The sequence below is a fragment of the Achromobacter sp. ISS7 genome, from assembly GCF_056523125.1.
This window is the reverse complement of the sequence record NZ_JAWRZD010000001.1, coordinates 2,818,238-2,873,662: the sequence shown is the minus strand read 5'-3', so window position 1 is coordinate 2,873,662 and position 55,425 is coordinate 2,818,238. Positions and strand designations below refer to the sequence as shown.

Sequence of the window (55,425 nt, the reverse complement as noted above, 5' to 3'; positions counted from 1 at the left end):
TGGTCGGCATGCTGGCCGCCTTCGTCCTGATGAGCGCCTTCGGCCAGATGCCGTGGCTGTTCCTGCTGGGGTTCGGCTTGTGGCTCGGGGCCTGCGTGGCCGCCATGACGCTGCTGCGCCATTTCCGCGCCTATGGCGCGACGCTGGCGGGATACACCGTGGGGCTGGCCGCCTATGGCGCCATGCAGAACCCGCAGCTGACCTTCGATCAGGTGATGGGGCGCGGGGCGTCCGTGCTGATCGGCGTGGCGAGCCTGGGCGTGGTGTCGGCGCTTTTCAGCCGCCGCGGCGCCCGCAGCCGCTTGACGGCCCAATTGCACCGGTTGGCGGCGTCAGCCGCCGGCGTCCTGGCGCGGGATATCCAGGCGCTTCAGGACCCGAACCGGCAAGGCGGCAAGGCGCTGGATGCGGGCAGGCGCAGCCTCGTCGTCGACATCTACGCCGTCGATGACCTGCTGGCGCTGGGAAAGGCCGAGTCCGCCGATCTGGCGCGACGCGCCGCCACGGTGCGGCGCGCCATGGTGTTCTTGTTTTCCGCGCTGGTCGGCGGCGTGGCGCCGATGCGGCCAGGCGGCGCCAGCCTGCAGGCGCTGGCGGCGCTGCAGCCTGCCTGGGAGCAGGCATGGCGGCAAGCCAGCGAGGCGTTGGCGCGGGAACCGGGACCCGGCGGATTGGACCTGGCGGCGCGGTCCTTGTCGGCGATGCGTGCGCGACTGGCGCAAACACTGGCGGCGGCAACGACCGACGATCCGCGGGCACATGCCGTCCTGATGATCGCGGGCGACCGGCTGATCGAGCAGCTCGACGATTACCTCGAGGTCCTCGCCGGCATCGCGGTCCTGCATCAGCATCGGCGGCCGGCGGCGGCGCCGGTCCCGGTGCCGTTCCATCGCGACACGGGGGCCGCGCTGCAGAACGGCCTGCGCGCCTTGTTGACCGTGTTGCTGGGCGGCGCCTTCTGGATGGCGACCGGCTGGTCGAATGGCAACCTGATGCTGGCGGGGCTGGCGGCGGCCTGCGGGCTGCTGTCCACCGCGCCCAATCCGGCGCTCGGCGCCGTGGCCTTGATCCAGGGCACCATCGCCGCCGTCGTGATGGCGTTCCCGTGCGCCTTTCTGGTCTTGCCCCAGGTCTCGGGGCTGCCGCTGCTGCTGGTGGTCCTGGCGCTGTTCTGGCTGCCCGGGGTCTATGCCAGCGCCATGCCCCGCTACGGATTGGCCGGCGTCGCCTATCTCGTCGCCTTCACGACGTTGGTGGCGACGGACAACCCCATGCGCTATGACGTCGCCTCGTTCCTGAATGGCGCGGTGGCCTGGATACTGGTGGCCTTCTTCACGCTGCTCGGGTTCCGGATCGTGCTGCCGCGCAATCCGTCACGCGACATGGCGCGCCTGCGCCTGGCCATTCGCGATGACGCGCTTGCCCTCTTGCGAGGCGGCCGCGCCGACGCGCGCGCCTGGCAATGGCGGCAGCAGCATCGCACGGCGCAACTGGGCGCGCTGCTCAGGACGCGGCCCGACGCGATGGACCGGGCCATCGGCGATGCCCTGGCCAGCATCCATCTCGGCCGTGAGCTGCTGCGCCTGCGCCAGGGATGGCGGCGGATGCCCGCGGACGCCCGGCCGCGCCGCCTGCTCGCGGTGGCGTTGCGCCACATGCGGCGGCGGGCCAGCGAACCCCAGCTGGCCGCCCGGCATGCCCGCCGGGCGGCGCAATCCCTGTCGCGGCTGCCGCCGGCGGATGGCGCCGCGCCCGCCGACATCGGCCGATCGCGGGCCATGCTGCTCGATATCGCGGTGCTGCTCGAAGACCACGCGGATTATTTTTCTCGACGGCCCGGGAGGCCTTCTCATGCTCAGTGAGTTCGCGGTGGCAGGCATCTACCTGCCGCCATTTTTCGTCTATGCGTGCGTGGCGCTGCCGATCTATCTCGCGGTTCGCCTGGTGCTCGCGCGCGGCGGCGTGCTGCGCCGGGTCTGGCACCCGGGCCTGTTCGAGTTCGCCATTTCCCTTTGCCTCGTTTCGGTGTTGATTCTCTATGTCTGATCGTCCCTTGCCCGATCGTTTGTTGCCCTTGAGGCTGTTGGCTCGCGTCGGCCTCACGCTGTGCGCCGTGGCCGCCGCCGCCATGCTGATCGGCGCGCTGTGGCGCGTCTACGTCGTGGCGCCCTGGACGCGCGATGGCCGCGTCAGCGCGCAGACCGTCCGCATCGCCCCGGAGGTGTCCGGCACGGTCCTGGACGTGCCGGTGACGGACGATCAGTACGTGAAGCAGGGCGAGGTGCTCTATCGCATCGATCCGGCCCACTTCGAGCTGGCGCTGGCGCAGGCCGAGGCGCGACTGGCGGCGGCGGACGCGTCGTTGCGGCAGAAAACCGAGGACGCGCGGCGCCGGCGGGGCATGGAGAACCTGGTGCCCGCCGAAGACATCCAGCGCGCGATCCAGGCCGTGGCCATCGCCGAGGCCGAGCAGCGCGGCGCGCGGGTCGCCGTGGACATGGCGAAAATGGATGTGGCGCGCACCGTCCTGCGCGCGCCGGTGGACGGCTATGTGACACGGCTGAAACTGAACAAGGGCGACTACGCGGTGACGGGCCAGCCCAATATCGCGCTGGTGGACGCCCACAGCTTCTGGATCATCGGCTATTTCGAGGAGACCAAGCTGCGCGGCATCCGGCCCGGCGCGGCGGCGCGCATCCGCCTGATGGGGTCCGATGACATCATTGCCGGCCGGGTGGTGAGCATCGGGCGCGGCATCGCCGATACCAACCAGCAGGCCGATGCCCAGGGCCTGCCCAGCGTGGCCCCGACCTTCAGCTGGGTCCGCCTGGCGCAACGCATTCCGGTGCGCGTCGCGTTCGAGCAGTTGCCGCCGGATCTGGTGCTGGCCGCCGGCATGACGGCCAGTGTCGAGGTGGCGACGGCGGGAGGCGACGCGCCTGCCCAGGGCCGCCTCCTGTCGCTGCTGTACCACTGGATGTGAGGGGCGACGATGCCGCAAGAATCGAATCGTCCGCGATCCGGCCTGCGCCGCGCGGCCCTGATGGCCTCGCTGGTGATGGCGGCGTCCGGCTGCACCACCGTTGGTCCCGACTATCACCCGCCCACCGTCGAGGTGCCTGCCAATTGGGTCGAGGCCGGGGGCGCCCGCAGCTCGCGTGATCAGGAGGGGCTGCGCGCCTGGTGGCGCGCGTTCGACGATCCCATGCTCGACCGCCTGGTCGACCAGGCGCTGGACCGTAACCAGGACCTCGATATCGCGCTGGCGCGCCTGCGGCAGGCGCGCGCCGAACGCATCCAGATCGCGTCCGCGTCCTTGCCGACGCTTGGGGTGGGCGCGGCGGGCGAGGCCCGGCGTAGCAGCAAGGCGCTCGGTCCACCGCCCGGAGGGGAGTCGCGCACCTGGCAGGTCGGCTTCGATGCGAGCTGGGAGCTGGATCTGTTTGGCGGCACGCGCAGGGCGGTCGAAGCGGCCGATGCGGATATCCAGGCGCTGGCCGATGACCACCGGGCGTTGCGGGTGAGCCTGGTCGCCGAGCTGGTGTCCCATTACGCGGGGTTGCGCGCCACGCAGATGCGCCTGGCCATCGCCCATGACAACCTGCGCACCTTGCGCGAGGCGGAACGACTGGCGGAACAGGCCCGGCGCGGGGGGCTGGGCAGCCAGGCGGAGGTGATGCAGGCACGCGCCGAACGCGAGACGGCCGAGGCGCAGCCGCCCTTGCTGCAGGCCGACATTGCCCGATTCAGCCACGCCATTGGCGTCCTGGCGGGAGGCTTTCCCGGCGATTGGCACGCGGCCCTGGCCGAGCCTGGGGCTGTCCTGCCCGCGCCGGTCCGCCTGCCGTTGTCACTGCCGTCCGAGGTGCTGCGCCAGCGTCCCGATCTGCGGGCGGACGAGCGGCGCCTGGCGGCCGCGACCGCCCGCATCGGCGTGGCGGAAGCCGAACGCCTGCCCGCGTTCCGCATCCCCTTGGGCATCGGCACCACGGCCAATCTCATTCACAGCCTGTTCTCCCGCGCCAGCCTGGCCTGGGCGGTCGGGGCGCAGGCCAGCCAGCGCCTTTACGATGGCGGCCGGGCCCGCGCCGGCGTGACGGCGGCGCAAGCGAACGCCGACGCAGCGCGTCTGGCCTACGAGCGCGACGTGCGGGTGGCGCTGCGCGAGGTCGAAGACGCCCTGACGGCGTTGAGCAGCGAGCGCCAGCGGCAGGCCTCGCTGAAAGAGGCCGTTGCCGACAGCGGCAAGGCACTGGACCAGTCGACCCGGCTCTACGCGCGCGGGCTGAGCGCCTACCTGCCGGTCCTGGTGGCGCAACGCACGGTCAACCAGGCGCGCGACGCGCTGGCCCTGAGCCAGTGGGAGGAAATGCGCGGGGTGATCGCGCTCTACAAATCCCTGGGCGCGGGCTGGCCGGACGAGCCGGCCGCGCAGGCCGAGGCTTACCCTGCCATGTCGACCGGCAGATAGCCGACCAGCACCTGGCTCGGCACCCGCGGCGGGTCGGGGCCCTGGCCGCCGGCGACGTTCAGGCGGTGTCCGCCGCGGCCTCGATGATCCAGTCCAGGAAGGCCCGGACCGCCGGCCGCTGTGCCGCGCCCGGCAGCGTGACCGCGTAATAGGCGAAGCGGGCCGGCCATGGCTTGTCCAGCACCTGCGCCAGCCGTCCCGCGGCGATCTCTTGCTGCGCATACTGCTGCGGCACCAGCGCCAACCCCTGGCCCGACTCCGCCGCGCGGATCAACAGGAAGTCATCGTCGAAGGCGTTGCCGCGCTCGGCGCGCGCATCCGCCGCCACGCCGCAGGCCGCCAGCCACAGGGGCCAGTCGGCCCGATCCGAGTCATGCAGCAGCGGGTGGTCCAGGCAGTCGGCCGGTTCGCGGATGGCGCCGGGCGCGACCAGTCGCGGGCTGGCCACGGGCACCAGCACCGGCGCCATCAGACGCACGCTTTCCAGGCCCGGGTAGTCGCCCAGGCCGTGGCGCAGCGCGATGTCGACCCGTTCGCGCCGCAGGTCCGTCAGCGCCGAAGTCGCTTCCACGCGGATCTCGATTCCCGGATGCAATTGCTTGAAGGCGCCCAGCCGCGGCACCAGCCATGAGGCGGCGAAGGTGGCGACGGTGCTGATCGTCAGCGTGGGCGGGTCCAGGGTGGCCGCCAGCGCGGCCATGGCCTGGTCGATCTGCGCGAAGGCCTGCAGCAGCGAAGGATGCAGCCTGGCGCCGGCCGGCGTCAGGCGCAGGCCCTGACGTTCGCGCGTGAACAGGGCCATGCCGACGCGGTCCTCCAGCAGACGGATCTGCTGGCTGACCGCGCCCGGGGTGACGTGCAGCGCCTGGGCGGCGGCCTTGATGCTGCCACGCTGGCCGACTTCCACGAACGTGCGGAGGGCCTGGAGCGGAATCGAGGATGACATTGAGTTTAGTTTTTCTAAATAATGAAGGCAGAAATCATCGCTTCTGATTGTACGGTTTGGAAGCCATCATGACGATGTCGGCATGCATTTTTACCGATAGTAATTCTAAATTTAAAGGACTGCCTTGATGACGTCTGCAACCCGCCTGCGGCGAATGACCCGTGTCGGAGAACAACCATGATCGAGCTGTACACCGACAGTTCGCCCAATGGTTTCAAGATCACCATCGCGCTGGAAGAACTGGGGCTGCCTTATGCCCTCAAGCACGTGCGCATCGACGCGGGAGAACACCGCCGGCCGGAATTCCTGCGGCTCAATCCGCATGGACGCATTCCGGTGCTGGTGGACCCTGCCACCGGCACTACCTTGTTCGAGTCGGCGGCGATCCTGCTGTATCTGGCGGACACCACGCGCCGCCTGCTGCCGGACGAACCGCGGGCGCGCTGGCAGGCAATCCAGTGGCTGATGTTCCATGCCGCCAGCGTCGGTCCCATCCTGGGCCAACGCGTGCATTTCGAGCTTTTCTCGGCCACCGCGCAGCCGCTGGCCGTCGAGCGCTACCGCGGCCTGTGCGACGCCGCGTTCGGCGTGCTTGACGCGCAACTGGCGCGCCATCCGTACGTGGCGGGCGAGGACTATTCGATTGCCGACATCGCGCATTTCGGCTGGACCCATATCGCTCGCATCGTCGATTTCGATTTCAGCGCCCACACGCACTTGAGCGCGTGGCATGACCGCGTCGCGGCCCGTCCCGCCGTGCAGCGCGGCATCGCCTTGCCGGCGCCGGCCGTCGGCGCCTGAATCCCGCTCAATCATGGAAACGCAAATGCTTGAAGCCATCAATACGTCGTCCGTCCCGACCGGCGCTTCCGCGCCGGCCTTCGCCGCGCATCCGGGTTATCGCCGCATGTTCGCGCCCGGCCAGCTCACGCTCGGCATGTTCCTGCCGCTGCGCTTCTACAGCGGCGACATGCAGGTGCTGGCGGGGCAGTCGGCGTTGGTCACTGAGATCGACCGCCTGGGTTTCGCCGCCGTCTGGGTACGCGACGTGCCGCTGATGGACCTGGGTTTCGGCGACGCCGGGCAGGTGTTCGACCCCTTCACCTACTTGTCCTTCCTGGCGGCCAGGACGCGTTCGATCGCGTTGGCCACGGGCAGCGCGATCTTCTCGTTGCGCCATCCGATCGACCTGGCCAAGGCCGCCAGCACCATCGACCAATTGTCGGGAGGCCGGCTGGTGATGGGCATCGCGTCGGGCGACCGGCCCTCGGAGTTTCCCGCCTATGGCCTGGCGCATGAGGCGCGGGCCGAACGCTTCCGCGACGCGGTCGCGTATTTCCGGCGCCTGCTGGCCAGCGGGGGCGGCGTCATCGAGTCGCCGCTGGGCCGCACGTTGAGCGGCACGCTGCTGCTGCCCAAGCCCGCGGCCGGGACGATTCCGCTGATCGTGACGGGCGGCTCCGGCCAGTCGCCGGCCTGGGTCAGCGAACACGCGGATGGCTGGCTGAGCTATCCGGGGCCATCGCATGACAAGCGCGGCCCGGCGCGGCTCGCGGAAAAGATCCGGCTCTGGCGCGAGGGCATTCCGGATGGGGGCTTTCGGCCGCACATGACCAATGAGTGGCTGGATCTGGTCGACGATCCCGATCATCCGCGCACGCCGCTGCAAGGCGGTTTCGTGCTGCGCACCGGCAGGAACGGCTTGATCGATCTGCTGCGGGATTGGCAGGCGGCGGGTGTCAACCACGTTGCCCTCGGGATCCAGTTCTCGGAGCGGCCGGCGGCCGAGATCATCCAGGAACTGGCCGAGGAAGTGCTGCCGCACTTCCCGTCGCTGCCGGGCCCGGCCCCGCTTGACGCGGGCTGGTGAGGCTTACACCACCATGTCGACCAGCAGATAGCCGTCCAGCAGGATGATGCCGACCGTGGCGATGACCGCGGCCCAGGCCCAGGCGCCGCGCAGCACGTGGCGGCCCATCAGGGGCTTGCGGCAGGCCAGCCACACCAGTGGGCCCAGCGCGAAGGGCAGGGCCAGGCTCAGGATGACCTGGCTCAGCACCAGCAGCTGGTCGGGGTCCTGGCCGCCGGTGAAGGCCAGCAGGCCGGCGGCGATGGCGCCGGCGATCAGCCGCGTGACCAGCGCGCGGCGGCGGTCGGACCAGCCGCTGTTGATCTGGAAGCCCCGCGACAGGATGCGGCCGGCCAGCACGCCGGTGATGGTGGAGCTTTGCCCGGCCGCGTACAGCGCCACCGCGAACACGATGGCGGCGCCGATGCCGAGGGTCTGGCCGATCACGGCGTGGGCGTCGTCCAGGCTGGAGACGATGAGGCCGGAGCCGGACAGCGAGGCGGCGGCGACGATCATGATGGCCGAGTTGATCAGCATGGCCACGCCCAGCGACACCACGGTGTCGTTGCGCGCCACGCGCATGGCCAGGTCGCGGGCATCGGCCGGCAGCACGCGGGCGCGCTGCGCCAGCGAACCGGAATGCAGGTAGAGGTTGTGCGGCATCAGCGTCGCGCCCAGGATGCCCAGCGCGATCAGGAAGCCTTGCGGGTCGCGCAACGCGTGGCCGGTCTGCGTCATGCCGTGGGCCACGTCGGTCCAGGCGGGGTTGGCCTTGAACAGCAGGAACACGAAGGACGCGGCCACCACCGACAGCAGCACCGCGATGACGCGCTCGTGGCGGTCGGCGTTGCCGCGTGTCAGGGCCAGCACGGCGAAGGTGCCGACGCCGGTGACGGCCACGCCGCCCAGCAGCGGCAGGTTGAACAGCAGGCGCAGCGCGATGGCGCCACCGATGAGCTCGGCCAGCGCGGTGGCCAGGATGGCGGCCTCGCCGGCCAGCCAGGCCGTCTTGGCGGTGCGCGGCGACAGGTAGCGGGCGGTGAGGGTGGCCAGGTCTTCGCCGGTGGCCAGCGCCAGGCGCGACACCAGCACCTGGAAACCCAGCGCCAGGAGGGCCGAGGCGATCACGACCAGCAGCAGGCCGTAGCCGAAGCCGCTGCCGCCGGCGATGTCGGTGGCCCAGTTGCCCGGATCGATGTAGCCCACCGCCACCAGGATGCCGGAACCGACCACCCGGCGCAGGTTGGCCGTGACCTGAGCGTCCTGGGGGTACGCCGCCTTGCCGCCTGAAATCGCGTAGATGAATCGGGTCATGTTAGTTCCTGAGAATGGTTCTCATTTTCCATATCTCTGGCATGACCGTCAAATTGATTTTCAGCAAGCCCCGGATAGGGCGGGCCAATGGCGCCGCCCGTCAGCCGGGCCTGCCGCGGCCGGTCACGACTTGAGCTTGGCGTCCATGGTGATCTTGGCGTTCAGCACCTTGGAGACGGGGCAGCCTTTTTCGGCCTTGCGCGCGGCCTCGTCGAAGGCTTCGGCGCTGGCGCCCGGGATCACGGCTTCCACGGTCAGGTGCACCGCGGTGATGGCGAAGCCGCCCTCGACCTTGTCCAGCGTGACCTCGGCCTGCGTGTCCAGCTTCTGCGGCGCCAGGCCGGCTTCGCTCAGGATGTTGGACAGCGCCATGGTGAAGCAGCCGGCGTGCGCGGCGCCCAGCAGCTCCTCGGGATTGGTGCCCGGAGTGTCGCCGAAGCGCGTGTTGAAGCCGTAGGGCTGGTTCTTGAGCGCGCCGCTCTGCGTGGAAATCGTACCCTTGCCCGTCTTCAGATCGCCCGACCAGGCGGCGGTTGCGGTTTTCTTCATGCGTGACTCCTGTGTAGGGGACGCGCCCGCTGCGGACACGTCCGATGGGGGAGAGCGCGCGAGCCGCCGGCGGGGGCGGGGCGCGCGTTGCCGGAAGGGGCACGGTCCATCATACGGGGCGGGCGGCCAGCCGGCGAGTGGCCGCCGCGCGTATCGGCAAGCCGATGTAACCGGCCGATCCCGCGGCTTGCCAGCGCCGCGCCGCGCCGTCACACTTCGCCCCTGGCTCAACCCGAACAGGCATTGGATACAGATGGTAGTGATCGACACCGAACAAACCCGCCGCGCATTGTCGTTCGACGCGGCGATTCCGGCATTGCGCGAGGCCTTCCGCCAGGGCGCCCACGTGCCCACGCGCCACGTCCATGCCATCGAGTCGGGCGGCGCGCACGGCACCACGCTGATCATGCCGGCCTGGAACGAACAGGGTTATTTCGGCGTCAAGGTCATCAACATCTTTCCCGAGAACACGCGCCAGTCGCTGCCCGGCCTGCACGCCACCTACAACCTGTACAGCGCCCGCACCGGCGTGCCGCTGGCGCAGGTGGACGGCGACCAGGTGACGGTGTTCCGCACCGCCGGCGCGGCGGCGCTGGGCGCGTCCTACCTGGCGCGCGAGGATGCCCGGGTGCTGGTCATCGTGGGCTCGGGCCGCATCGCCGGGCTGGTGGCGCAGGCCATGCGCACGGTGCGGCCGATCGACAAGGTGTGGGTCTGGAATGTGCGTCCAGCCGGCGCCGAGGCGCTGGCGGCCGCGTTGCGCGAGCAGGGCTTCGACGCCAGCAGCACCCTGGACCTGGAAAAGGCCGTGCGCGAGGCCGACATCGTCAGCTGCGCGACGCTGTCGACCGTGCCGCTGGTGCGCGGCGACTGGCTGCGCCCGGGCGCCCACCTGGACCTGATCGGCAGCTTCAAGCCCGACATGATCGAGACCGACACGGCCTGCTTCGACGGCACCACGGTCTATGTGGATACCGACGAGGCGCCCACCAAGGCCGGCGACCTGCTGGCCGCGTTCGAGGCCGGCGTGCTGGCCCGCGACGAGATCCGCGGCAACCTCACCGACCTGGTTCGCGGCCAGGCGCCGGGCCGCACCCGCGCCGATGAAGTGACGGTGTTCAAGGCGGTCGGCAGCGCGCTGGAAGACCTGACGCTGGCCGCGCTGGTCTACGAGGCCAGCAGCGGTCAGGCAAAATAACGCCATCCGCTGTTTTTTTTCTTCCTGCGAGCTGTCGTCATGTCCCGCCTCTTCGTCCGCTACGCCTGCGCTGTCGCGCTGGCCGTTCCCGCCCTGTCCGCCCATGCCGAGATCGTGATCGGGGTGGATGTCTCCACCACCGGCCCGGCCGCGGCGATCGGCATCCAGACCAACAACGCCATCCGCCTGTGGCCCGCCACGCTGGGCGGCGAGCCGGCGCGCTACGTGGTGCTGGACGACGGCACGGACGTCAGCCGCGCGGTCAAGAACCTGCGCAAGCTGACCTCGGAAGACAAGGTCGACGCCATCGTTGGCCCCAATACCACCGCCGCCGCCCTGGCCGGGCTGGACGTGCTGGCCGAGACCCGCACGCCGATGATCGCGCTGGCGGCGTCCAGCGTGATCGTCGAGCCGCTGTCCGATCCCAAGCGCGCCTGGGCCTTCAAGATGCCGCAGAACGATTCGCTGATGGCGACCGTGCTGGTCGAGGACATGAAGAAGAAGGGCTTCAAGAACGTGGCCTTCATCGGCTTTGCCGATTCGTACGGCGACAGCTGGTGGAAGGAGTTCTCCGCGGCCGCCGGCAACGACATCAAGATCGTGGCGCAGGAACGCTTCCAGCGCACCGACGCGTCGGTGGTGGGCCAGGTGCTCAAGGTGATCGCCGCCAAGCCCGACGCGGTGCTGGTGGCCGGCGCCGGCACGCCGTCGGCGCTGCCGCAGAAGACGCTGCTCGAGCGCGGCTACACCGGCACCATCTACCAGACCCACGGCATCGGCACGCTGGAGTTCCTGCAGGTCGGCGGCCGGGATGTCGAAGGCACGCTGTTCCCCACGGGGCCCGGCGTGGTGGCGCGCGAGCTGCCGGATTCGAACCCGGTCAAGAAGGTCGCGGTGGAATTCGCCGACAAGTACGAACGCCAGTACGGCGCCAACACCCTGACCCAGTTCGCCGGCGACGCCTATGGCGCCTGGATGCTGCTGGATTCCGCCGTGGCGCGCGCCCTCAAGACCGGCGCCAAGCCCGGCACCCCGGAATTCCGCGCCGCGCTGCGCGACGCGCTGGAGAACACCCGCGACCTGATCGTGCCCAACGGCGTGCTCAACATCTCCAAGGACAACCACCAGGGTTTCGACGAGCGCGCCCGCGTGATGGGCGTGGTACGCAATGGCAAGTTCTCGTACGCGGACGCGGCAGAGAAAAAATAGGGACGACATAGTCCCCTACGGTTCGTAACGAGTGCTCACCCGTCATAGGGCAGGGCGCGGGAAAAGCAGGCTTCGGCCTGCTTTTTTTGTCCATATCATTAGAGGTGAAATGATTTAATGTCGTATCATTTTTAGCGAAGCCATGTACCTAGAAATAAATTCGGGAGAAATAGACCATGATCGTCCAACGTACCCGCCGCGTCCTGCTGGCCCTGAGCCTGGGCCTGCTGGCCGCCTGCTCCGACTCCGGCTCGGACAAGCCCGCGCAGGGGGCCAGCGCGCCCGCCGCCGGCGGCGACACGCTGGCGGCCGCCAAGGCCGCGGGCAAGATCCGCATCGGCTACGCCAATGAGGCGCCGTTCGCGTTCATGGACAGCAAGGAGGCCAAGGTCACCGGCGAGTCCGTGGAAATCGCCCGGGTGGTGCTCAAGCGCATGGGCATCAACGAGGTCGAAGGCGTGCTGACCGAATTCGGCTCGCTGATTCCGGGCCTGCAGGCCAAGCGCTTCGACATCATCGCGGCCGGCATGTACGTCACGCCCGAGCGCTGCGGCCAGGTGGCGTTCTCGAACCCGACCTATGGCGTGGGCCAGGCGTTCCTGGTCAAGCAGGGCAACCCGAAAAACCTGCACAGCTACGAGGACGTGGTGAAGAACCCCGACGCCAAGCTGGGCGTGGTGGTGGGCGCCATCGAGGCCGAATACGCGTCCAAGGTGAAAGTGCCGGCCGGCCAGATGGTGGTGTTCCCCGATGCGGTCAGCGCGCTGTCCGGCGTGCAGGCCGGCCGCGCCGACGCCTATGCGGCCACCGCGTTGACGGTCAACGACCTGATGGGCAAGACCAACGACGGCAGCGGCCTGGAGAAGGCCGAGCCGTTCACCGATCCGGTGATCGACGGCAAGGGCGTGCGCGGCTACGGCGCCTATGCCTTCCGCACCGACGACAAGGCTTTTGCCGACGCCTTCAATGCCGAACTGGCCAAGTTCATCGGCACCGACGAGCACAAGAAACTGGTGGCGCCGTTCGGCTTCACGCCCGAGGAACTGCCCAAGGACGTCACGGCCGCCAAGCTCTGCGCCGGCCAATAAGGGGCGCCGATGCAGCTCATATCCGAACATATCGCCGAGCTGGTGCCGCCGCTGCTGGAAGGCCTGGCGGTGACGCTGGAAATCATGGCGGGCGCGGTGGTGCTGGCGGTGCCGCTGGCGCTGGCGGCCGGGGTGGGGCGCCTGTCGACCCTGCGGCCGGTGCGCTGGCTGGCGTCGATCTATGTCGAGGTGTTCCGCGGCACCTCGGCGCTGGTGCAGCTGTTCTGGTTCTATTTCGTGCTGCCGCTGTTCGGCGTGCAACTGCCGGCCATGCTGGTGGGCATCGTGGTGCTGGCGCTCAATGCCGGCGCCTATGGCGCCGAGGTGGTGCGCGGCGCGATCCGCGCGGTGCCGCCGGGCCAGCGCGAGGCCGGCGTGGCCCTGAACCTGACGCGCGGCCAGATCATGCGCCGCATCGTGGTGCCGCAGGCCATCCCGGCCATGCTGCCGCCGGCCGGCAACCTGCTGATCGAACTGCTCAAGAACACCGCGCTGGTGTCGCTCATCACCATCACCGACCTGACCTTCCGCGGCCAACTGCTGCGCAGCGAAACCCTGCGCACCACCGAGATCTTCACGCTCATGCTGCTGCTGTATTTCGCGGTGGCGCTGCTGATCACCGCCGGCGTGCGCCTGCTTGAACGGAGGGTCCGGGTCCGATGAAACCGATATTCGACTGGTCCTTCGCGCTGGAAATCCTGCCCACGCTGGGCTCGGCGCTGGTCATCACCATCCAGGCCACGGTGCTGGGCATGCTGGTGGCCGTGACGCTCGGCCTGGCGCTGGCGTTGCTGCGGCGCTCGCGCCTGGCGCTGGTGTCGCTGCCCACGGCGTTCGTGATCGAGTTCGTGCGCAGCACGCCGCTGCTGGTGCAGATGTATTTCCTGTTCTACGTGCTGCCCTTGACCGGCGTGCAGATGTCGCCGCTGGCGACCGGCATCGTGGCGCTCGGCCTGCACTACGCCACTTACTGCGCCGAGGTCTATCGCGCTGGTATCGAGGCGGTGCCGCGCGGCCAGCTGGAAGCGGCGCGGGCGCTGAACATGTCGCCGTGGCGCACGGCCGTGGGCGTGGTGCTGCCGCAGGCGATCCCGCCGGTGGTGCCGGCGCTGGGCAACTACCTGGTGGCCATGTTCAAGGACACGCCGCTGCTGTCGGCGATCACGGTGGTCGAGCTGCTGCAACAGAGCAAGATGATCGGCTCCACCACCTTCCGCTACACCGAGCCCCTGACGCTGGTCGGCGTGCTGTTCCTGGCGCTGAGCCTGGTCGCGGCCTGGGGCGTGCGCGGCCTGGAGGCCCGCCTGCAACGATATGGAGGAAAGCGATGAGTTCCAGCATCACCATCAAGAACCTGCACAAGCGCTATGGCGAGCTGGAGGTGCTCAAGGGCATCAACCTGGAGATCCCGGCCGGCCAGACCGTGGCCGTGATCGGTCCGTCCGGCTCGGGCAAGTCGACGCTGCTGCGTGTGCTGATGACGCTCGACCCGCCCAGCAGCGGCGAGATCGAGATCGACGGCGAGCCGATGTGGACCGACGCCCAGGGCCGCCCGGCCGGCCCCAATTCCGAGCACCTGCGCAAGGTGCGCGGCAAGATCGGCATGGTGTTCCAGCACTTCAACCTGTTCCCGCACATGACCGCGCTGGGCAACGCCATGGAGGCGCCGGTGCACGTGTTGGGCCTGCCGCGCGACCAGGCCCGCGAGCGCGCGGTGGAATACCTGGAGATGGTCGGGCTGGGCGACAAGCTCGACGTCTATCCGGCGCAGCTGTCGGGCGGCCAGAAGCAGCGCGTCGGCATCGCCCGCGCGCTGGCGATGTGCCCTGAGATCATGCTGTTCGACGAGGTCACCTCGGCGCTCGATCCGGAACTGGTGGGCGGCATCCTGCAGATCCTGCGCGACCTGTCGGCGCGCAAGAGCATGACCATGATCATCGTCACCCACCAGATGAAGTTCGCCGAACGCAGCTCGGACCGCACGCTGTTCTTCGACGAGGGCAACATCGTCGAGGACGCCGAGTCGCAGACGCTGTTCAGCGAGCCCAAGGAGGCGCGCACCCGCCAGTTCCTGGACAGCGTGATCGAAGGCCAATAAGAAGAGGCGCCGCCCTAAACCCCCACGCGGGCGTCGGGATTGGCGGCGCGGACGGACGCGGGCGCTATGCTGTGCATCCGCGTCCATCGCCCGGAGCCTTACGCATGAGCCATCTTTTCAGTCCCACGTCAGTCGGCAACGTCGAACTGGCCAACCGCATCGTCATCGCGCCCATGTGCGAATACTCGGCCGACGAGGGCCGCGCCACCGATTGGCACATGATCCACCTGGGGCATCTGGCCCTGTCGGGCGCGGCGCTGCTGTTCACCGAGGCGACCGCGGTCGAGGCCGACGGCCGCATTTCGCCGGGCGACCTGGGCCTCTGGTCCGACGAGACCGAAGCGGCGCTGGGCCGCGTGGTGCAGGCGGTGCGTCGTTATTCGCCGATCAAGCTGGGTATTCAACTGGGCCACGCCGGCCGCAAGGCGTCGAGCCATGCTCCCTGGGACGGCGGCCAGCTGGTGCCGCCGGAGCAGGGTGGCTGGCAGGGCTGGGCGCCGTCGGCGCTGCCGCACAACGCCACCGAGCCGGCGCCGCGCGCACTCGACGCGGCCGGCTTGGCGCGGGTGCGCGACGCCTTCGTCGACAGCGCGCGCCGCGCCATCCGCCTGGGCTTCGACGCCATCGAACTGCACGCGGCCCACGGCTACCTGCTGCACCAGTTCCTGTCGCCGCTGGCCAACCAGCGCGACGACGCGTATGGCGGTTCGCTGGAGAATCGCATGCGCTTTCCGCTGGAAGTGTTCCGCGCGGTGCGCGAGGTGACGCCGTCGTCGGTGGCGCTGGGCGTACGCGTCTCGGCCACGGATTGGGTCGAGGGCGGCTGGGACCCGGCGCAGACCGAGGCGTTCGCGCTGCGGCTCAAGGAACTGGGCTGTGAATTCATCGACGTCTCCAGCGGCGGGGTGTCGCCGCTGCAGAAGATTCCGGTGGGGCCGAACTACCAGGTGCCGTTCGCCGACGCGATCAAGCGCGCGGTCGGCCTGCCCACCATCACCGTGGGCCTGATCACCGAGGCGCGGCAGGCCGAGGACATCGTGGCGCAAGGGCAGGCCGACATGGTGGCGCTGGCCCGCGGCATGCTGTTCGATCCGCGCTGGCCCTGGCACGCCGCCGCGCAATTGGGCGGCCAGGTCGCCGCGCCGCGCCAGTACTGGCGCTCGCAGCCGCGCGAGCTGAAGGATCTGTTCGGCGAGACCCGCTTCGGCCAGCGCTAGCGGCCGGAACCGCCGTCCCATGAAAAACGCCGCATGACGCGGCGTTTTTTTCGGGCGGACGGGAGGCGCTTACAGGCGCGAATAGGCCGCTTCCAGCTCGCGGTGCAGGATGTCCGCGAAGTCGGCGCGGGCGGCGTCGTGCTGCGACAGCAGGCGCGCCAGCACCACGTTGTCCTCCTCGCCGTTCCAGATCTTGATGTAGGTGCCTTCCTTGTAGCCGTGCTGCTGGCGGAAGATGTTCAGCACGTTCTTGGAGACATACTGGGTGTAGGCATCGTTCCAGCTCATTTCGCAGGCGGTCATGCTCTGCTCGAGCAGCTTGAAGCTGGCGCGGCCGCACACCGCCAGGCCGCCGATCAGTTCCAGCAGTTCGGGCACGGCCAGGCTGGCCAGCGCGTAGCTCTTGCCGTCCAGCGTGATCGAGGCGGGGCCGGCCAGGTCGGCCACCAGCGCGGCGGCGGCGGCGTTGACGTCGCCCTTGGCCTGCACGATGGTGTGCGACAGGTAGAAATGCAGGATGTCGACCAGCTCCATCTGCACCTGCGGCAGGTCGATGGTCTGCTTCTTCCACCACTTCCAGCCGTAGTGCTCCAGGGCCTCTGCCGATTCGACGAAGGCGGCGCGCAGGAAGCGGGCGCCGCCGTTGATCCAGTCCGGATTGATCATGCTGTTCAAGTCGCCTTGCAGCTTCAGCATCGTGGCCGCCTGGGCCTGGTTCAATCCGACAACGTTATTCACTTTTACTCCGGTATTCGTGGGGTCTGTTCGACAGCGGCGGAAATGTTAGCACCATTGCCGCCGCCGCCGTGGCCGCTCACGCGTCCTTGCGGTACGACGAGGTCTTGAGCGGCGGCAGCTTTTCCAGCGGCCGCTTGCGCGGGTCGCGGGCGCCGCTGGCGGCCTTGAACAGCATCAGCGCGAAGAAGCCCAGGAATACCGCCGGCATGAAGTCGTCCAGGTCGAAGCGCGGCGCGTGCAGCGCCTTGAAGGCGACGTTGACCGCGGCCCAGCCGGCCACCGCGCCGGCAATGGTCAGGAAGATGCCCTGCTTGCGCTGGCGCGCGCGCTTGGCCAGCGAGACCGCCTCGGCGTCGGTCTGGCCGGGAGCCACGGCGGGCGGCACGCTGTCGGCGCGGCGCGATTGCAGCGGCGGCGGGGCGGTCTTGCCCCAGGTCAGGTCATTCAGCGAGCCCTGGCTCGGCGCGGGCGGCGGCACCGGCGTGGCGACCGGCGCGGCGGCCTGGCGCTTGGCCTCGGCCTTGCTCGGCACTCGTCCGGGCGTGGCGCCGCCGGCGCGCGACAGATTCTCGATGTAGCGCGCGAAGTCGCCGTTCTTCGGCTCCAGGTCGATGGCCATGCTGTTCTCCGCTAGTTGCCGCGACGGATGCGCGCCGGCTGCCGGCGTTTGCGCATCATCGCGACCAGAAGCCCGCATCCTAGCAGCACCGAGAAGCCCGCGCCGATCATCATGGCGATCTGCTGCGCGTTCTGGGCCGCGCCGAGGCTGCGCGCGGTGATGTAGCCCGGCGCCAGCATCAGCGGCATCCACAGCACGGCCGACAGCACGTTGGCCATCTGGAAGCGGCCGTGGGCCATGCCCATGACGCCCGCCACCGTCGGGATGGTGGAACGGATCGGGCCCAGGAAGCGGCCGATCAGCACCGAGGCGAAGCCATAGCGGTAGAAGAACAGCCGGGCGCGGGCGACGGCGGTGCGTTGCTGCTTGAGCGGCCAGCGGCGCAGCACGCTGGGGCCGGCCCAGCGGCCCAGCGCGTACGAGAGGGCGTCGCCGACGATGGCGCCGGCGATGCCCCAGGCCAGGATGCTCCACGGGTCGAGCGTGCCCGCGCCGATCAGGCCGCCGGTCAGCAGCATCAGCGCCGTCGCGGGGATGAACAGGCCCAGCAGCACCATCGATTCGCCCAGGGTGAGCAGGAAGGTGATGGGGCCGGCCCAGGCCTGGTTGGTTTCGATCAGCACGCCGATCTTGTCGATGTATTGGTCCATGAGACGAAACTTGAAAATTAGCTGAATGCAATCGGGTATCTTAACGCCTGCATTGTGGAAGGCAGGTGAAAATGCCGGTCCATCGGAGCTAATCGTCGGAGTGTTATGGATTCGGTTACACAAGCCGTGCTGGGCGCGGGCATACAGGGAGCGCTGCTGGGGCGCGTGCAGGGACGGCGGGCGCTGATCTACGGCGCGGCGCTGGCCACGGTGCCGGATCTGGACGTGCTGATGCGCTACCCGGACCCGGTATCGCTGATGACCTACCACCGCGGCTTCTCGCATTCGATCTTCGTGCTGACGGGCCTGGCGCTGCTGCTGACCTGGCTGATACGCAGATACTGGCCGCAGACGCCCTACAGTGGCAGGCGATTGTTCCTGACGCTATGGCTGGTATTGGTGACGCATCCGGTGCTGGATGCCTTCACCGTCTATGGCACGCAGTTGTTCTGGCCGCTGGCGACGATCCCGGAAAGCTGGTCGGCGATCTTCATCATCGATCCGGTCTATACCGTGCCGCTGCTGCTGGCGGCGGTCTACGCGATCATCGCGGGCATGACGCGCGGCGCCCGGCGGTTCCTGGCCGGGGCGCTGATCTTCAGCACCGCCTACCTGGGGTTCGGCCTGGCCGGCCGCGTCGCCGCCGAGCACCGGGTGCGCGACGCGATGCAGGCGCAGGGCATCGCCGTGACCGAGCTGCGGGCCGTGCCCATGCAGCTCAACACGCTGCTGTGGCGCGTCATCGCCAAGACGCCCGATGGCCATTACTACGAGGCCGTCAGCAGCTGGTTCGACCGCGAGCCGCCGGAATGGCTGCGCCAGCCGCTGCATCCGGAACTGGGCCAGGCGCTGGCGGGCGTGCCGCTGCACGAGCGCCTGCGCTGGTTCACCGACGATTGGCTGCGCTATGACGCGATGGGCGATGCGCTGGTGGTGACCGACCTGCGCATGGGCATGGCCGGCCACTACAACTTCCGCTTCAAGATGGCCGAGCGCGATGCCGATGGTGGCTGGCGGCCCGTGACGCCCTCGAGCTGGCCGGGCGAGCGGGGCGGCTGGGCCGAGCTCAAGCTGCTGCTGGCCCGCATCCTGCACGCGCAGCCGCCGCTGCCGCTGGCGCAGTGGGCGCAGACCGCCACGCGCTAGCGCGGCCGGGGCGACCGCGCCCGCTTTTCCTCCTGCGACCCGCCGCGATCCGGCGGGTTTTTCATTGGCCGCGCCGCCAGCCCCTTGAGCACGTATTGACCGTTCGTCCGGGCCTGCATTATTCTTGTTCCCTATTAAGGAACAGTAGTTCCGTTTTATGGAACATCAATGAGTATTCTCGACGGCGTCCAACGCGTGCTTGCGCTTTATGCGGAAGGCGCGGCGGAGCTCAGCTTTACCGACGTGGCACAGCGCTTGTCCATGCCCAAGAGCACGGCATCGCGCCTGCTCAACCAGATGCAGCACTACGGCATGCTGGACCAGGACGCGGCCTCGCGCCGCTACCGTCCCGGCCAGCTGCTGTCGCAGGCGGTGCGCGCCGGCCTGGCCGCGACGCCGCTGGATGACGCCTGCCGCAAGGTGCTGGCCCGCCTGTCGGCGGACAGCGGCCTGACCGCCTACCTGTCCACCCTGAACCAGCGCGAAACCGTGGTGCTGCAGCGCCTGAACGGTTCGCACCCGGTGCAGGTGCTGTCCCCGCCCGGCTCGCGTCGCGCCGCCTCGGGCACGGCCATGGGGCGGGCGCTGCTGTCGCGCCTGAGCCAGGCCGAGTTCGACGCGCTCTACGGCGCCGATCCCGCGCAGTCGTTGCCGATGGAAGGCAAGGATTGCCCGGCCACCGTCGGCGAGCTGGCGCAGCGCGTGGCGCAGACCCGCGCCGACCATTACGGCGTCGCCATCGACCAGGCGATGCCCGGCATCGGCGCCGTGGCGGCGGCGGTGCGCGATCCGTCCAGCGGCGAATTGCGCGGCCTGTGCCTGTCCTTCGTTTCGTTCCAGGTCGACGCCGCCCGCGTCGCCGCGTTGCGCGACGCCTTGACGCAGCAGGTCGCCGAACTGGGGCGCGAACTGAACGATCCCTACTGGTTGGACTGACGCGCCGGCCCCTCTCCTGATTCCTTCACCGACTTCCACTATCCGGCCGCGCCCGCGCGGCGCTCCGACTCAACGAATCCACGGAACCTTGCACATGAACCTTCTGCTCCTCAGCAATTCCAGCAGCGACGCCGGCTACCTGGTGCACGCCTTGCCCGACATCCGCGAACTGATCGCCACGCTGCCGGCCGGCGCGCCGGCGGTGTTCGTGCCGTACGCCGGCGTCACCCGCAACTGGGATGACTACACCGCGGTGGTGGTGACGGCGCTGGCCGACACCGGCCTGGACATCCAGCCGCTGCACCGCGCCGCCGATCCGGTGGCCGCGCTGGAAAAGGCCGCCGTCATCATCGTCGGCGGCGGCAACACCTTCAACCTGCTCGGCCAGCTGCGCCGCCAGGGCCTGCTGAGCGTGGTGGCGCGCCGCGTGCGCGAAGGCGCCGCCTACCTGGGCTGGAGCGCCGGCTCCAACCTGGCGTGCCCCAGCATCTGCACCACCAACGACATGCCGATCACCGATCCCGAAGGCTTCGATGCGCTCGGCCTGCTGTCCTTCCAGATCAATCCGCACTACACCAACGCCCATCCTCCCGGCCACCGCGGCGAGACCCGCGCGCAGCGCCTGGCCGAGTTCTGCACGCTGAACCCGACCATGCCGGTGCTGGGCCTGCCCGAGGGCGCCGCGCTGCGCGTGCGCGGCGCCGCCATCAGCCTGGTCGGCCCGCACGATGCGCCGCTGTTCCTGGGCAGCAACGAGCCGCGCGTGTTCCAGCCCGGCGCCGTGGAGATCCCGGCATGAAACAGGTCATCGATACCATCGAGCTGCTGTCCTCGGCCCACGTCACGGGCGAGGCGGTGGCGCAGGTCCTGCGCGAGGCAGGCCATTGCGAAGTCGAGGTCACGCGGCTCGAGCGCGACGGCCTGTCCACCGACTTTCTCTCCATCGTCATTCCCGGTTCCGACGCGAACGCGCCGCAGCTGGGCATCGTCGGCCGCCTGGGCGGCATCGGCGCGCGTCCGGCCGTCACCGGCCTGGTGTCGGACAGCGATGGCGCCGTGGTCGCCGTGGCCACCGCGCTCAAGCTGATGGCCATGGCGCGCCAGGGCGACGTGCTGCCCGGCACCGTGCGCATCCGCACCCACATCTGCCCGCGCGCCGGCACCCGTCCGCACCACCCGGTGCCGATGATGCGCTCGCCGTTCCCGATGCGCGAGATGATGTCGCACGAAGTCGATCCGCGCATGGACGCGATCCTGTCGGTCGACACCACCCGCGGCAACCGCCTGGTGAACCAGCGCGGCGTGGCGCTCACGCCCGTGGCCAAGCAGGGTTACCTGCTGCGCATTCCCGAAACCATGCTGGACGTGATGGGCTGGGTCAGCGGCCAGCTGCCCTTGACGCTGCCCTTGACCACGCAGGACATCACGCCCTACGAGAACGGCCTGTGGCACGTCAATTCGTTGATGCAGCCGGCCATCGTCACCGACGCGCCGGTGGTGGGCGTGGCGCTGACCGCGCAGACCGCCGTGCCGGGCTGCGCCACCGGCGTGACCAACGCGGTCGACGCCGACGTCGCCATGCGCTTCTGCATCGAGATCGCCAAGCTGTTCGGGCAAGGCGCCATGACCTTCTTCGACGATGCCGAATGGCGCGCGCTGCAGGCCCGCTACGGCTCGATGGCGCACCTGCAGACCACCGGCCAGGAACCCGGGGGCGCGCAATGAGCGCGCCCAAGCCGCGCCGCGTGGCGTTCTTCACCATCGGCCAGTCGCCGCGCAGCGACGTGGTGCCCGAAATGGCTCCCTTGCTGGGCGAGCACGTGCGCATCGACGAATTCGGCGCGCTCGACGGCCTGGACGCCGCGGCGCTGGCCGCGCTGGCGCCGCGCCCGGGCGAATACCGCTTCGCCACGCGCATGCGTGACGGCAGCCAGATCGAACTGGACGCGGCCGCCGCCGAGGCCCGCCTGGCGCAGGTGATGCGCGAGGCCGACGCCGCCGGCTACGACTTGCTGGTGCCGCTGTGCACCGGCACCGCGATCGCGCCAATGCGCACGCTGGTGGTCGAGCCGCAGCAGGTGGTGGACCACCTGGTCGCGGGCCTGTCGCAGCACAGCCGCAAGGTCGGGCTGGTGGTGCCGCTGGAAGCCCAGGTCGACGCCTTCCACATGGCGGTGCCGCTGGAATGCCCGGCAACGGTGGTGCATGCCTCGCCCTACGAAACGGACGCGGCGCGCGCGGCCGCCAATTTCACGCAGGCCGGCCGCGAATTGGCCGACTGCGATTTCATCGTCATGCATTGCATGGGCTATGCCGAACGCATGCGCCAGGCGGTGGCGCAGGCATCGGGCCGCCCGGTACTGCTGTCGAATCGTGTCGTCGCGCAGATGCTTGCGCAAATATTGGAATAAGGGATCCACTTCATGTTCAGCCGTAGTTTGCAACGCGCCGCGGGCGCACTGTTCGTCGTCAGCACCCTGGCGGCCGCGCCGGCCATGGCGGCGGACGCCTGGAAGCCGACCAAGCCGGTGCGCCTGCTGGTCGGTTTCGCGCCCGGCGGCTCCGCCGACACGCTCGCGCGCCTGCTGGCCGAGCCGCTGTCGCAGCGCCTGGGCCAGACGGTCGTGGTCGAGAACCTGGCGGGCGCGGGCGGCAACATCATGGCCTACCGCCTGTCGCAATCGCAGCCCGACGGCTACACCATCGGCATCGCCGCGGCCGGCTCCATGGCCATCACCCACGTGCTCAACGCCAAGGGCACCAGCTACAAGCCGACCGACTTCACGCCCATCACGCTGGCCGCGGTGCAGCCCAACGTGGTCATCGTCAACAAGGACGTGCCGGCCAACAACCTGGCCGAGCTGAAGGACTACTTCCAGAAGACGCCGACCGCCACGTACGGCACCGCCGGCGTGGGCATCTCCAACCACCTGATCGCCGAGACCATGCTGTACAAGCTCGGCGTGAAGGTGCCGCACGCGGCCTACCGCGGCGCGGCGCCCGTCATCACCGACCTGCTGGGCGGCCACATCGCGATGACGATGGACAACATCTCCACCGCCGCGCCGCTAGCGTTGCAGGGCAAGGTCAAGGCCATCGGCGTGGCCTCGCTCAAGCGCTCGCCGCAATTGCCCAACGTGCCCACGCTCGACGAGCAGGGCCTGAAGGGCTTCGACATGCCGACCTGGCAGGGCGTGTTCGCGCCCGCGGGCCTGCCGGCGGACGTGCTGGCCGCCTACTACGCGGCGCTGCAGGACGTGCTCAAGCAGCCGTCGGTGATCGAGAAGATGGCCGGCCTGGGTTCGGAGCCGGTCAGCGGCATGACGCCCGAGAAGTTCGGCCAGTTCCTGGAGAACGATCGCAAGCAATGGGCCGACATCGTGCGCGCGGCCAACATCAGCCTGGAACAATAAGGCCGCTGCGTCCGCCCGCGCGGGTACGCGGCGGGCGCCGCAAGCAAAAACGCCAGACTCGTGTCTGGCGTTTTTTTTCGGCCTGGCGGCGGACCCGGTTCAGCCAGGCAGCCGCGCCGCGATCTCGGCGATCAGGCGGCGCGCGGCGTCCAGCTTGTCGGCCGCCGGCAGCGGGTGCGCGCCTTGCGCATCGAACAGCACCAGCTCGGTGGTGTCGGCGTCCATGACCTTGTGCGCCAGGTTGCCCACCAGCAGCGGGATGCCCTTGCGCTGGCGCTTGGCTTCGGCGTGCTCGGCCAGTTTCTCGGTCTCGGCCGCGAAGCCCACGCACCACGGCCCGTCCTGCAGCTTGGCCACTTCGGCCAGGATGTCGGGATTGGGCTCGAATTCCATCTGCGGCGCGCCGCCGCCCTCGCTGGTCTTTTTGAGCTTCTGGTTGCTGACGTTCTTGACGCGCCAGTCGGCCACCGCCGCCACGGCGATGAAGATATCGGCGTCGGCCGCGCTGGCCATCACCGCGTCATGCATCTGGCGCGCGGTCATCACCGACAGGGCGGTTACGCCGCGCGGCACGGGCAGGGCGGTGGCGCCGGTGATCAGCGTGACGCGGGCGCCAGCCTCGCGCGCGGCCCGCGCCAGGGCGTAGCCGGTCTTGCCCGACGAACGGTTGCTTAGCACGCGCACAGGGTCGACCGGCTCGGACGTGGGGCCGGCAGTCAGCAGCACGTGGCGGCCGGCCAGCAGCTTGGGCTGGAAGAAGGCGATCAGGTCGGTCAGGATTTCATGGGCTTCGAGCATGCGGCCGTCGCCGGTCTCGCCACAGGCCTGTTCGCCGGCCGACGGGCCCAGGATGCTGATGCCGTCGGCGCGCAGCTGCGCCACGTTGCGCTGGGTGGCCGGGTTGGCCCACATCTCGCGGTTCATGGCGGGCGCCACCAGCAGCGGGCAGGCGCGCGCCACGCACAGCGTCGACAGCAGGTCGTCGGCCATGCCGTGCGCCAGCTTGGCCATGAAGTCGGTGCTGGCCGGCGCGATCAGCACGGCGTCGGCGCCGCGCGTCAGGTCGATGTGCGCCATGTTGTTGGGCACCCGCGGGTCCCAGGCATCGACGAACACCGGGCGGCCGGACAGGGCCTGCATGGTCACCGGCGTGATGAAGTGCGTGGCCGCTTCGGTCATCACCACGTCGACGACGGCGCCTTGTTCGGTCATGCGCCGCACCAGCTCGGCGATTTTGTAGCAGGCGATGCCGCCGGTCAGGCCGAGGACGATGCGTTTGCGGGCGAGGTCTAGCATGGGCGTCGGACGGCGTTTGGATGCCGTCGAATCAGGGAACGGACAGTGATTTTATTCCGCATTGCCGCATCGCGCCGTTCGCCATGTGTGCAGGGGGCCTCAAATAGGCAAAAACCCGGCCAGGGGCCGGGTTTTGAAAGGGGGGGCGGGCGAGGGCTCAGGCGCGCGGTTTGCGGGCCCGTAGCAGTTCGTCCAGCACCAGCAGCACGGCGCCGCAACTGATCCCCACGTCCGCCAGGTTGAAGGCCGGGAAATACCAGTCGCGCCAGTAGAACAGCAGGAAGTCCACCACGTGGCCATACACCACCCGGTCGATCACGTTGCCGATGGCGCCGCCCAGGATCAGCGTCAGCGCCAGGCAGAAGCGCGGCTGGCCGCGGGTGCGGCGCAGGATCACGGTGATGACCACCGCGGCCACGATGCCCAGGCCGGTGAACAGCCAGCGCTGCCAGCCTTCCTCGGACGCCAGGAAGCTGAACGCCGCGCCGCGGTTGTACAGCAGCGTGAAGTCGAAGAACGGCAGCAGGTTCAGGCGCTCGCCGTACTGGTACGAGGTGTTGAAGTACACCTTGGTCAGCTGGTCCAGGACGATGATCGCCAGGGCCAGCGCCAGCCAGCGGCCCACCCGTGCGGGCGGGGCGCTGGCGGGAGCCGCGGCGGCGGTGCCGTGGGGGCCCGCCATGCTCAGGCCTTGTCGCGGGCTTCGCCCGAGCCGAACAGGTTGGACACGCAGCGGCCGCAGATCTCGGGGTGATCCGGATCCTGGCCCACGTCCAGGCGCCAGTGCCAGCAGCGCTCGCACTTCTTGTGCCTGGACGGCGTCACGTCGATGCGGGTCTCGCCTTCGCCGGCGTGCACCGTGGCGCGCGAGACGATCAGCACGAAGCGCAGGTCGTCGCCCAGGCTGGCCAGCAGTTGCTGGTCTTCGCCGCTGGCGTACAGGTCGACCTCGGCCTGCAGCGACGAACCGATGTCGCCGGCCGTGCGCACTTCTTCCAGCTTGCGCTGGACTTCGGCGCGGATGGCGCGCAGGCGCGTCCACTTGGCCGACAGGGCCTCGGCGTCCGCGAACGGCGGCAGCGCGTGGTAGACCTCGGTGAAGATGGTGACGCGGGCGGCGTCGGCCTGGTGTTTCAGGGCCGAGCCGACCAGTTCCTTCCAGGCCTCTTCGGCCGTGAACGACAGGATCGGCGCCATCAGCTTGAGCAGCGTCTGGGTGATGTCCAGCAGCGCGGTCTGGGCCGAGCGGCGGGCGACGCTGTCCACCTTCGAGGTGTACAGGCGGTCCTTCAGGATATCCAGGTAGAACGCGCCCAGGTCTTCCGAGCAGAACGTCTGCAGGCGCGACACCGCCGGGTGGAAGTCGTAGCGCTCGTAGTGGCCCTGCACCTCGGCCTGCATCTGCGCCGTCATGGCCAGCGCGTAGCGGTCGATCTCGAACAGGTCACCGTAGGGCACGGCCTGCGACACGGCGTCGAAGTCGGCCAGGTTGGCCAGCAGGAAGCGCAGCGTGTTGCGGATGCGGCGGTAGCCCTCGACCACGCGCTTGAGGATCTCGTCGGAGATCGACAGCTCGCCCGAGTAGTCGGTGGACGCGACCCACAGGCGCAGGATCTCGGCGCCCAGCGAATCGGACACCTTCTGCGGCGCGATCACGTTGCCGACCGACTTGCTCATCTTGCGGCCCTGGCCGTCCACCACGAAGCCGTGCGTCAGCAGGGCCTTGTAGGGCGGCTGGCCGTACAGCATGCAGCCGGTCAGCAGCGACGAGTGGAACCAGCCGCGGTGCTGGTCGGAACCTTCCAGGTAGAGATCGGCGGGCCAGCCCAGTTCGGCGCCGTGCGAGCCGGCGAAATCGCCGTCCTTGCCGCCCAGCACGGTGGCGTGGGTGCTGCCCGAGTCGAACCACACGTCCAGCGTGTCGCGGTTCTTTTCGTATTGGTCGGCTTCGTCGCCCAGCAGTTCGCGCGGGTCCAGCGTCTGCCAGGCTTCGATGCCGCCTTGCTCGACGCGTTGCGCCACCTGTTCCAGCAATTCGGACGTGCGCGGATGCAGCGCGCCGGTTTCCTTGTGCACGAAGAAGGCCATCGGCGTGCCCCACTGGCGCTGGCGCGACAGGGTCCAGTCCGGACGGTTGGCGATCATGGCGTGCAGGCGGGCGCGGCCCCAGGCCGGGTAGAAGGCCGTGGCATCGATGCCGGCCAGCGCCGATTCGCGCAGGGTCGGGCCGCCGTCCTTGGGCTGCACGTCCATGCCGGCGAACCACTGGCTGGTGGCGCGGTAGATGATCGGCGTCTTGTGGCGCCAGCAGTGCATGTAGCTGTGCTTGTGCTTTTCCACGTGCATCAGCGCGCCGGCTTCCTTCAGGGCCTCGACGATCTTGGGGTTGGCGTCCCAGATCGACAGGCCGCCGAACAGCGCCAGGCTGTCGACGTACTTGCCGTCGCCCATGACCGGGCTGATGAAGTCGGTGTCCTTCATGCCGTGCTCTTTGCACGAGATGAAGTCCTCGATACCGTAGGCGGGAGCCGAGTGCACCACGCCGGTGCCGGAGTCGGCCGTGACGTAGTCGCCCAGGTACACCGGCGCCTTGCGGTCGTAGGCTGCCTCGAACTGCGCCAGCGGGTGGCGGAACTCGATGCCCGACAGCGCTGCGCCCGGCGCGGTGGCGATGACTTCGCCTTCCAGGTTCCAGCCCTTCAGGCAGGCTTCGACGCGGTCGCGCGCGATCAGCAGCAGCGGGCCGAACTTGGGCGCGGGCGACACGCGCACCAGCGCGTATTCGATTTCGGGGTGCAGGTTCAGCGCCTGGTTGGACGGGATGGTCCAGGGCGTGGTGGTCCAGATGACGATGGCGCCGTCGTCGACCTTGTCCAGGCCGAAGGCCTTGGCCAGCTTGTCGTGCTCGGCGAACGGGAAGGCCACGTCCACCGCCGGGTCGACGCGGTCGGCGTACTCGACCTCGGCCTCGGCCAGTGCCGAGCCACAGTCGAAACACCAGTTCACGGGCTTGAGGCCGCGGAACACGTAGCCCTTGTCCAGGATACGGCCCAGCACGCGGATCTCGTCGGCTTCATTGCTGAAGTTCATCGTCATGTAGGGACGATCCCACTCGCCCAGCACGCCCAGGCGCTTGAAGTCCTTGCGCTGGCGGTCGATCTGCTCGAGCGCGTAGGCGCGTGCCTTGGACTGCACTTCGGCCACGGGCAGGTGCTTGCCGTACTTCTTCTCGATCTGGATCTCGATCGGCATGCCGTGGCAATCCCAGCCCGGCACGTAGTGCGCGTCATAGCCGGCCATGTTGCGGCTCTTGACGATGATGTCCTTCAGGATCTTGTTGACCGCGTGGCCGATGTGGATGTCACCGTTGGCATAGGGCGGGCCGTCGTGCAGCACGAAGCGCGGACGGCTGCGGCTGGCGGCGCGGATCGCCTGGTAGACGTGGTTTTCCTCCCACTGCGCAATCCAGGCGGGCTCGCGCTTGGCGAGGTCGCCCCGCATGGGGAAGGGGGTATCGGGCAGGTTGAGGGTCTTTTTATAGTCCATGAACGGCAAAATAGGCGCGCGCGTTTCGCGCGTCTTCGGCGATGGCGGCAGTCAGGGAAGGGAGGTCAGGAAATTTTTCTTCGTCCCGCAGCTTTTGCAGGAACTCGACACGCACGAGTTTACCGTATGCGTTGACGGTCTCGTCGAGCAGGTGCGCCTCGAGCAGCACGCGGCCGCGGTCCTCTACGGTCGGGCGCACGCCCAGGCTGGCCACTGCCGGCAGGGCGCGCTCGGCCAGGCCGTAGACCTGCACCACGTAAATGCCGGAACGGGCCGCGCAACGCTCGGCCACCCGCAGGTTCATGGTCGGAAAGCCCAGGGTGCGGCCCAGCTTCTGGCCGTGGATCACGTGGCCGCTGATATGGAAGGGGTGTCCCAGCAGGTGGCGGGCCCGGTCCAGGTCGCCCACCGCCAGGGCGGTGCGCACCTCCGAGCTGGAAATGCGGTGGCCGTGGCGGTCGGTGACGTCGGCCAGGGTCTGCACCTCGAAGCCATGGCGCAGGCCGGCTTCGCGCAGCAGGTCGATGTCGCCGCTGCGCTTGTGACCGAAGCGGAAGTCCTCGCCCACCAGCAGCCATTTGGTGTCCAGGCCGTGGACCAGCAGGTTCTCGATGAAGGCGTTGGCCGACATTTCGGCCAGCCGGGCGTTGAATCGCTCGACCACCACCTGCGAAACGCCGTAGCGCGCCAGCGCCGCCAGCTTGTCGCGCAGTCCGGATATGCGGGTCGGCGCCAGCTCGGGACGCTGGTTCAGCGTGGCGAAGTACTCGCGCGGGTGTGGTTCGAAGGTCATCACGGCCGGCGTCAGGCCGCGGTCGCGCGCGACCTGGCAGACCCGCGCCAGCATGGCCTGGTGTCCTCGGTGGACGCCGTCGAAATTGCCGATGGTCAGCGCGCTGGGAGCGCGCTGGGCGGGCGGCGGAAGGGATCGGTAGATGCGCAGCGGTGGTTTCACGAGCGAGAGTTTACAATTTTGGATTACGGGATTGTTCGTCATCCCCAATTTGGATCGCTCATCTTGCCGGAAACATCTACTACAACGCGCCGCATCGTCATCCTGATCTCGGGACGGGGCAGCAACATGCAGGCGCTGGTCGAGGCCTGTCGCCAACAGGGTTGGCCGGCCAGCATCGCCGCCGTGATCGCCAGCCGGCCGGACGCCGCCGGCCTGGAATGGGCCGCCGCCCAGGGCATTGCCACCGCGGCGCTGTACCACAAGGACTATGCCAGCCGCGAGGCCTTCGACGCCGCGCTGGCCGCTGAAATCGACCTGCACGCGCCGGATTACGTCATCCTGGCCGGCTTCATGCGGGTGCTGACCCCCGGCTTCGTCAACCGCTTCAGCGGCCGCCTGGTCAACATCCATCCTTCGCTGCTGCCCGCGTTCCCCGGGCTGCACACCCACGCCCAGGCGCTGGCAACCGGCGTGCGGGTGCATGGCTGCACCGTGCATTTCGTGACGCCGGTGCTGGATCACGGGCCCATCATCGCCCAGGGCTGCGTGCCGGTCCTGGCCGGCGATACCCCCGAAATGCTGGCCGAGCGCGTGCTGGAAGTCGAACACCAGGCTTTTCCGACCGCCGTGCGCTGGCTGGCCGAAGGCCGGGTTACCCTGACGAATGACCACCGGGTGGACGTGCAGGGCGATCCTGACCGCCTGTTCACCTGGTCCGCGGCGGCTTGAGCGCCGCCGTTGCGCACCGCGGGCCGCCCGACGGCCCCTGAATCGCTTTTATCGGGCGGCGTCTGGCCGCCCCACTGGAATACACCATGAGCAAACCCCAATCTCCGCGTTCCCGTCCGGCAGCCGAAGGCCGCGACGGCCGGTCCTTCTTCTCGCGTCCCAAGGGCGAGGCCCGCAGCGCGCAGGAACGCCCGCCCCGCGGCGAGCGCGCCGCCGGTGACCGCGAAGGCCGTGACAGCCGTCCGGACGAGCGCCGCGACAGCCGCCCGAACCCGCGCCCGTCCTATGACGCGCCGCGCGGCGAAGGTCGCGGCGAACGCGCTGCCTTCGGCGACCGTCGCGAAGGCTCGGGCCGCCCGACGCCGCGTCCCTCCTACGAGGGCGGCCGCGGCGAAGGCCGTGGCGGTGAGCGCGGTTCCTACAACTCGGATCGCCGCGAAGGCCACGGCCGCCCGGATTCGCGCCCGTCCTACGGCGCCCCGCGTGGTGAAGGCCGTGGCGGCGAACGCGGTTCCTACAACTCGGATCGCCGCGAAGGCCAGGGCCGCCCGGATTCGCGTCCGTCCTACGGCGCCCCGCGCGGCGAAGGTCGCGGTAGCGAACGCGGTTCCTACAACTCGGATCGCCGTGAAGGCCAGGGCCGCCCGGATTCGCGTCCGTCCTACGGCGCCCCGCGCGGCGAAGGCCGTGGCGGCGAACGCGCTTCCTTCGGTTCTGAGCGCCGCGAAGGTTACGGCCGTCCGGATTCGCGCCCGTCCTATGACTCTTCGCGTGGCGAAGGCCGTGGCGGCGAACGTGGCTCTTTTGGTTCGGAGCGTCGCGAAGGTTACGGCCGCTCCGACTCGCGTCCTTCCTACGGCGCCCCGCGCGGCGAAGGCCGTGATGGCGAACGCGGTTCCCACGGGTCCGAGCGCCGCGAAGGCCATGGCCAGCGCGACGCCGCCCCGCAAAAGCCGCAATTCAACCGTCCGCGCCTGTCGTACGCCGCCAGCCGCATCGACCAGGTGCAGCGCGTGCTGGGCGAGATCCTGCAATGGACCTACCCGGCCGATGCCGCCTTGTCGCACTGGCTGCGTGGCCACCCCGGCCTGGGCGCGCGCGACCGTTCCGAGGTCGCCGAAGCCGTCTACGACGTGCTGCGCCACCTGCGCCGCTACCGCCAGTTCGGCGAAAGCGGCGTCGGGCCGGCCTCGCGCCGCCTGGCCATCCTCGGCCTGGCCGCCACCCTGGGCACGGAAGCGCTGCAGGAAGGCCTGGACGCCGCCGAGGCCGAATGGCTCCAGCGCGTGCTGCAGATCGACCTGGCGACGCTGCCCCGCGCCGTGCGCGGCAGCATCCCCGACTGGCTCGACGAGCGCCTGGGCGCCATGGAAAGCCCTGAAACCCTGATCGAGGCGCTCAACCGCCAGGCCAGCCTGGACCTGCGCGTCAACCCGCTCAAGGTCGAGCGCGACGCCATGCTGACCGAACTGCAGCAGAGCGCCGGCCGCTACGAACCCGTGGCCATGCCGTACTCGCCCTGGGGCATCCGCATGGAAGGCCGCCCGGCCATCAACCGCTGGCCGCAGTTCGAGAACGGCAGCATCGAGGTGCAGGACGAGGGCAGCCAGCTGCTGGCCCTGCTGGTGGCCCCGCGCCGCGGCGAAATGATCATCGACTTCTGCGCCGGCGCCGGTGGCAAGACCCTGTTGCTGGGCGCGCTGATGCGTTCGACCGGCCGCCTCTACGCCTTCGACGTCTCCGCCGCCCGCCTGGCGCGCGCCAAGCCGCGCTTTGCCCGCAGCGGATTGTCGAACGTGGTGCCGGTGGTGATCGACAGCGAGAACGACGCCCGCGTCAAGCGCCTGGCCGGCAAGGCCCAGCGCGTGCTGGTCGACGCGCCTTGCAGCGGTATCGGCACCCTGCGCCGCAACCCCGACCTGAAGTGGCGCCAGCACCCCGAGTCGCTGGCCGAACTGGGCCAGCTGCAGGAACGCATCCTCAACAGCGCCGCGCGCTGCGTGGCGCCCGGCGGCCGATTGGTGTACGCCACCTGCAGCCTGCTGGCCGAGGAAAACGAGGTGCAGGCCGACCGCTTCCTGGCGAGCCATCCGGATTTCGAACGCGTGGACGCGGCCGAGATCCTGGCGGCCCGCTGCGACACCCTGAAGCTGGATGGGCCCTACGTCCAGCTGCGCCCGGACGTGCATGGCACCGACGGCTTCTTCGCCGCCGTGTTCGAACGTCGCAAGAAGGCGGCCACCGCGGCGGAAGGCGAAGCCGAGGCGATGGCCGATGCCGAAGCGCCGCTGGAAGAGGGTGTCGATACCGCCGAAGCGCCTGCCGCCCAGGAGACCCTGGAGCCGGTGACCGCCGAAGCGTCGGCCGAAGCGGCCGGCGAGGCGGATCAGGACAAGCCCGCTTCCTGAGCGCGGCTGTCGCCGCGCCGGCTCAGGGAGCCGGCGCGATGCCCAGCGTCGCGCTGTAGCGGCGCGTTCCGATGGTCTTATTCTGGTATTTCACTTCCCAGGCCAGCGAATCCGATCCGGGTTGGTTGGCCTGGTAGACCAGTTGCGCCACCGGCACTGTCTTATATGCGCAACGTCCCGAGTCGCTGGACTGGCCGCGCGTCTGGACGATGCTGGCGCTCCCCAGGCGCGGCTGCAGCGTGATGGTGACGCGGGGCGCGCGCAGCGCCAGGCAGTCCGAGCCGCGGATCTCGTAATAGGACGCCAGCACGGTAATGTCCCCGGTTTTCAGCGACTGGGCATGCGTGGGCGCCGCGGCGGCCAGGCCGGTGGCGGCCAAGAGGGCAATAAAATGGGGACGGATTTTTTCGCGGAACATCGTGAGGCGGAAGAGGCGGTGATGGCGGACCGAAGTGTGCGCCAGACGCGTGGCGCCCGCAAGACAGCGCCCCAGCCTGACAGGAACTTTAATCGCCGAAGGTAGCCAAAACGGAGTGCCCGGCGTGGGCGCTTCCCGGCCCGGGACGCGCCGTCATCGCCGCCACGGGTCGCCGACTCGGTCGCGCGCCTGCCGTCGTGTGGTCAAAAGTAGGGCTTAGTCCTTGATTTCCCTCAAAAACTATTTTGAAACTCCATTGTCATAACGCGGCAAAGGTAAGCTAAACTTCAGGCACTCTTCAAGCGAGGCTCATTACAGCTTTATGGATTACATCCTCTCCTTCATTGCCGGCGGTCTGACCCAAGCGACTTGGTGGCAGGTCGTCGTTTTCACCCTGGTCGTGACGCACATCACGATCGTGTCCGTTACCGTCTTCCTGCACCGCAGCCAGGCGCACCGGGGCCTGGATCTGCATCCGGCCGTGATGCACTTCTTCCGCTTCTGGCTCTGGATGACGACCGGCATGGTCACCAAGGAATGGGTTGCGATCCACCGCAAGCACCACGCCAAGTGCGAAAAGGAAGGCGATCCCCATTCGCCCATCCTGTTCGGCATCTGGAAGGTGTTGTTCCGCGGCGCCGAGCTCTATCGCGAAGAATCCAACAACAAGGAAACCATGGCCAAGTTCGGCCACGGCACGCCTGACGACTGGCTCGAACGCAACGTCTACAGCAAGCACAGCCTGTGGGGCGTGCTGACCATGCTCGCCATCGACATCGCCCTGTTCGGCGCGATCGGCGTCACGGTGTGGGCGGTGCAGATGGCCTGGATCCCCTTCTGGGCGGCTGGCGTCGTCAACGGTATCGGCCACTACTGGGGCTACCGCAACTACAACAGCCCGGACACCAGCACCAACGTGTTCCCCTGGGGCATCGTGATCGGCGGCGAAGAGCTGCACAACAACCATCACGCCCACGGCACGTCGGCCAAGTTCTCGGCCAAGTGGTACGAATTCGACATCGGCTGGTGCTACATCAACATCCTGAAGTTCCTGGGCCTGGCCAAGATCAAGAAGGTCGCGCCCAAGCTCAAGCTGGATGATTCCAAGACCGGCATCGACCTGCGCACGCTGCAAGGCGTGATCACGCACCGCTACGAAGTCATGGCCCGCTATGCGGACGTGATCAAGAGCGCCGCCCGCGAAGAGCTGGCCAAGCTGAAGGCCTCGCGCCAGGATGGCAACGCCGACTGCGGCTGGAACAAGCTGCACAAGGTGCGCCGCGCCATCCACCGCAACGAGGACATTCTCCAGCCGGAACAGCTCGAAGCCGTGGACAAGGCCATTGCCCAGAACCAGTCGCTGTCGACCCTGGTGCAGATGCGCCGCGAGCTCGGCCGTATCTGGGAAAGCTCCAGCGCCAGCAGCGAACAGCTCCTCCATGACCTGCAGGCCTGGTGCCAGCGCGCCCAGCAAAGCGGCATCGCCGGGCTCGAGCAATTCGCTCAACGTCTGCGCCGCTACGCGGCATGATGCTCGAGAAGCTCAATCCTGAACAACGCGCCGCAGTAACGTTAGAACCGCAGCACGCCCTGGTCCTGGCCGGGGCGGGCAGCGGCAAGACCCGGGTGCTCACCACCCGCATGGCCTGGCTGATTCAAACCGGCCAGGCTTCGCCTTTTGGGCTGCTGGCAGTCACGTTCACCAACAAGGCCGCCCGCGAAATGCTGGCGCGCATGTCGGCCATCCTGCCGATCGATACGCGCGGCCTCTGGATCGGCACCTTTCACGGCCTGTGCAACCGCATGCTGCGCGCGCATCATCGCGACGCCGGCCTGCCGCAGACCTTCCAGATCCTCGACGTCACCGACCAGCTCGCCGCCATCAAGCGGCTGATGAAGGCCAATGGCGTCGACGACGAGAAGTACCCGCCGCGCGACGTGCAGCGCTTCATCAACGGCGCCAAGGAAGAGGGCCTGCGCCCCGCCGACGTCGAAGCCTATGACGCGCACCGCCGCCGCCTGATCGAGATCTACCAGCTCTACGAAGCCCAGTGCCAGCGCGAAGGCGTGGTCGACTTCGCCGAACTGCTGCTGCGCGCCTACGAACTGCTGTCGCGCAACGCGCCGGTGCGCGAGCACTACCAGCGCCGCTTCCGCCACATCCTGGTCGACGAGTTCCAGGACACCAACACGCTGCAGTACAAGTGGCTGCGGCTGCTGGCCGGCGGCGGCGCGGCGATCTTCGCCGTGGGCGACGACGACCAGTCCATCTACGCGTTCCGCGGCGCCAACGTCGGCAACATGTCCGACTTCGAGCGCGACTACGCGCACGGCACCGTGATCCGCCTGGAGCAGAACTACCGCTCGTACGGCCACATCCTGGATTCCGCCAACGCGCTCATCGGCCACAATAGCGGCCGCCTGGGCAAGAACCTCTGGACCGACCAGGGCGAAGGCGAACCGGTGCGTGTCATCGAGCAGCCCTCGGACGGCATGGAAGCGCAGTGGATCGTCGACGAGATCCGCTCGCTGATCCACGAAGGCAGCCTGCGCCGCGAGATCGCCGTGCTCTATCGCAGCAACGCGCAGTCGCGCGTGATCGAGCACGCCATCTTCTCGGCCGGCATCCCGTACAAGGTCTATGGCGGCCTGCGCTTCTTCGAGCGCCAGGAAATCAAGCACGCGCTGGCCTACCTGCGCCTGATGTCCAATCCGCACGACGACACCTCGTGGATGCGGGTGGTGAACTTCCCGACTCGCGGCATCGGCGCGCGCACGCTGGAACAGCTGGCCGACGCGGCCCGCGCGCATGATTCCAGCCTGTACGCGGCCGTGGCGCTGGTGGCGGGCAAGGGCGGGTCCAACCTGGCCCAGTTCGCCCAGCTGATCCATCGCATGATCGAGGAAACGCGCGACCTGCCGCTGCCCGAAGTGGTCGAGCACATGCTCGAGGCCAGCGGCCTGAACGCGCACTACAAGGCCGAGCGCGAAGGCGCCGAGCGCCTCGAAAACCTGAACGAACTGATCACCGCCGCGGCGGTGTTCGCGTCCGAGGAAAACTACGACGGCATGCCCGCCGGCGTGGTGCCCGACCAGGGCACCTCCAGCACGCTGATGCCCGGCGTGGTCGACGCGCCGCCGGTGGTGTCCGACGGCCTGACGCCGCTGGCGGCCTTCCTGTCGCATGCCGCGCTCGAGGCCGGCGACAACCAGGCGCAGCAGGGCCAGGACGCCGTGCAGCTCATGACCGTGCACGCGGCCAAGGGCCTGGAGTTCGACGCCGTCTTCATCACCGGCCTCGAGGAAGGCCTGTTCCCGCACGAGAACAGCATCCTGGAGCAGTCCGGCCTGGAAGAAGAGCGCCGCCTCATGTACGTGGCGATCACCCGCGCGCGCCAGCGCCTGTACATCAGCTTGGCGCAAAGCCGCATGCTGCATGGCCAGACGCGCTACGCCATGCGCTCGCGCTTCCTCGATGAAATTCCCGAGCAGCACCTGAAGTGGCTGTCGCCCAAGGCCGGCCTGGCGCCCGCCCTGAGCGCCGGCGGCGGCTGGAACGGCAACCGCGGCGATGCGTTCGGCCGCAAGCCAACCAACACCATTGCGCCGCGTCAACCGCGCGGCACGGTCTCCGGCGTCACGGTGGGCGACAAGCAGTATCGTGTGGGACAGGGCGTGCACCACGCGCGTTTCGGCGACGGCACCATCGTCAGCCTGAGCGGCGCGGGGCAGGACGCCCAGGCGGAAATCCATTTCCGCGATGTCGGCGCCAAGACGCTGGCGCTGGGCATCGCCAAGCTGGATATCGTTCAAGGTTGAAAGACATGGCCAATCAAGACTCCCCGAAAGCCGAACTGGCATCGCTGCGCGCCGAAGTCGACGAGATCGATCAGCAGATCATCCTGCTGCTCGGCGTGCGCTTCCGCTGCACGGACATGATCGGTGAACTCAAGCAGGCCAACGACATGGACCTGGTGGACCCGGTGCGCGAAGACCAACAGGTCCAGCGCATCCGTCGCCTGGCCGAAGAGGCCGGCGTGCCGCCGGCCCTGGCCGAAACCATCCTGCGCGAGGTGATCGACACCGTGGTCGACCACCATACGCGCCTGCGCGAACGTCCCTACTCGTGATGCGCGCCTGACGGCCGCTGCCCGCCAGGGCATGGCCGTCCGCACAGGGAAAGCTCCATGGCCGCGGCTCTGCCGCGGCCATTCTTTTTCCCAGCGCCGCGTTGTCGGCGGATCGGATTACAAGGTCTTCAGGAACGCCAGCAGGGCGTCGATCTCGGCCGGGCTCAGGTCGAGCGGCCTGATGTGTTCCGACTTGCGCGGCGCATACGGATCCGGCGGATCGGCCGGCGGCGTTTCACGGCCCATGCCGACGTTGTACATCCGCAGCAACCCCCGCAGGTCCGGGAACAGGCCGTTGTGCATCCACGGGCCGGCTTGCGCCACGTTGCGCAGGCTTGGCGTGCGGAACTTGCCCAGGTCGGCGGAATCGCGCGTGGCCTCGTAGCGCCCCAGGTCCTGGTTGCGGCGGCCATAGAACGACAGGCCGATGTTGTGGAACTGGTGGTCGGTGAGCAACGGGCCGTTGTGGCAGTTCATGCAGCGCGCCTGGGTGCGGAACAGGTGCAGGCCCAGCAGTTCGGTGTCGTCCAGCGCATCGGCGCGGCCGGCCAGGAAATCGTCGAAGCGCGTCTTCTCCGGCCGCAGCGAGGCCACGTAGGCGGCCAGCGCGCGCGCCAGGCGGTCGGCGTCGATCGCGGATGTCTCGGTCGATGCCGTAGCTGCCGTAGATGTCGTAGATGGCGTGGATGGCGTAGATGCCGCCACCGGCGCGCCGCCGAACGCCTCGAGGAAGCGCGCCGAATACACGTCGTTCTGCCGCAGCCGCGCCACCGCCCCGGCAGCGTCGTGGTTCATCTCCCGCGGGTCGCGCAGCGGCCCCATCACCTGTTCCTTGAGCGTGGCCGCGCGGCCGTCCCAGAACAGGCTCGGCGCGAACGGCGCGGCATACAGCGGCGTCGAGCGGCGCCGCCCCATCAGCTTGTCCTCGCCCACCGCCAGCGGCAGGCCGTCGGTGAACGCGCGCTGAGGCTGGTGGCAGGAGGCACAGGACACCTGCCCCTTGCGCGACAGGCGGGTATCGAAGAACAGCATCTGCCCCAGCGCCACGACCGCCGGTCGCGCCACGTCGGCGGCCAGCTCGGCCTGGCCGGGGTTGGCGGCGGTCCATTGCAGCGGGGGGCTGGAGACGGACGGGACTGGCGCCCATTCATGCCAGTCGATGCCGGCGTCGATCGTGGGGGCTGGCCAGGCTCGGGATGGTGCGTCGTACAGCGTTCGCAGGCAGGTCGCATCCCAGCCGTTGGCGGTGTGGCAGGCGGGCCGCGCGGAGGGTTCGGCGGCCACCGGCTCGCCGGCGGCGGCGAGCGCGGCGGCGGTCAGTGCCAGCGCGGTGTACAGCAACACGGCCCGGACACTTGTCCGGCGCCGAGCTTTGCCATCGAATGGCATGGATACGTCCCAGGTGATGTGAATTCAGACGTAGGACGTCGCGACGATGGCGATACCTCAGTGCTCGCGCGATGAATAATCTATATGGATTCGCATCCCTTGATTGTCATCGGGTGGGCATGATGGCAATTCAGAACCGATACCCCACCTGCAACCACAGTTCGCGTCCCGATTGGAACGTGCTGCGGTTGGTCTTCAGGTTGGGATTGCTGGCCGTGACCGCGGGCATGCGGTTCAGCAGGTTCAGCACCTCTACCGTGAACTCCAGGTTGCGCGCGAAGGTCGGCTGCCACGCCAGCTTGGTGTCCCAGGTCCAGTACGACGGCAGTTCGCCGGATTCGTAGCGGTCGAGGTATTCCGGCCGCGGGCCGACGCCGACGTAAATAGTGGCGTCGCGCTTGCTGCGCCAGTTCAGCTTGTTGCTCCAGGTCAGGCCCGCGCGCGGGTAGGCGCCGATCAGCGTGAGCGAGGCGACCTGCGGTTGGTAGAAGGTGCTGGGCGGCAAGTCGATGGCGCGGATTTCCGAGCCGTTGTAGATCACGCGGTCATCCGGATCGCGCGCGTCGGCGGTGTAGCCCGTGACCAGGTCGCCGTTGGTCTTGCGCTTCTGCCAGCTCCACGATGCCTGCATGTTCCACCGCGTCGGCCCCAGGCGCCAGGGTTCCAGCGTGCGCAGCGTCAGGCTGACGCCGTCGGTGGTGGAAAAGCCGTCGTTGCCATAGGTGTAGCCCGCGGCCTGCGTGCCGCTCTTGGTCCATTGGTCGCGGCCGTTGCGATGCACGTAGCTGAGCAGGCCTTCGATGCCCGCCATGCGTTGGCGCAGCGACACCGCCCATTCATCGTCGTAGGGCATGCGCAGGCCGCGGTAATCGACAAAATATTCCTTGCCGCCGTCGGTCACGGGCTTGCCCTTGCTGTCGAGCACCTGCCGGCGCAGGCGGCTGCGTTCGGCTTCCAGCGCCGTCTCCAGCACTTCGCTGCCGTAGTAGCGCGACCAGCCCGCGCTCAGCAGCGTATCGCCCGAGCCCAGCACGTCCCACTCCAGGCGGGTGCGCGGCGACACGTTGTTGTTGCCCAGGAAGGTCTCGCGGTCGTAGCGCAGCCCGGCGTCCAGCGCCAGCCGCTGCCATTCGATGCGGTCGGACAGGTACACGCTGGCCATGCTGTATTTCACATCGACCGTGCCGGGCAGGTAATGGACCTTGCTGAAGTCCTGGTAGGTGCCCTTGTTGTTGTAGGCGCGGCGGAACGAATACGAATCCTGGAAGCGCTTGAAGCCCGCGTCGATCTGCTGCAGGTCGGCGCCCGCGTACACGCTGTGGGTGAAGATGCCGGTGCGCACCGGATCGAGGTCGACGCGGCCCTTCAGGGTCCAGGTGTCCTGCCGCGTCTGTTCCTTGCCGAAGCCGCCCGCGGTGTATTGCGGCAGCTTGTAGGGCTGGTAGGTCACCAGTTCGTCGCCGACGGATTGGCGGTCGCTGGTGGCGTGGTCCCAGCCGGCCTGCAGCGTGAAGCGCCCGCCCTGGAACAGGTGGTCGAGGTTGCCGCTCAGGCCGTAGGCGCCGTGGTTGTTGTCCCAATGCGTGTCGCGGAACAGGTAGCTGGACAGCGTCTCGCTGCGGTCGCTGTATTTCAGCGTCAGGTCGGCGGTGGTGTCGGCGCTGGCGCGCACGCTGAACTTGCCCAGGAAGTTGTCGACGCGGTCGCGGTAGGTGTCCTGGCCCTGCTGCGGCTGGCCCTTGTCGTCCACTCCCATGTTCCAGCGCGTGATGTCGGATTCGCGGCGCGACATGGCCAGCACCACGCCCGATTTGTCGTTGAAGGCGAAGTCGCCCACGGCCGAATAGAAGCGCTTTTTCCACTCGGGTGAATAGCCCGGCTGGCCCTGCGCCCAGCTGTTCTCCTCGCCTTCCGACACCTGCTGCTGCGTCATCTTCGAGGTGTTCCAGCGGTAGTCGAACTTCAGGTGGTTCTCTCCCGAGAAGCGGCGCAGCCGCGCGTCCACCACGCCTCCGGTGAAGCGGCCGTACTCGACCGGCACGAAGCTGTCGTACACCCGCACCGCTTCCAGCAGGCTGGTGTCGACGAAGTAGGACTGCGGATTGCTGGGGACGTTGCCGACCTGCAGGTTCAGGTTCTTGCTGGCCGGGTCGACGCGGTTGGTGGCGTCGATGCCGTCGATCTGGAACAGGTTCTGGTAGGGGCTCGAGCCGTGGAAGGAGATGTCCTCGACGTTGAGCGAGCCGCGGTTCTGCGAGCCGCTGGCGCCTGGGTTGGTGCGCACCGCCGGGTGGCTGGCGACCAGGGTGCTCAGGTCGCGGTTGGACGACGGCGTTTCGGCGATTTCCTGCTGGCCATAGATGCGCTCGCCGGCCTGTTCGCCATAGACCCGCACGGGCTCCAGCCGTGAAGTCGAGAACGGATGGGTCTTGTCGACGAAGACGATGTAGCGGCCCGGGCCGTCGGCGCGCAGCGCCAGGCCGGACCCGGCCAGTAGCCGGTCCAGCGCCAGCAGGGCGGAATACTCGCCTTGCAGCGCGGGCGACACCTTGCCCGCCACGGCGGCTGGCGGGAACGAGATCTCCAGGCCCGATTGGCGCCCGAGCGAGAGCAGGGCGTCGCCCAGCGCCTGCGAGGGAATGTCATACGCGATGGTGCGCGCGGGCGGCTGGGCGGCGACGGGAGCGGTAATGGCCAGCATGACGCAAAGGAGGGCGGCCGAGGCGCCGGGCCGGCATTTGCGGTCAAGAGGGAAAGGCATGAAAACGTCCTACGCTGTGTTGTGTTGATGTCAGCCGTAGGACGCCGCGTGGACGCAACTCCCTCATCCCTGAAGTGATGAATAATTTATATTGATTCTTATTTACCGATTGGAAATGCCAGCGGAAGAGGCTATGTGGGGCGCGCGATAGCGCGAGCGTCGAGCGTGAACGCGGGGTATTGCAGGGCAGGTGATCCACCCGCGATGCGGGCCATGCAGGCGCGGCAGCGCGAAGTCGCGATGTCGCGCCATGGGGGGCGGGCCGGATCTGCCAGGCCTGCGAGGGCAGGCGCTCAGCGTAGGATCAGCAGGCCGGGCAGGTCGGTGATGCCCACCTTGGTCTGCGCCAGCAGCAGGTCGAGCGCGCGCTTGGGGTCGGCGATGCTCGCCGTGCCCGACACGCGGGTGCCGCGCGCCAGTTCGCCCAGCACCAGGATGTGCTTGCCGGTGTAGCGCGCCAGCTGCGCGGCGGCATCGGGCAGGGCGGTGTCGTTGAAGGCCAGCAGGCCCTGGCTCCAGGCGGGCGCGGTTTCGCGCGGCGCCGGGTCGCGGATCATGCCGCCGGCCGAGACCGTGATGCGTTGCCCGGGTTCGAGGGTTTGCGTCTGCCCGTCGGCGCAGGCCAGGCATTGCACCGCCACCTGGTGCTGGTAGACGGTGACGCGGGTCGCGTCGGCGTCGCGTGCGACCGAGTAGCGCGTGCCCAGGGCCGTGGCGCTGGCGTCCGCCGTGACGACCGTGAAGGCGGGGCCGTCGGCGCCGCGGGGCGTGGCCTCGAACAGGGCCTGGCCGGACAGCAGGCGCACCTCGCGCTTGCCCGGGCCGAAGTCCGCGGCGATGGCCGAATGCGCGTCCAGGATGGCGCGCGAGCCGTCGGGCAGGGCCACGCGCAGCGGCTGCGTGCCGCTGGCATAGTCGGCGTCCGGCTGGAAGTCGCGCAGGGAATAGGCGGCCATGCCCGCGGCCGTGACGAGCGCCAGGGCCAATGCCGCGCGGCGTTTGCGCGGCGGGCGGATGGCCAGCTTGCCGCGGTCGATCTCGCCCATGCGGCGCCAGATGCGCGCCAGGCGGTCGTAAGCGGCCGCATGGCGGGGATCGGCGCGGTACCAGGCGTCGAATTCCGCCTGCGCCTGCGCGTCCAGCGGCTGGCCGCTGTGCCGGATGACCCAGCGCGAGGCCTGTTCGTCGGCGGCCGTGGCGTTGCCGTGGGCGGCGGCCTTGTTCACGCGGTCAGGGCCTGGTCGCAGGCCAGCAGGATGCGCATCATGTGCTTTTCGACCGCGCTGACCGAGATGGCGAAACGTTCGGCGATGGCGCGGTAGGTCAGGCCTTCGTGGCGATGCAGGACGAATACGTCGAGGCTGCGGCGCGGCTGGCGCAGCAGGGCCGCTTCGAGCCGGCGCAGCAGTTGGTTGGCCGAGGCGACTTCGAGCGTGTCGGCTTCGAAGGCCGGCGGCTGCGCGGCGGCGTAATCGGCCACCGCGACCATTTCACGGCCGCGCCGCCGATGCCAGTCGGTGGCGATGTTGGCGGCCACCCGGAAGACATAGGCGCGGTCGTTGTCCGGAAGGGTTCTGTCCTTGAACTCGGCCAGCTTGATCCACGTGTCCTGGGCGCAATCCTGGGCCACGTCGCGCGAGCCGGTGCGCATGGCCAGGAAGCCCAGCACTTCGCGGTAGTGCCGGATAAATACATCGGTAAGCGAAGACATGTCGCTGACGGCGGGCGCCAGATAGAGTCAGATTCACTTCATATTATAAATGATAATTATTATTGTTATTGCATGTTTCCCTGGGAGGGGGGAGGGGCGGACGGCGCGCGCCGCCCGCTTGTCGATCAGGCTTCGCCCTGTTCGATTTCTTCCAGCGAGCCCTGCAGTTCGAGCCACTGTTCTTCCAGCGTTTCCAGGCGCTTGCCGTGTTCGCCGTGTTCGGCCATGACCTTCTGGCGTTCGGCGCGGCGCGCATCGGAATACAGGTCCGGGTCGGCGATGACGCCGTCCAGCGCCTGCAGCTTGACGCGCAGCTTCTCCATCTCGGTCTCGACCTTGGACAGCTTGGCTTCCAGCGGCTTGCGCAGCGCCGACAGGCGTTGGCGCTGTTCGGCCTCGGCGCGGCGTTGCGCCTTGCGGTCGACCACGGCCTCGCCGTTCTCGGCGTTTTCGCGCGCCGCTTCGGCGCGTTCGCCGGCGTTGCGGGCGGCCAGCCAGTCGCGGTAGTCCTCCAGGTCGCCGTCGAATTCGCGCACGGCGCCGTCGGCCACGATCCAGAAGCTGTCCACGGTGGTGCGCAGCAGGTGGCGATCGTGCGACACCAGCAGCATGCTGCCGCCGAATTCGGCCAGCGCGGCGGCCAGGGCCTCGCGCGTCTCGACGTCCAGGTGGTTGCTGGGTTCGTCCAGCAGCAGCAGGTTGGGCTTTTGCCAGACGATCAGCGACAGGGCCAGGCGGGCCTTTTCGCCGCCCGACATCGGGCCGACCTTGCTGTTGACCGTATCGCCCGAGAAGCCGAAGCCGCCCAGGTAATTGCGCAGCTCCTGCTCGCGCGTTTCCGGCGACAGCCGCGCCAGGTGCGCCAGCGGCGTGCTGTCCACGTCCAGCATGTCGAGCTGGTGCTGGTGGAAGTAGCCGATCGCCAGCCCGCGCGAGGCGCGGCGTTCGCCGGCCTGCACCGGCAGTTCCTCGGCCAGCGTCTTGATCAGCGTGCTCTTGCCGGCGCCGTTGGCGCCCAGCACGCCGACGCGGCTGCCGGCGCGCACCATCAGCGTCACGTCGCGCAGGATCGGCACGTCGTTGCCGGCCGCGTCGGTGTAGCCGGCCGACAGGTGTTCCAGCGTCAGCAGCGGGTCCGGCACCTGCTCGGGCGAGGGGATGCGGATGTCGATGCCGGCCTCGGCCTGCAGCGGCGCCAGCACCTGCATGCGCGCCAGGGCCTTGACCCGGCTCTGGGCCTGCTTGGCCTTGGAGGCCTTGGCCTTGAAGCGGTCGATGAAGCCCTGCAGGCGCGCCGTTTCGCGGGTCTGGCGTTCGTAGGCGATATTGGTCTGGCGCAGGCGCTCGGCGCGCTGCGTCAGGAAGTCGCCGTAGCCGCCGCGGTAGCGCACCAGCTTGGCGTGATCGAAATGCAGGATGGACTTGGCCACCGCGTCCAGGAACTCGGTGTCGTGGGAGATCAGCATGACGGTGCCGGGATAGGCGGCCAGCCATTTCTCCAGCCACAGCATGGCGTCCAGGTCCAGGTGGTTGGTGGGCTCGTCCAGCAGCAGCAGTTCGGACGGCGCCATCAGCGCGCGCGCCAGCGCCAGGCGCATGCGCCAGCCGCCGGAGAAACTCGCCACCGGCTGCGTCCATTCGGCCGGCTTGAAGCCCAGGCCGGCCAGTAGCTGCTCGGCGCGCGAGGCCGCGCTCCAGGCGCCGGCCTCGACCAAGGCCGCTTCGACCTCGGCGATCTGCGTGCCCTGGTCGTCGGTCAGCTCGGCGCGGCGCGCCTGCAGCGCGCGCAGCGGCGTGTCGCCGTCGATGACGAATTCACGCGCGGGGCGGTCGTCGGCATGCAGTTCCTGTTCGACGCTGGCGATGCGCCAGCCGGCCGGCAGCGCCAGGTTGCCGGCGTCCAGGTCCAGCGCGCCGGTCAGCAGCGCGAACAGCGACGATTTGCCGGCGCCGTTCTTGCCGACGATGCCGACGCGCTCGCCCGGGTGCACCACGAATTCGGCGTCGTCCAGCAGCACCTTGGTGCCACGACGCAGGGTCAATCCAGAGGCGCGGATCACGTCGTCAACTGCTCGCGAGTCAGCAACAGCAGCTGGTCGGAGGCTTCTTCCGTATCCAGCCACACCGGCGACAGTTCAGGGAAGGCGGCGTCGAAGAAATCGCGCTCGTGGCCGATCTCCAGCACCAGCACGCCGTTCTCCGACAGGTAGCGCGGGGCCGCCTGCAGGATGCGGCGCACCAGGTCCATGCCGTCGGCGCCGCCGGCCAGGGCCAGGTGCGGCTCGTGGCGGTATTCCTGCGGCAGCACGTCCATCGAACCGCTGTTGACGTAGGGCGGGTTGCAGACGATCACGTCGTACTGGCGTTCGGGCAGGCTGTCGAACAGATCGCTTTGGTGCAGCGCCAGCCGGTCGCCCAGGCCGTAGTCGTCGACGTTGCGGCGGGCGACCTCGAGCGCGTCGGGCGACACGTCGACGGCGTCCACCTGGGCATAGGGGAAGGCCAGGGCCGACAGGATCGCCAGGCAGCCCGAGCCGGTGCACATGTCCAGCACGCTGTCGACGGCCTGCGCGTCCTGTACCCAGGGCGACAGGCCTTCGTCCAGCAGCTCCGCGATGGGCGAGCGCGGCACGATGACGCGCGCGTCCACGTAGAAGCGATGCCCGCGCAGCCAGGCCTCATTGGTGAGATAGGCGGCCGGCACACGCTCGGTGACGCGGCGGTCGATCAGTTCGAGCACGCGGTTGCGTTCCTCGCTGAGCACGCGGGCGTCCAGGAAGGGCTCCAGCGTGTCCAGCGGCAGGTGCAGCGCGTGCAGGACCAGATAGACCGTCTCGTCCCAGGCGTTGTCGCTGCCGTGTCCCAGCGCCACCTGGGCGGCATTCAGGCGCGATACGCCATAGCGGATCAGGTCGCGCAGGGTCAGCAGTTCTTGGCGGGCGGATTGATACATGGGAGGCTTTTTACTTGGCGGGCAGGAGGTTTTCCAGCGTGCGCCGATAGATGTTTTTAAGCGGGTCCAGCGAGGCCAGCTCGATACGCTCGTTGACCTTGTGGATCGTGGCGTTGCAAGGGCCGAACTCGATGACTTGCGGGCAGATCTTGGCGATGAAGCGGCCGTCGGATGTGCCGCCTGTGGTCGACAGCTCGGCCGTCACGCCGGTCTCGGCGTGGATGGCCTTGACCAGCGCATCGGTCAGCGAACCGCGCGGGGTCAGGAAGGGCTCGCCGCCCAGGTCCCAGTCCAGCGTATATTCCAGGCCATGGCGGTCCAGCACTTCGTGCACCCGCGCCTGCAGGCCTTCCGGCGTGCTGGCGGTGGAGAAGCGGAAGTTGAACAGCGCCACGGCGTCGCCCGGCACCACGTTGGTGGCGCCCGTGCCCGAGTTCAGGTTCGAGACCTGGAACGTGGTGGGCGGGAAGTACTCGTTGCCCTGGTCCCATTCGATCGCGACGATCTCGGCCAGCGCCGGCGCCAGCTGGTGCACCGGGTTGCGCGCCAGGTGCGGGTAGGCCACGTGGCCCTGGATGCCCTTGACCGTCAACGTGCCCGACAGCGAGCCGCGGCGACCGTTCTTGCAGGTGTCGCCGAGCACGTCGCCCGAGGTGGGTTCGCCGACGATGCAGTAGTCCATCTGCTCGCCACGCGCCTTGAGCGCGTCACAGACGATGGCGGTGCCGTCGATCGACGGACCTTCCTCGTCGGACGTGATCAGCAGGGCGATCGAGCCGCCGTGCTGCGGGTTGGCCGCCACGAATTCCTCGGCCGCCACCACGAAGGCGGCGATCGAGCTTTTCATGTCGGCGGCGCCGCGGCCGTACAGGTAGCCGTCGCGCTCGGTGGGCACGAACGGATCGCTTTCCCACTTCTCGCGCGGACCCGGCGGCACCACGTCGGTGTGGCCGGCGAAGACCGTCAGCGGCGCCGTGTTGCCACGGCGCGCCCACAGGTTGGTGACACCGCCCTGGGCGATGGTTTCGCAGGTGAAGCCGATGCGCGCCAGGCGCGCGGCCAGCGTCGCCTGGCAATCGGCGTCAGCCGGGGTGACCGACGGACGGGCGATCAGGTCCTTGACCAGATCCAGAACCACATTGGCCGACATTTACGCCCTCAGCAGATCGTTGATGCTGGTCTTGGCGCGGGTCTGCGCGTCGACACGCTTGACGATGACGGCGCAGGCCAGGCTGTGCGAGCCGTCGGCCGAGGGCAGCGAGCCCGGCACCACCACCGAACCCGACGGCACGCGGCCGTAGGTGACCTTGCCCGTGGCGCGGTCATAGATCTTGGTGCTTTGCGACAGGTAAACGCCCATGGCCAGCACCGAGTTCTCTTCGACGATCACGCCTTCCACGACTTCCGAGCGGGCGCCGATGAAGCAGTTGTCTTCGATGATGGTGGGGTTGGCCTGCAGCGGCTCGAGCACGCCGCCGATGCCGACGCCGCCGGACAGGTGGACGTTCTTGCCGATCTGGGCGCACGAGCCGACGGTGGCCCAGGTGTCGACCATGGTGCCTTCATCGACGTAGGCGCCGATGTTGACGTACGAGGGCATCAGCACCACGTTGCGGCCGATGAAGGCGCCGCGGCGGGCGACGGCGGGCGGCACCACGCGGTAGCCGCCTTGCTTGAAGGCGTTGTCGCCGTATTCCGAGAACTTGAGCGGCACCTTGTCGTAGAACTGCAGCGGGGCCTGGCCCATGATGGCGTTGTCGTACAGGCGGAACGACAGCAGCACGGCCTTCTTGATCCACTGGTGCACGACCCAGTCGTCGTTGATTTTCTCGGCCACGCGCAGGCGGCCCAGGTCCAGCCCGTCGATGGTGTGTTCGACGGCTTCGCGCACTTCGGCGCTGGCGTCGGAGGGCGACAGGTTGGCCCGGTCGTCCCAGGCTTTTTCGATGGTGGTCTGCAGGTCGAGAGTCATAGCGGCTCAGCTTTTGAAAGAAGGTTGGTCAAACAGAAGTATGTACGAAATGGGCGATGCGTTCGGCCGCCTGCACGCAGTCGGCCAAAGGCGCCACCAGGGCCAGGCGGACGCGCCCCTGCCCAGGATTCACGCCGTGCGCCTCGCGCGCCAGGAAACTGCCCGGCAGCACGGTAACACCGGTACGGCCATAAAGGTCGCGCGCAAACGCGGTATCCGAGCCCGGGGTGGCCGCCCACAGGTAGAACGAGGCCTGGGGACGCTGGACGTCCAGCACGTTCTGCAGGATCGGCAGCACGGCCTCGAATTTCTCGCGGTACAGGCGGCGGTTGTCCTTGACGTGGACTTCGTCGGTCCAGGCGGCGATGCTGGCCGCCGACACCAGCGGGCTCATGGCGCTGCCATGATACGTGCGATAGCGCAGGAAGCGGCCGATCAGCGCGGCGTCGCCCGCCACGAAACCCGAGCGCAGGCCCGGCACGTTGGAACGCTTGGACAGGCTGGAGAACGCCACCAGGTTGCGGTAGTCGTCGCGGCCCAGGCGCCGCGCCGCCTGCAGGCCGCCCAGCGGCGGATTGCCTTCGTCCAGGTAGATCTCGGAATAGCATTCGTCGGAGGCGATTACGAACCCATGGCGGTCCGACAGGGCGAACAGGTCTTCCCATTCGTCCAGCGTCATGACATTGCCGGCCGGGTTGCCGGGCGAGCAGACGAACACCATGCGGGTCTTTTTCCAGACCTCGTCCGGCACCTGATTCCAGTCGCAGGCGAAATTGCGCAGCGCGTCGGCGTTGACGTAGTAGGGCGTGGCGCCGGCCAGCAGCGTGGCGCCCTCGTAGATCTGGTAGAACGGGTTGGGGCAGATCACCACCGACCCGGCCGCCGGATCGATCACCGTCTGGGTGAAGGCGAACAGCGCCTCGCGCGAGCCCAGCGCCGGCAGCACCTGGGTCTCGGCGTCCGGCGCCGGGATGCTGTAGCGCGACGCCAGCCAGTTGGCGATGGCCTGGCGCAAGGCGGGATCGCCCTTGGTCGACGGGTACACCGACAGCCCCCCCATGTGGTCGCGGATGGCCTGCGCGACGCGCTCCGGCGCGGCGTGTTTGGGCTCGCCGATCGACAGGTTGATGGGCGTCAGGCCGTACGGCTGCGCGCTGGCCGAGGCCAGCAGGGCGCGCAGTTTTTCGAACGGGTAGGGGTGCAGGGCATCGAGGCGCGGATTCATGACGCAAGATTTTAACAAGCAAGCTACAATAGCGGGCTTGACCTTTGCGAAGGTGGCGAAATTGGTAGACGCACCAGGTTTAGGTCCTGACGCCGTAACAGGTGTAGGGGTTCGAGTCCCCTCCTTCGCACCAACCCTATTCGGGTAGTGGCCTGGCGTTACGCTGGCGCTATCCCACGACCCCGAGACATTCTTGTGTCTCGGGGTTTTTCATTTGGCGCTTCCTTCAATACCCTTATTGACCAAGTGGTTGATTGAAAAGCGGCAGGGGGATAGGCGGGAAGACCAGACGGACCACCGGAGCGGGGCGAAAGTGGGATGCACAGCCCCGTATTTTCGCGCCTGTACCGCATTTGCCCCGCTTGTTATAAAGAGGCCTGAAGCTTTTCTCGTCGAGCGAGGGTAAATTGTTGTCGATTCAATCACTTGGCCGCGGCGCACTGATGTTGTTGCTCGCCGGGCTCGCAGCAGGCTGTTCTTCCTCCTCCCCCCTGAATGTCTGGTCGGCGCCGGCGTCGTCATCCGGTCCCGATTCATCGCGCGTCAGCCTCGAATGCCGGGTGAGCCGCAGCAGTTGCCTGTATGACGGCAAGTACGAAGTAGGCGAGCGCGATTACGCCGAGGACGAGGCCAAGCGCCTGAACCGCGCCGAACTGGAGCGGCTGCGCCGCGCTTTTGGCGGTTGAGCCGGGGCGTAAAAAAACCCGCTGGGCAGCGGGTTTTTTTACAGGTATCGGGCTCGCGGCAAAGGGACTTCCCTGGCGGGCCTTCCGCCTTGTGCGGGCCTACTTCAACAGCTTGACGAAAGCGGGATCGCGCACCGCCTTCTTGATGAGCTCCTGGACCGCGCCAAGCCCGGCCAACGCCGTCTGGGTGCAGGCCGTCTCGCCAACGAAGCTGCTGGTGAACTTGTAGGTGTCTTCCACCGACAGCGAGTTGCCATTGCTGGACTTCAACGTCAGGGCGCTGACCCACTTGCCGCTGTTCGAGCTGAAGTTGAGCTTGTCGAGCGTGCCGGTCAGTTCCACCGGCGCCGTTTCGGCGTACAGGTTCGCCATCACGAGTTCGCTGATCAGCGCCTTGCGGACATATTCCGAATAGGCCTCGGCATTGGGCGTCTTGACGGGACCGAAGGCGCGGCACGTGAGCACGCCGGACTTGCTCTGGTCTCCCGGGCCGCTGTTGAAGGGGCCGACATTCACTTTGACTTCACCCATCGCGCGCAATGCAGACACGGTTTCGGCATCGGCGGAATAGCGGGGTACGGCAAACGTCGAGCAGCCCGTCACCGTCAGCGCAAGCACCGCAGCGCCAAACAACTTATACATACACCTCTCCTATTTATTGGTTTCGTTTTGTATCACATAACCAGGTGAGAGGCTGAGGAAATCGATATCCCATCGCGGGTGCGATGGGTAGGAAGGGAAGACGGGTTATCGGTTCGAAGGCGCGGCCCGCAGGCGCACCAGGAATGCCGACCGAGGATCGTTGTAGGCGGCCGGATTGTCGGCGCCGATGTCGATGCGGGGCTGGCCGGCATGTGTGTATGACCTGGCCGAGAAATACCGCGCCACTTCGCGGCCGGCCAGCACATCGGCTTGCCCGATCGAGGGGCTGAAGTCCACTTGATCATGGTAGAGATCGGCGACCACGCCGACCAGCGCCCAATGGCATGGGCCCTGCCCGAAATAGTCTTCGTCCAGAAAGCGGTCCAGCACGATGTCGGTGCGGTAATCGCCCTCGGCCGTTCGAGTGAAATTCAGCGGCACGCGCTGTTCCGGCACCACCGTGGCGCCGGTCACGGCGGTCAGCGGCACGCAGGCCGGATTCTCGACGCGGTAGTCGGCGTGGCCGTCGACGCGTTCGAAGGGACCGGGCGCGCCCTCGATGCGCACGCTCAGGTCCACGCGCTGGCGCGCCTGCGGATTGGGCTGAGCGGCCACATTCGCGGCCAGCGCGCAGGCCGGCGCGAGCAGGGCCGCGATCAGCGGCAGGGCGATCGGGGCGAGGCGGCGCGTCATGGCGATCAGCGGGCCGGTTTGGCGGGGGCCAGCGTTTCGTACTGGTCGATCTGGCCGACGTCGACCCAGCCGGCCGCGCAGTCGCCCTGGTAGTCGCCATCCTTGGTGCGTTCGCAGGCCTGGCCGCGCTTGGCCTGCTTCCAGTCCACGGGCAGGTCGGCGTTCTTGCACAGGTCGTTGCCGCGGCACGCGGGCACGCTGGCGGTGGGCACGGCGATCACGTAGTGGCGCTGTTCCTCGCCCTTGCGCACCATGGCGGGAATGCAGACGAACTGGCGGTCCATCACGTGGGCCACCGTCTTGCCTTTGCCGTCGACGCGGTCATTCAGGTCGACGCCGCCATCGGCGGCGATCGAGCCGAACGCGGCGCCTTCGCCGCAGTTGTCCAGGTACATCACGGTGTAGCCGTCGGCGCTGCATTGCGCGCCGTTGCTGCCGGCGGCGTGGCACTCGATCTTCGAGGCGGGCGTCATGCCGGCCAGCCTGGCTTGTGCGGTGGCGACGGAGGGGGCGGGGGCGGCCAGGGCGGCGCCGGCGCAGAGGCTGGCGGCCAGGGCGGCGAACAGGCGGGGCAGGGAGATCGTCATGAGGGCTTCCAGGAGGGATTGGGGGAAGAGGGTGGGGCCGGCGCTCACGCGGGGGCGGGAAGGGTGGCTTGCGGCTTGCCGTAGAACAGCCGCGCGCAGACTACGCCGCTGATCAGTCCGGGCACGCCGCCCAGGAACAGCGGAAAGCCCAGTTCGGGCAGGGTGTTGTCGCGCACCGCGAAGCCCAGCAGGAAAACGAAGGCATAGAGACCGCCCAGCAGCCCGGGCCAGCCATACGAGCGCCATGATACGGCGGCGGGGCGACAGGCGCCCGCCACCAGGCCGCACAGCAGCGCGGGCACGCCGCCGTACAGGTACGACCAGGGCACCAGGAAGATCGACGTGAACAGCGCCTCGACGCTGATCGTGGAGATGGCGATGAACAGCGCGAATACCAGGGTGCCCACCGGAGGCCCCAGCGCGGCGAACAGGGCGGCGCCGGCAGCGGCCGAGCGGGCAATGTCGCCGCGCGTCTTGCCGGCGGGCCGGCGCACGAGGCGCCATGTCAGCACGCCCAGGGACACGGCGGCCAGTACACATACGGATAACAGCAGCACAGCGTGGTTTCTTATGCGTCGGTGGGTTTGTTGGGGAACAGGTTCAACGACAGGATCGCATCGGGATAGGTCGACAGCAGCATGCCGGACAGGTGGCCATGCAGGGCGCCGAACAGCGGCCAGGTCAGCGCCTCGCTGCCGGGCAGCAGATCCAGCAGCATCAGCTGGCCGGTGCGCACGGTGCCGACGAAGTAGGCGCGTTCGTCATGCTGGCCGGTGGGCGTGGCGCGGTAGATCTTGGTGGCGCGGCCGCTGTCGTCCTTGCGCCAACTGTTGCCGCTGGTCGTGGTCCGGGCGCTGATGGGGGCGATGTCCGCCTGGATGGTTTCCCAGAGGGTGCGGGCGTTGGCGGCGTATACGACGATGGTCATGGTGGGCGCTGTCCTGTGCGAAAAACGGGGAACGCGAGGCCGAGCACAGCAAAGTTACCAATGCCGCCGCCACACGGCAAGCGCCAGCACGTCGCGCCGCGGGTTCAGTCGCCCGCCAGTTCGCGCAATTCGGCGGCGCGGCTGATGTTGAGCAGCATCGGGCAGTACTCGTACATGGGCGAACCGACGTGCGCCCCGGCCAGGGTGCAATGGCCGTTGCGGTAGGCCAGCCAGGCTTTCTGGGTCTGTTCCAGCTTGGCGGCGTCATCCGGGTAGTCATTGGCCAGGCGCGCCTGGACCCGGGCGTAGAGGGCGTTGATTTCGCGCTTGGCCGCCGCCGAGACGCCTTCCGCGCAGGCGCCCACGGTGCCGTTGTTGGTGACGCCCGCGTCGCGCAGGCAGCGGTCGTACTGGCCCATGTAGTCCGGCGGGGAGGCGCCCAGGACCAGGGCGGGAGACAGCATCAGGGAGAACGCGAGGGCGTGTCGGATCATGGCGGCGAGGATCGCGGGAAGGAATCGGGGCGCGTGCGGATATCGCCGCGCAACGAGAGCATACCGCCCACGGCGGTTTCTTCCATGGCCGCATCCGCGCAGGCCATGGCCGGACCGATCGGAGGCGGGTGCGCAGGCGGCGTCCACGCCACGCAATGTCAAGGATTCAAAAGAATTTGCATTGCTTTGAAGTGTCGTTTTTTACGTCGGGCTACTGTCGCGTTTTCTGTCTTGGAGAGCGGCAATGTACCCACTATCGAAGCGCTGCGGCGCGGAATTCTTCGGCACTTTCTGGCTGGTGCTGGGCGGTTGCGGCGCGGCGGTGCTGGCGGCCGGGTTTCCGCAACTGGGCATCGGTTTCGCCGGCGTGGCGCTGGCGTTCGGCCTGACGGTGCTGACCATGGCGTTCGCCGTCGGCCATATCTCGGGCGGGCACTTCAATCCCGCCGTCACGGTCGGGCTGGTGGCCGGCGGCCGGTTCCCGGCGCGCGAGATCCTGCCCTACGTGGTGGCGCAGGTGCTGGGCGCCATCGCCGCGGCGGCGGTGCTGGCGGTGATCGCCGACGGCAAGCTGGGGTTCGACCTCAAGGGCAGCCATTTCGCCGCCAACGGCTATGACGCCTATTCGCCCGGCAAGTACTCGATGGCGGCCGCGCTGGTCACCGAAATCGTGATGACGGCGGGCTTCCTGTTCGTGATCCTGGGCGCCACCGCCAAGCGGGCGCCGGCCGGCTTTGCCGCGATTCCCATCGGGCTGGCGTTGACGCTGATCCACCTGGTCAGCATTCCGGTCACCAATACGTCGGTGAACCCGGCGCGTTCGACCGGCCCGGCGTTGTTCGTGGGCGGCTGGGCGCTGGAGCAGCTGTGGCTGTTCTGGGTGGCGCCGATCGTCGGCGCGATCATCGGGGCGCTGGCCTACCGGCTGGTGAGCGAGCCGGCCTCGCAAGCGTAAGGGACGGGGCGGACTGGCCCCGGTCAGTCCATGGCCCGCAACTGGGCCAGCTGCGCATCGCTGGGAAAGCCGCGGGTGCGATAGCGCACCGGGTAGAGGTTCTCGCGTTCGAGCAGCGGCGCCAGCAAGGCCACGGCCTGTTCCCAGGCGACCACCCGGACCTCGCCGATCTCGTCGGCCGCGTCGGGCCGCACCAGCGCCAGGCGGTCGACCTCGGGCAGCGAGGTGTCCACCCCGCGGGTCCAGGTCGCCAGCGAGAACGAGGCGTCGGCGTCGCCGTTCTGCACGAACAGGTTGTAGGTGGCGACGAACACGTCGATGCCCTGCTCCTGGTACAGGTGTTCCAGCGCCTCTTTCTGGGCGTCGTAATCGCCCTTGGCCAGCATGCGCGCCAGGTTGGCCTGGCGCTGCCGCAGTTCGTCGTGCGGCGGCACGAAGCGCTCGACCCCGGCCTCGCCATGGCGGTACATGCAGGGCGACACGGGTCGGCCGTGCGGGATCACCTGCTGGCACAGCTCGACCATCTTCATCAGGCCTTCATCGTCGTTGTCGCCGCTGACCAGCAGCAGGTCGCGCGTTGGCATCATGAAGACCGGCCGGCCGCGCACCGGGACGCGCTCCAGCATGTCGGGCAGCAGCACGCGGCTGATGTCATAGCCGTCTTCCCAGCCGCCGCCGTAGACGCCCGGCGCCACCTCCACGAAGTTGTCGGCCGAATCGCGCAGGTTGTCGATGGCGATCGCCAGCGCCTGGTCGAACGTGACGCCCCAGGAAGCTTCGGGGCCGTTGGTGAGGGTGGCGATGGATTCGGGCCGGTCCAGCGCCAGCAGCACCACGCAATCGTCGCCGAAGGGCCGCACGGCGGGGTGGAACGCCTCGTCGTTGCCATCGTTGCGCAGGTGATGCATGCGCACGGCCTCGACCGCGCTGCGGCCGCGGATCACCGGGCGCAGCAGGGGACGGGCCTCGGCCAGCGAGTGCGGCATGGCCTGGCCGCTGCTGAGCAGGGTGGAGACATAGCCCTGCAACGCGCCCTGGCGCTGGCCGCCGCGGGCGTCGCAATAGGCGTGGTAGGCGTTGTGCAGGTTGAAGTAGGCGCTGTCGCCGTGCAGCAGGCGGAACTCATCGGCCTTGTAGGTGAGCTCGCCGGTGTAGCCCCGTTGCCGCACGGCGGCGATGAAAAGCGTGGCGAACTGGTCTTGCGTGGGCTTGCGCCGGAACAGCGAGTCTAGGAATCCCATGCTTTTCTCATCGGGTGGGGGCGTCGCTATGCCGGTCTGGCGTGCAGTCGTGGCTGGCCGAGCTTGAACCAGGCCTTGGCAATCTGGTGGCCGCGGACTTCGTAGATCGCGGTGACGTCGATTTCCCCGGGGCCGTCGGGGAAATTGCGGGTGACGATTTCCTGGTCCACCACGATGTCGCCGTTGACGATGCGGTTGACCAGCCTGCCGTGCAGGTCGGGTTCCTGGAAGCGTTCGACGTGGCGCGCGCGGATTTCGGCGTGGC

General features: G+C 68.5%; 54 protein-coding genes and 1 tRNA gene (2 of these 55 only partly in view). 27 read left to right on the top strand and 28 right to left on the bottom strand.

Features of this window, described 5'->3' with window-relative positions:
* The 4 genes in view from AC1HFW_RS12905 to AC1HFW_RS12890 are tightly spaced (at most 9 nt apart) and all read left to right on the top strand, a layout consistent with a single transcriptional unit that may run on beyond the window.
* On the top strand, positions 1-1,862 hold the 3' portion of the coding sequence (locus AC1HFW_RS12905) for an FUSC family protein (protein ID WP_479283709.1). It extends 334 nt beyond the left edge of the window; the window shows 1,862 of its 2,196 coding nt (coding positions 335-2,196); the start codon falls outside the window, past its left edge; it ends in the stop codon at positions 1,860-1,862.
* Positions 1,852-2,046 carry a DUF1656 domain-containing protein gene (locus tag AC1HFW_RS12900; protein WP_116520691.1) on the top strand — a complete coding sequence of 65 codons (195 nt, stop codon included), beginning with the start codon at positions 1,852-1,854 and terminating at the stop codon, positions 2,044-2,046. Before AC1HFW_RS12905 ends, AC1HFW_RS12900 begins: the two co-directional genes overlap by 11 nt.
* On the top strand, positions 2,039-2,983 hold the full coding sequence (locus tag AC1HFW_RS12895; RefSeq protein ID WP_479283708.1) for an HlyD family secretion protein: 945 nt from the start codon (positions 2,039-2,041) through the stop codon (positions 2,981-2,983). Before AC1HFW_RS12900 ends, AC1HFW_RS12895 begins: the two co-directional genes overlap by 8 nt.
* Positions 2,984-2,992: 9 nt before the next feature.
* A complete protein-coding gene (locus AC1HFW_RS12890; RefSeq protein ID WP_479283706.1) occupies positions 2,993-4,471 on the top strand; it encodes an efflux transporter outer membrane subunit in 1,479 nt (492 codons plus the stop codon).
* A 58-nt stretch (positions 4,472-4,529) separates the two neighbouring features.
* Here the strand turns inward: AC1HFW_RS12890 and AC1HFW_RS12885 are convergent, their stop codons facing one another.
* Complete coding sequence (locus AC1HFW_RS12885; RefSeq protein WP_061074161.1) at positions 4,530-5,417, bottom strand: LysR substrate-binding domain-containing protein; 888 nt, start codon at positions 5,415-5,417, stop codon at positions 4,530-4,532.
* 177 nt (positions 5,418-5,594) lie between these two features.
* Here AC1HFW_RS12885 and AC1HFW_RS12880 point away from each other — a divergent pair, with 177 nt between their 5' ends.
* On the top strand, positions 5,595-6,218 hold the full coding sequence (locus AC1HFW_RS12880) for a glutathione S-transferase family protein (RefSeq protein ID WP_006396002.1): 624 nt from the start codon (positions 5,595-5,597) through the stop codon (positions 6,216-6,218).
* A gap of 25 nt (positions 6,219-6,243) precedes the next feature.
* The gene (locus AC1HFW_RS12875; RefSeq protein WP_006396001.1) at positions 6,244-7,287 is read left to right on the top strand and encodes an LLM class oxidoreductase; all 1,044 of its coding nucleotides are present in this window, start codon (positions 6,244-6,246) and stop codon (positions 7,285-7,287) included.
* A 3-nt stretch (positions 7,288-7,290) separates the two neighbouring features.
* Here AC1HFW_RS12875 and AC1HFW_RS12870 read toward each other — a convergent pair whose 3' ends face one another.
* Complete coding sequence (locus AC1HFW_RS12870) at positions 7,291-8,580, bottom strand: Nramp family divalent metal transporter (protein ID WP_479283704.1); 1,290 nt, start codon at positions 8,578-8,580, stop codon at positions 7,291-7,293.
* Between the two features lie 123 nt (positions 8,581-8,703).
* Positions 8,704-9,129 carry an OsmC family protein gene (locus tag AC1HFW_RS12865; protein WP_006395999.1) on the bottom strand — a complete coding sequence of 142 codons (426 nt, stop codon included), beginning with the start codon at positions 9,127-9,129 and terminating at the stop codon, positions 8,704-8,706.
* 253 nt (positions 9,130-9,382) lie between these two features.
* On the opposite strand from AC1HFW_RS12865, the gene lhpI reads away from it, so the two are divergent.
* From lhpI to AC1HFW_RS12830, 7 genes are all read left to right on the top strand, one after another.
* Positions 9,383-10,327: a bifunctional Delta(1)-pyrroline-2-carboxylate/Delta(1)-piperideine-2-carboxylate reductase gene (gene lhpI, locus AC1HFW_RS12860; protein ID WP_479283702.1), complete on the top strand. Its 945-nt coding sequence runs from the start codon at positions 9,383-9,385 to the stop codon at positions 10,325-10,327.
* A gap of 39 nt (positions 10,328-10,366) precedes the next feature.
* Positions 10,367-11,536 (top strand): ABC transporter substrate-binding protein, encoded by a 1,170-nt coding sequence (locus tag AC1HFW_RS12855; protein ID WP_479283700.1) that lies wholly within the window; start codon positions 10,367-10,369, stop codon positions 11,534-11,536.
* A gap of 176 nt (positions 11,537-11,712) precedes the next feature.
* The gene (gene ehuB, locus AC1HFW_RS12850; RefSeq protein WP_061074165.1) at positions 11,713-12,624 is read left to right on the top strand and encodes an ectoine/hydroxyectoine ABC transporter substrate-binding protein EhuB; all 912 of its coding nucleotides are present in this window, start codon (positions 11,713-11,715) and stop codon (positions 12,622-12,624) included.
* A gap of 9 nt (positions 12,625-12,633) precedes the next feature.
* Positions 12,634-13,287, top strand: coding sequence for an ectoine/hydroxyectoine ABC transporter permease subunit EhuC (gene ehuC / locus AC1HFW_RS12845; RefSeq protein WP_059271454.1), 654 nt, complete (start codon positions 12,634-12,636; stop codon positions 13,285-13,287).
* The gene (gene ehuD, locus AC1HFW_RS12840) at positions 13,284-13,955 is read left to right on the top strand and encodes an ectoine/hydroxyectoine ABC transporter permease subunit EhuD (RefSeq protein WP_006395995.1); all 672 of its coding nucleotides are present in this window, start codon (positions 13,284-13,286) and stop codon (positions 13,953-13,955) included. The genes ehuC and ehuD overlap by 4 nt, the downstream gene beginning before the upstream one ends.
* Positions 13,952-14,722: an ectoine/hydroxyectoine ABC transporter ATP-binding protein EhuA gene (gene ehuA, locus AC1HFW_RS12835; RefSeq protein ID WP_238891508.1), complete on the top strand. Its 771-nt coding sequence runs from the start codon at positions 13,952-13,954 to the stop codon at positions 14,720-14,722. The genes ehuD and ehuA overlap by 4 nt, the downstream gene beginning before the upstream one ends.
* Before the next feature lie 104 nt (positions 14,723-14,826).
* On the top strand, positions 14,827-15,939 hold the full coding sequence (locus tag AC1HFW_RS12830) for an NADH:flavin oxidoreductase/NADH oxidase (protein ID WP_241069582.1): 1,113 nt from the start codon (positions 14,827-14,829) through the stop codon (positions 15,937-15,939).
* Positions 15,940-16,008: 69 nt separating this feature from the next.
* On the opposite strand, the gene AC1HFW_RS12825 is transcribed toward AC1HFW_RS12830, so the two are convergent.
* From AC1HFW_RS12825 to AC1HFW_RS12815, 3 genes are all read right to left on the bottom strand, one after another.
* Positions 16,009-16,659 carry a dUTPase gene (locus tag AC1HFW_RS12825; protein WP_006395992.1) on the bottom strand — a complete coding sequence of 217 codons (651 nt, stop codon included), beginning with the start codon at positions 16,657-16,659 and terminating at the stop codon, positions 16,009-16,011.
* A gap of 94 nt (positions 16,660-16,753) precedes the next feature.
* Entirely contained in the window at positions 16,754-17,296 is a 543-nt protein-coding gene (locus tag AC1HFW_RS12820; protein WP_479283698.1) for a hypothetical protein, read from the bottom strand.
* Positions 17,297-17,307: 11 nt separating this feature from the next.
* Positions 17,308-17,946 (bottom strand): DedA family protein, encoded by a 639-nt coding sequence (locus AC1HFW_RS12815; protein WP_054430045.1) that lies wholly within the window; start codon positions 17,944-17,946, stop codon positions 17,308-17,310.
* A 105-nt stretch (positions 17,947-18,051) separates the two neighbouring features.
* Between AC1HFW_RS12815 and AC1HFW_RS12810 the strand changes: the two genes are divergently transcribed.
* From AC1HFW_RS12810 to AC1HFW_RS12785, 6 genes are all read left to right on the top strand, one after another.
* Positions 18,052-19,092 carry a metal-dependent hydrolase gene (locus AC1HFW_RS12810; protein ID WP_479283696.1) on the top strand — a complete coding sequence of 347 codons (1,041 nt, stop codon included), beginning with the start codon at positions 18,052-18,054 and terminating at the stop codon, positions 19,090-19,092.
* A gap of 168 nt (positions 19,093-19,260) precedes the next feature.
* On the top strand, positions 19,261-20,028 hold the full coding sequence (locus AC1HFW_RS12805; RefSeq protein ID WP_006395988.1) for an IclR family transcriptional regulator: 768 nt from the start codon (positions 19,261-19,263) through the stop codon (positions 20,026-20,028).
* Between the two features lie 94 nt (positions 20,029-20,122).
* Positions 20,123-20,827, top strand: a complete 705-nt coding sequence (pepE, locus tag AC1HFW_RS12800; RefSeq protein ID WP_061074171.1) for a dipeptidase PepE — start codon at positions 20,123-20,125, stop codon at positions 20,825-20,827.
* Positions 20,824-21,753 (top strand): DUF1177 domain-containing protein, encoded by a 930-nt coding sequence (locus tag AC1HFW_RS12795; protein WP_006395986.1) that lies wholly within the window; start codon positions 20,824-20,826, stop codon positions 21,751-21,753. The genes pepE and AC1HFW_RS12795 overlap by 4 nt, the downstream gene beginning before the upstream one ends.
* Complete coding sequence (locus AC1HFW_RS12790) at positions 21,750-22,439, top strand: AroM family protein (protein ID WP_006395985.1); 690 nt, start codon at positions 21,750-21,752, stop codon at positions 22,437-22,439. Before AC1HFW_RS12795 ends, AC1HFW_RS12790 begins: the two co-directional genes overlap by 4 nt.
* A gap of 12 nt (positions 22,440-22,451) precedes the next feature.
* Complete coding sequence (locus AC1HFW_RS12785; protein WP_054430035.1) at positions 22,452-23,441, top strand: Bug family tripartite tricarboxylate transporter substrate binding protein; 990 nt, start codon at positions 22,452-22,454, stop codon at positions 23,439-23,441.
* Between the two features lie 99 nt (positions 23,442-23,540).
* On the opposite strand, the gene coaBC is transcribed toward AC1HFW_RS12785, so the two are convergent.
* The 4 genes from coaBC to AC1HFW_RS12765 form a co-directional block, all read right to left on the bottom strand.
* The gene (gene coaBC / locus AC1HFW_RS12780) at positions 23,541-24,737 is read right to left on the bottom strand and encodes a bifunctional phosphopantothenoylcysteine decarboxylase/phosphopantothenate--cysteine ligase CoaBC (protein WP_006395983.1); all 1,197 of its coding nucleotides are present in this window, start codon (positions 24,735-24,737) and stop codon (positions 23,541-23,543) included.
* 157 nt (positions 24,738-24,894) lie between these two features.
* A complete protein-coding gene (lspA, locus tag AC1HFW_RS12775) occupies positions 24,895-25,419 on the bottom strand; it encodes a signal peptidase II (RefSeq protein WP_061074174.1) in 525 nt (174 codons plus the stop codon).
* A gap of 2 nt (positions 25,420-25,421) precedes the next feature.
* Positions 25,422-28,283, bottom strand: coding sequence for an isoleucine--tRNA ligase (gene ileS / locus AC1HFW_RS12770; protein ID WP_479283694.1), 2,862 nt, complete (start codon positions 28,281-28,283; stop codon positions 25,422-25,424).
* Positions 28,273-29,238 (bottom strand): bifunctional riboflavin kinase/FAD synthetase, encoded by a 966-nt coding sequence (locus AC1HFW_RS12765; protein WP_006395980.1) that lies wholly within the window; start codon positions 29,236-29,238, stop codon positions 28,273-28,275. The genes ileS and AC1HFW_RS12765 overlap by 11 nt, the downstream gene beginning before the upstream one ends.
* Before the next feature lie 63 nt (positions 29,239-29,301).
* On the opposite strand from AC1HFW_RS12765, the gene purN reads away from it, so the two are divergent.
* Positions 29,302-29,967 (top strand): phosphoribosylglycinamide formyltransferase, encoded by a 666-nt coding sequence (gene purN, locus AC1HFW_RS12760; protein WP_035360580.1) that lies wholly within the window; start codon positions 29,302-29,304, stop codon positions 29,965-29,967.
* Positions 29,968-30,980: 1,013 nt separating this feature from the next.
* Positions 30,981-32,375, top strand: coding sequence for an RsmB/NOP family class I SAM-dependent RNA methyltransferase (locus AC1HFW_RS12755; protein WP_479286499.1), 1,395 nt, complete (start codon positions 30,981-30,983; stop codon positions 32,373-32,375).
* Between the two features lie 22 nt (positions 32,376-32,397).
* On the opposite strand, the gene AC1HFW_RS12750 is transcribed toward AC1HFW_RS12755, so the two are convergent.
* Positions 32,398-32,793, bottom strand: coding sequence for a hypothetical protein (locus tag AC1HFW_RS12750; RefSeq protein WP_006395976.1), 396 nt, complete (start codon positions 32,791-32,793; stop codon positions 32,398-32,400).
* Between the two features lie 322 nt (positions 32,794-33,115).
* Here AC1HFW_RS12750 and AC1HFW_RS12745 point away from each other — a divergent pair, with 322 nt between their 5' ends.
* The 3 genes from AC1HFW_RS12745 to AC1HFW_RS12735 are packed head-to-tail and all read left to right on the top strand — an operon-like array spanning position 33,116 to position 36,923.
* Positions 33,116-34,324: a DesA family fatty acid desaturase gene (locus AC1HFW_RS12745; RefSeq protein ID WP_006395975.1), complete on the top strand. Its 1,209-nt coding sequence runs from the start codon at positions 33,116-33,118 to the stop codon at positions 34,322-34,324.
* Positions 34,321-36,612, top strand: a complete 2,292-nt coding sequence (locus AC1HFW_RS12740) for a UvrD-helicase domain-containing protein (RefSeq protein ID WP_479283692.1) — start codon at positions 34,321-34,323, stop codon at positions 36,610-36,612. Before AC1HFW_RS12745 ends, AC1HFW_RS12740 begins: the two co-directional genes overlap by 4 nt.
* Positions 36,613-36,617: 5 nt before the next feature.
* Positions 36,618-36,923, top strand: a complete 306-nt coding sequence (locus AC1HFW_RS12735; protein ID WP_006384334.1) for a chorismate mutase — start codon at positions 36,618-36,620, stop codon at positions 36,921-36,923.
* Positions 36,924-37,040: 117 nt separating this feature from the next.
* On the opposite strand, the gene AC1HFW_RS12730 is transcribed toward AC1HFW_RS12735, so the two are convergent.
* The 9 genes from AC1HFW_RS12730 to dapC all read right to left on the bottom strand — a co-directional run bounded on the left by AC1HFW_RS12730 (position 37,041) and on the right by dapC (position 48,934).
* A complete protein-coding gene (locus AC1HFW_RS12730; RefSeq protein ID WP_479283690.1) occupies positions 37,041-38,267 on the bottom strand; it encodes a cytochrome-c peroxidase in 1,227 nt (408 codons plus the stop codon).
* Between the two features lie 175 nt (positions 38,268-38,442).
* Positions 38,443-41,013 carry a TonB-dependent receptor plug domain-containing protein gene (locus AC1HFW_RS12725; RefSeq protein WP_479286498.1) on the bottom strand — a complete coding sequence of 857 codons (2,571 nt, stop codon included), beginning with the start codon at positions 41,011-41,013 and terminating at the stop codon, positions 38,443-38,445.
* A gap of 353 nt (positions 41,014-41,366) precedes the next feature.
* A complete protein-coding gene (locus AC1HFW_RS12720) occupies positions 41,367-42,299 on the bottom strand; it encodes a FecR family protein (protein WP_479283689.1) in 933 nt (310 codons plus the stop codon).
* A complete protein-coding gene (locus tag AC1HFW_RS12715) occupies positions 42,296-42,784 on the bottom strand; it encodes an RNA polymerase sigma factor (RefSeq protein WP_479283687.1) in 489 nt (162 codons plus the stop codon). Before AC1HFW_RS12715 ends, AC1HFW_RS12720 begins: the two co-directional genes overlap by 4 nt.
* A gap of 125 nt (positions 42,785-42,909) precedes the next feature.
* A complete protein-coding gene (locus AC1HFW_RS12710; RefSeq protein ID WP_479283684.1) occupies positions 42,910-44,844 on the bottom strand; it encodes an ABC-F family ATP-binding cassette domain-containing protein in 1,935 nt (644 codons plus the stop codon).
* Positions 44,841-45,737 carry a 50S ribosomal protein L3 N(5)-glutamine methyltransferase gene (gene prmB / locus AC1HFW_RS12705; RefSeq protein WP_479283682.1) on the bottom strand — a complete coding sequence of 299 codons (897 nt, stop codon included), beginning with the start codon at positions 45,735-45,737 and terminating at the stop codon, positions 44,841-44,843. The genes AC1HFW_RS12710 and prmB overlap by 4 nt, the downstream gene beginning before the upstream one ends.
* Before the next feature lie 10 nt (positions 45,738-45,747).
* Positions 45,748-46,887 carry a succinyl-diaminopimelate desuccinylase gene (gene dapE, locus AC1HFW_RS12700; protein ID WP_238891501.1) on the bottom strand — a complete coding sequence of 380 codons (1,140 nt, stop codon included), beginning with the start codon at positions 46,885-46,887 and terminating at the stop codon, positions 45,748-45,750.
* Positions 46,888-47,709, bottom strand: coding sequence for a 2,3,4,5-tetrahydropyridine-2,6-dicarboxylate N-succinyltransferase (gene dapD, locus AC1HFW_RS12695; protein WP_006395964.1), 822 nt, complete (start codon positions 47,707-47,709; stop codon positions 46,888-46,890). It lies immediately after the preceding gene.
* Positions 47,710-47,737: 28 nt separating this feature from the next.
* The gene (gene dapC, locus AC1HFW_RS12690; RefSeq protein WP_479283680.1) at positions 47,738-48,934 is read right to left on the bottom strand and encodes a succinyldiaminopimelate transaminase; all 1,197 of its coding nucleotides are present in this window, start codon (positions 48,932-48,934) and stop codon (positions 47,738-47,740) included.
* A gap of 46 nt (positions 48,935-48,980) precedes the next feature.
* Between dapC and AC1HFW_RS12685 the strand changes: the two genes are divergently transcribed.
* Together AC1HFW_RS12685 and AC1HFW_RS12680 are read left to right on the top strand one after the other, a co-directional pair.
* Positions 48,981-49,067: transfer RNA gene (locus AC1HFW_RS12685), tRNA-Leu, on the top strand.
* 310 nt (positions 49,068-49,377) lie between these two features.
* Entirely contained in the window at positions 49,378-49,620 is a 243-nt protein-coding gene (locus tag AC1HFW_RS12680; RefSeq protein ID WP_225856606.1) for a hypothetical protein, read from the top strand.
* Between the two features lie 99 nt (positions 49,621-49,719).
* Here AC1HFW_RS12680 and AC1HFW_RS12675 read toward each other — a convergent pair whose 3' ends face one another.
* From AC1HFW_RS12675 to AC1HFW_RS12650, 6 genes are all read right to left on the bottom strand, one after another.
* The gene (locus AC1HFW_RS12675) at positions 49,720-50,262 is read right to left on the bottom strand and encodes a hypothetical protein (RefSeq protein WP_061074234.1); all 543 of its coding nucleotides are present in this window, start codon (positions 50,260-50,262) and stop codon (positions 49,720-49,722) included.
* A 105-nt stretch (positions 50,263-50,367) separates the two neighbouring features.
* Positions 50,368-50,955 (bottom strand): hypothetical protein, encoded by a 588-nt coding sequence (locus AC1HFW_RS12670; RefSeq protein WP_479283677.1) that lies wholly within the window; start codon positions 50,953-50,955, stop codon positions 50,368-50,370.
* Positions 50,956-50,960: 5 nt separating this feature from the next.
* On the bottom strand, positions 50,961-51,542 hold the full coding sequence (locus AC1HFW_RS12665) for a hypothetical protein (protein ID WP_479283675.1): 582 nt from the start codon (positions 51,540-51,542) through the stop codon (positions 50,961-50,963).
* A 44-nt stretch (positions 51,543-51,586) separates the two neighbouring features.
* Positions 51,587-52,099: a hypothetical protein gene (locus AC1HFW_RS12660; protein ID WP_479283674.1), complete on the bottom strand. Its 513-nt coding sequence runs from the start codon at positions 52,097-52,099 to the stop codon at positions 51,587-51,589.
* A gap of 11 nt (positions 52,100-52,110) precedes the next feature.
* Positions 52,111-52,470, bottom strand: a complete 360-nt coding sequence (locus tag AC1HFW_RS12655; RefSeq protein ID WP_241074263.1) for a hypothetical protein — start codon at positions 52,468-52,470, stop codon at positions 52,111-52,113.
* A 104-nt stretch (positions 52,471-52,574) separates the two neighbouring features.
* Positions 52,575-52,934, bottom strand: a complete 360-nt coding sequence (locus tag AC1HFW_RS12650) for a lysozyme inhibitor LprI family protein (RefSeq protein ID WP_479283673.1) — start codon at positions 52,932-52,934, stop codon at positions 52,575-52,577.
* A gap of 274 nt (positions 52,935-53,208) precedes the next feature.
* Between AC1HFW_RS12650 and aqpZ the strand changes: the two genes are divergently transcribed.
* Positions 53,209-53,919: an aquaporin Z gene (gene aqpZ, locus AC1HFW_RS12645; protein WP_006395896.1), complete on the top strand. Its 711-nt coding sequence runs from the start codon at positions 53,209-53,211 to the stop codon at positions 53,917-53,919.
* A gap of 23 nt (positions 53,920-53,942) precedes the next feature.
* Here the strand turns inward: aqpZ and AC1HFW_RS12640 are convergent, their stop codons facing one another.
* Positions 53,943-55,160 (bottom strand): DUF1444 domain-containing protein, encoded by a 1,218-nt coding sequence (locus AC1HFW_RS12640; RefSeq protein ID WP_006395895.1) that lies wholly within the window; start codon positions 55,158-55,160, stop codon positions 53,943-53,945.
* 26 nt (positions 55,161-55,186) lie between these two features.
* Positions 55,187-55,425 carry the 3' portion of a nuclear transport factor 2 family protein gene (locus tag AC1HFW_RS12635; RefSeq protein ID WP_343074475.1) on the bottom strand. 109 nt of this gene lie beyond the right edge of the window, so the window shows 239 of its 348 coding nt (coding positions 110-348); the start codon falls outside the window, past its right edge — the gene reads right to left on this strand; it ends in the stop codon at positions 55,187-55,189.

Bases quoted from the DNA above. Each gene is read 5' to 3' on its own strand.
- AC1HFW_RS12900 (WP_116520691.1), top strand. From the start codon at position 1,852: ATGCTCAGTGAGTTCGCGGTGGCAGGCATCTACCTGCCGCCATTTTTC.
- AC1HFW_RS12895 (WP_479283708.1), top strand. From the start codon at position 2,039: ATGTCTGATCGTCCCTTGCCCGATCGTTTGTTGCCCTTGAGGCTGTTG.
- AC1HFW_RS12890 (WP_479283706.1), top strand. From the start codon at position 2,993: ATGCCGCAAGAATCGAATCGTCCGCGATCCGGCCTGCGCCGCGCGGCC.
- AC1HFW_RS12885 (WP_061074161.1), bottom strand. From the start codon at position 5,417: ATGTCATCCTCGATTCCGCTCCAGGCCCTCCGCACGTTCGTGGAAGTC.
- AC1HFW_RS12880 (WP_006396002.1), top strand. From the start codon at position 5,595: ATGATCGAGCTGTACACCGACAGTTCGCCCAATGGTTTCAAGATCACC.
- AC1HFW_RS12875 (WP_006396001.1), top strand. From the start codon at position 6,244: ATGCTTGAAGCCATCAATACGTCGTCCGTCCCGACCGGCGCTTCCGCG.
- AC1HFW_RS12870 (WP_479283704.1), bottom strand. From the start codon at position 8,580: ATGACCCGATTCATCTACGCGATTTCAGGCGGCAAGGCGGCGTACCCC.
- AC1HFW_RS12865 (WP_006395999.1), bottom strand. From the start codon at position 9,129: ATGAAGAAAACCGCAACCGCCGCCTGGTCGGGCGATCTGAAGACGGGC.
- lhpI (WP_479283702.1), top strand. From the start codon at position 9,383: ATGGTAGTGATCGACACCGAACAAACCCGCCGCGCATTGTCGTTCGAC.
- AC1HFW_RS12855 (WP_479283700.1), top strand. From the start codon at position 10,367: ATGTCCCGCCTCTTCGTCCGCTACGCCTGCGCTGTCGCGCTGGCCGTT.
- ehuB (WP_061074165.1), top strand. From the start codon at position 11,713: ATGATCGTCCAACGTACCCGCCGCGTCCTGCTGGCCCTGAGCCTGGGC.
- ehuC (WP_059271454.1), top strand. From the start codon at position 12,634: ATGCAGCTCATATCCGAACATATCGCCGAGCTGGTGCCGCCGCTGCTG.
- ehuD (WP_006395995.1), top strand. From the start codon at position 13,284: ATGAAACCGATATTCGACTGGTCCTTCGCGCTGGAAATCCTGCCCACG.
- ehuA (WP_238891508.1), top strand. From the start codon at position 13,952: ATGAGTTCCAGCATCACCATCAAGAACCTGCACAAGCGCTATGGCGAG.
- AC1HFW_RS12830 (WP_241069582.1), top strand. From the start codon at position 14,827: ATGAGCCATCTTTTCAGTCCCACGTCAGTCGGCAACGTCGAACTGGCC.
- AC1HFW_RS12820 (WP_479283698.1), bottom strand. From the start codon at position 17,296: ATGGCCATCGACCTGGAGCCGAAGAACGGCGACTTCGCGCGCTACATC.
- AC1HFW_RS12815 (WP_054430045.1), bottom strand. From the start codon at position 17,946: ATGGACCAATACATCGACAAGATCGGCGTGCTGATCGAAACCAACCAG.
- AC1HFW_RS12810 (WP_479283696.1), top strand. From the start codon at position 18,052: ATGGATTCGGTTACACAAGCCGTGCTGGGCGCGGGCATACAGGGAGCG.
- AC1HFW_RS12805 (WP_006395988.1), top strand. From the start codon at position 19,261: ATGAGTATTCTCGACGGCGTCCAACGCGTGCTTGCGCTTTATGCGGAA.
- pepE (WP_061074171.1), top strand. From the start codon at position 20,123: ATGAACCTTCTGCTCCTCAGCAATTCCAGCAGCGACGCCGGCTACCTG.
- AC1HFW_RS12795 (WP_006395986.1), top strand. From the start codon at position 20,824: ATGAAACAGGTCATCGATACCATCGAGCTGCTGTCCTCGGCCCACGTC.
- AC1HFW_RS12790 (WP_006395985.1), top strand. From the start codon at position 21,750: ATGAGCGCGCCCAAGCCGCGCCGCGTGGCGTTCTTCACCATCGGCCAG.
- AC1HFW_RS12785 (WP_054430035.1), top strand. From the start codon at position 22,452: ATGTTCAGCCGTAGTTTGCAACGCGCCGCGGGCGCACTGTTCGTCGTC.
- coaBC (WP_006395983.1), bottom strand. From the start codon at position 24,737: ATGCTAGACCTCGCCCGCAAACGCATCGTCCTCGGCCTGACCGGCGGC.
- lspA (WP_061074174.1), bottom strand. From the start codon at position 25,419: ATGGCGGGCCCCCACGGCACCGCCGCCGCGGCTCCCGCCAGCGCCCCG.
- ileS (WP_479283694.1), bottom strand. From the start codon at position 28,283: ATGGACTATAAAAAGACCCTCAACCTGCCCGATACCCCCTTCCCCATG.
- AC1HFW_RS12750 (WP_006395976.1), bottom strand. From the start codon at position 32,793: ATGTTCCGCGAAAAAATCCGTCCCCATTTTATTGCCCTCTTGGCCGCC.
- AC1HFW_RS12745 (WP_006395975.1), top strand. From the start codon at position 33,116: ATGGATTACATCCTCTCCTTCATTGCCGGCGGTCTGACCCAAGCGACT.
- AC1HFW_RS12740 (WP_479283692.1), top strand. From the start codon at position 34,321: ATGATGCTCGAGAAGCTCAATCCTGAACAACGCGCCGCAGTAACGTTA.
- AC1HFW_RS12735 (WP_006384334.1), top strand. From the start codon at position 36,618: ATGGCCAATCAAGACTCCCCGAAAGCCGAACTGGCATCGCTGCGCGCC.
- AC1HFW_RS12725 (WP_479286498.1), bottom strand. From the start codon at position 41,013: ATGCTGGCCATTACCGCTCCCGTCGCCGCCCAGCCGCCCGCGCGCACC.
- AC1HFW_RS12715 (WP_479283687.1), bottom strand. From the start codon at position 42,784: ATGTCTTCGCTTACCGATGTATTTATCCGGCACTACCGCGAAGTGCTG.
- prmB (WP_479283682.1), bottom strand. From the start codon at position 45,737: ATGTATCAATCCGCCCGCCAAGAACTGCTGACCCTGCGCGACCTGATC.
- dapE (WP_238891501.1), bottom strand. From the start codon at position 46,887: ATGTCGGCCAATGTGGTTCTGGATCTGGTCAAGGACCTGATCGCCCGT.
- dapD (WP_006395964.1), bottom strand. From the start codon at position 47,709: ATGACTCTCGACCTGCAGACCACCATCGAAAAAGCCTGGGACGACCGG.
- dapC (WP_479283680.1), bottom strand. From the start codon at position 48,934: ATGAATCCGCGCCTCGATGCCCTGCACCCCTACCCGTTCGAAAAACTG.
- AC1HFW_RS12680 (WP_225856606.1), top strand. From the start codon at position 49,378: ATGTTGTTGCTCGCCGGGCTCGCAGCAGGCTGTTCTTCCTCCTCCCCC.
- AC1HFW_RS12675 (WP_061074234.1), bottom strand. From the start codon at position 50,262: ATGTATAAGTTGTTTGGCGCTGCGGTGCTTGCGCTGACGGTGACGGGC.
- AC1HFW_RS12670 (WP_479283677.1), bottom strand. From the start codon at position 50,955: ATGACGCGCCGCCTCGCCCCGATCGCCCTGCCGCTGATCGCGGCCCTG.
- AC1HFW_RS12665 (WP_479283675.1), bottom strand. From the start codon at position 51,542: ATGACGATCTCCCTGCCCCGCCTGTTCGCCGCCCTGGCCGCCAGCCTC.
- AC1HFW_RS12655 (WP_241074263.1), bottom strand. From the start codon at position 52,470: ATGACCATCGTCGTATACGCCGCCAACGCCCGCACCCTCTGGGAAACC.
- AC1HFW_RS12650 (WP_479283673.1), bottom strand. From the start codon at position 52,934: ATGCTGTCTCCCGCCCTGGTCCTGGGCGCCTCCCCGCCGGACTACATG.
- aqpZ (WP_006395896.1), top strand. From the start codon at position 53,209: ATGTACCCACTATCGAAGCGCTGCGGCGCGGAATTCTTCGGCACTTTC.
- AC1HFW_RS12640 (WP_006395895.1), bottom strand. From the start codon at position 55,160: ATGGGATTCCTAGACTCGCTGTTCCGGCGCAAGCCCACGCAAGACCAG.